The following is a 49156-nucleotide window of genomic DNA, read 5'->3' as shown; positions in this document are numbered from 1 at the left end:
AAAAGTTGACCACTACAATCCATTTTCACGAATGAATTCGTTCCCACAAACAATAGGCCGGTGCCTCAGTGTTCCGCCATTCGCTGCCGGTTCGGTGACAGCGCCAGTGCCAGTTGGGTGCGGTTATGCATGTGGGTCAGGCGCAGCACTTGGGAGACATAGAGTTTGACGGTGTTTTCCGTGATGCCCAGTTCGCAGGCGATCTGGTAATTGGTCTGGCCTTTGCTGACCAGCCTGGCGACGGCGAGTTGCCGGGGCGAGAGCTGTGCGAACAGCTTGCTCTCGGTATCGAGGCCCTCTTTTTCGTCCGCTGGGCCGGGCTGTTTTTTATCCAGATTCTTGTACAGGTCATCGATGGACGCTGCCAGATACTGGAGCTTTTCGTTGAGCAGCCCCAACTGCTGCAGGTTTTTCTGCCGCTCTTGCAGAGCCAGTTCCTGAGTCTGGATGCCCAGCAGCAACTCATCCAGGTCGACGGGTTTCTGGTAGTAGTCGGCGATTCCGGCACGCAGGGCCTTGATGACGTCTTTCTTCTCGGCAAGCCCGGTCAGCATGATGGCCTCGAACAGGTGCTGCTTGCCGCCCACCCGCTTCATGGTTTCGACCATCTCGATGCCGTTCATGCCCGGCATGTCCAGATCGCACAGCACAATGCCGATGCTCTCGTCGTTGCGAAACTGTTCGAGAGCTTCCGCGCCTGAATGGCAAGGAATGCAGTGATAGCTGTTGTTTTCGAGAAAGTCGCTCAGTTCCTCAACGATAAGAGGCTGGTCGTCGACAACCAGAACTTTTACAGCCGAATACTTGTTCACGCGCTACTCCATGCCGGCGAGTCCGATAACTGACAAACGCCCGGTCCATATCAGCAAAACAAGGTTTACGATTTAACGTAGTCGTACTTTCCGACTATGTACATAGCACTAACGTACGAGTCGACTAGTGGATGCACAGTGCCGCCAATAAAAAGCCGGCGAATATAAAGGGCGAGAAGGGATGTTTATTTGTCGCTTCGGCATTCATGTAAACATAACGCTGCGTAAACCTTTGTCCCATAAGGGGCCAGACCTTCTGACGCACTGCCAGCCATACCAGCATGGCCAGCCCGGCACCGATAAAAGTGCCCAGCAAGTACAGGCTGCCGCTCGCCAGAGCCAGCGTTGCGAGCAGCTTCACATCGCCGGCGCCCAGCCTGCCAAGGGCATAGCCGGGAAGGGTCAGGGCCACGGCCAGTAACAGTGCCCAGCCTGCATCGGCGGATTCAAGCCCCAGCCAGCTATGGCCGCTGTACAACAGATAGCCCAGCGCCAGAGCAAAGCCACCCAGGGTCAGCCCGTTGGATATCTGCCGTTGCCGGGCGTCTTGTTCCGCGCATATGGCGAGCCAGGCGAGTAGGAAAAGTAATTCCATTGTATAAAAAACATCCTGTTTTTCTGAAAGAACCTATGCTGTCTAGAGGTAGTAAATGTCAGGGTGGACGTCGACATGCCAACAGCCTTTCATAAAACTTCCCGACGAAAGCAGAAGGGGGCCGCTGCAATCGAGTTTGCCGTGGTGTTCGTGGCGTTCTTCGCTGTTTTCTACGGTGTAGTGAGTTATAGCCTGCCATTGCTGATGGTGCAGTCTTTCAATGCCGCCACCAGTGAAGCGGTACGCCGCAGCGTAGCGTTGAGCCCGACCGTGGCCAACTACGACACCCTGATAAAAAGCCAGGCGCTAACGGTCCTGAACAAGCAACTGGAATGGATACCCACAAGCCTGAACTTCAATGCCTCCGACATTACGATCACCTACACGGCTGGTGTCCTGACCGTGAGCATTCACTACCCGAAGAGCAAGCTGACCAGAATTCTGCCGGTGTTGACCCTGCCAGGAATCGGCGAAGTACCGAACCTGCCGACCAACCTTTCTGCCCAAGCGAGTCTGCAACTTGTCCCTTGATAAAACACGTTTGAGTCGCTGGCTGGGGCGTTCCGAGGCGCCGCCCGCTGCGCAACCGCAGGTAGCGGCAGTCGAGCCCGAAGCGATTGGCGCCGATCTCTATCTGCTGCTCGATGGCGAGGGCCGAATGCTGAGCAGCAGCCCGCATCTGCTCTCGCGCCTGGGGATCACGGCCCAGCATGTGACGATGCAGCGTCTGATGCACCTGCTGCTGCCCAACAGCGCGCTGGTGATCGAAGGCGTGCCCTCGGATTGGGTGGGGCATATGCTCGACCTGGATTTCAGAAGTGCGGATGCCCACACCCTGCATGCACGCGGCTGGGTGCAGGCGCACGGCAAGGACTGGCTGTTGCAGTTGCTTGACATCAGCGACTTGATGGAGGAGGCCAGCGCTGCCCGCAGTCGTCAGCAATGCCTGCGCCTTGCCGGACAGATCGCCGAAAAGATACGGGTGTGCAGCGTCGACCGGCTGGCTGCCGTGGTGACCGAGCAGCTTGAAGAACTGGCGCAGCTCTGGCACATCCCCTGTGTGGCAGTGGTGTTGCCGGAGATCAACGGCGTGGGCTGGCGAGTCTATGCCCAGTATCACGCCCATACCGCGCCGGAGTTGTGGCAGGTCGGGCAGCGCCTGGGCGTGGAGCTGGACCGGCTGGATGCCAACATCAGTCATCAGTTGGCGTTCGGTGCCGGTACTGATCTGGTGCAATTGCAAAGCGCCTTTGGCAATGCCGACGGTTTCGTCATGCCGCACAGCCGCGACAGAGTTGCCAAGGCCTGGTTGATGTTCGGCTTCTATAATGCCCAGCAGCAAGCGCCTGACCTGGGCGAGCGCGAGTGGCTGAACCTGTGTTCGGCGCTGGCTGGCCCGGTGCTGTTTCGTTTGTCGGAGCAGCATAACCGTCACCATGTCGAGCGTCTGGCGGTGCTGCAGGATTTGCTGGGTACCGGCTGGTGGGAATTGCTGCCCGGCAGCGACGAGGTTCTTCTGGCTCCCCAACTGGCGCGCAGCCTGCGCCTGAGCGACCGGGTCGACCGCCTGCCACGTCAGGACTGGCTGGCGATGATTCACCCCGCCGACCGCCAGGAATTATCGACGCGCCTGATGCAGTTGCGCGACAAGGGCACGCCGATGCTGTTGTGTGTGCGTCTGCTGCAGGCCGATCCGGCCCAGGAAAACATCTGGTTTCGTATTCAGGGGCAGGCGTTGATCAGTGGTCAGGTGCAGCGCGTCCTGGGGTTCATGCTCGATGTCAGCGATATCAAGAATCAGGAAACCGATGCAGCTGCGGCCCATGCGCGACTGGATAACCTGATCGCCAGCTCGCCTGCGGTGATCTATGTCCAGCGCTATGACCAGGGCAACCTCGAACCGAGCTTTTTCAGCGACAGCCTCACGCCGCTGCTGGGCTGGACACTGGCCGATTGTGTCGACGGGCAGCTTGCCGGATACATTCATCCCGACGATCAGGACATCTGGTTCGATCGCAACCGCCAATTGTTGCGCGAGGGATTCGTCAGCCGTCGTTACCGGCTGCGCGACAAGAAGGGCGATTATCACTGGTTGCTGGACGAGGCGCGGCTGCTGCGCGATGACCTGGGCATGCCGGTCGAGGCAGTCGGCCTGTGGCTGGACGTGACCGAAGCCACGCTGGCGGCAGAACAGGTGCGCAAGAGCGAGGAACGCTACCGGATTCTGGTCGAGGACTCACCCGCGATGATCTGCCGCTACACACCGGATCTGGTGCTCAGTTTCGGCAACCGCCCGCTGGCCAATTACATGGAGTGCACGCCGGAACAACTGACTGGCATCAATCTGGGCGACTGGCTCTCGGATGAACAGCGTGAGGCGTTCAAGAAGCGCATTGCGCTGTTGACTCCCGAGGCGCCGATGAGCACCGAGGAAATCTGTATCGAGCTGCCGGGTCGTGAGTACGCCTGGTGGGTATGGGCCGACCGGGGCGTATTCGACGAAGACGGCAAGCTGGTCGAGATTCAGGCGGTCGGGCGTGATAACACCGACGTGCGCCGTTCACGGATGCAACTGAACCAGAGTGCGAAAATGGCCACTCTGGGCGAAATGGCCACCGGGCTGGCGCATGAAATCAACCAGCCGCTCAATGTCATGCGCATGGCGGTGGTCAACGTACTCAAGCGGCTGGGCAAGGGCGATGTGGACATCGATTACCTTACCGAAAAGCTCAATCGCATCGACACCCAGGTGCAGCGCGCCGCTCGGGTGGTCGACCATATGCGGGTGTTTGGCCGTCGTTCCGAGATCGAGGAGCAGCTATTCAATCCGATCCAGGCCGTTGAGGGCACCATCTCCATGCTTTCCGAAGGCATGAAGGGCAAGGGGGTGCAGATCCGCATCGGTGAGATGTGCGCATCGGTACAAGTGCGCGGGCATGTGGATCAACTGGAGCAAGTGCTGATCAACCTGATGGTCAACGCGCGCGATGCCTTGCTGTCCCGCCGGGAAAAGGACCGGGAGTTCGAGCCATGGATCAGTCTTGGCGTGGAGGAGGATGAAAACATCATTCGGCTGACGGTCCAGGACAATGGTGGCGGTATCGACCCACGCTTGCTGGAGCGGATTTTCGAGCCGTTCTTCACCACCAAACCGGTGGGCGTCGGTACCGGCCTGGGGTTATCGGTCAGTTATGGCATCGTCGATCAGATGGGCGGGCAACTGAGCGTCAGCAATGTCGACGAAGGCGCGCGCTTCCAGATCGAATTGCCGATTTACAAACACGCTTAAATCACCAGGGTTGCCTGGCCGAAGTTACAGCTCAGATTGGCGCCCACCTCGGCGGGTGCCAGATCGAGCCCCAATGCGTCGAGCAACGGGTCCACCACAGAGGTCAGCAATGGTCGCAGGGTATTGGCGACGATGGTGTCCAGGCTGCTGGTGATGGAGGCGAGCAGCGAGGCTGTGACGGTTATCAGGTTTCCCAGGCCATTGGGGCTGGTGGTCGATGGCTTGTAGACGCTGACCTTGGCTCCCGAGATGACCCCATCGAGCAGAGTGCTGGCCAGAACCGAGGCTGTAGGATTTGTTAGAAAACCAGGCGGGCTATTGATTTCCGGCGGCGAGCTGAAGGTGCTGTTGGTCGAGGCGGAGCTGCCCAGCGGCGACTGGTTGATCGGATCAAAACTGATGCCGACACCGCCACCGCCAAAAGGTACGCGGGTGGTGCAGCTTCCCAGCAGGCCGAGAATCTTCTGGCAGGTCTGGGTGCCGATATCGATCACCGGGATGGGCAGGGCCGTGATTGCTGAAGGATCGGTGCTGGCCGGAAACGCCGAGGCGCTATCGATCAGGCCGATCTTGGTGCTGATCAATGCTGTGTCGGTGTGCACGCTCAGGGTCTTGTTGGTATTGCTGGTGCAGGTGTAGCCGGTCACGTAGCTGTCTGCGCTGGCCAGTGAAATGCTCAGGTCGATACGCGGACCGGCGCTTGAGGATGAGCTTGAGGTCAGCAGCTTGATATCCGACACCATGCAACTGGTCAGGCCCAGCGCGCAGGTGGTCGAGCCCAGTACTCCGGCAAGGTTCAGACTCAGTGCGCTGTTGAGGATGGGGGTGAGGCTGCTGACCAGCGAGGTGGCGGTATTCACCAGTGGGGTAATTGCCCCCAGGACCGGCAGATTGATCGAAATCAGCGCTCGCGTCTGGGCGGTACGCACATAGAGCCTGTTGGCACCGGTCTTGGGGTTGAGCGGGTCGATCAGGCTCGGATCGCCCACTGCCGACAGTTGCGGTGGCTCGACAACCTGCACCCGGGCCGTGACCTGCGCCAGTCCGGCCAGGTTGATCTGTGCGGCCGCCGAAACACCGTTCTTGTCATTGGCCAGTTGTGCGAGGCCTTGTATCAGGTCGAGCAGACGCAGGTTGGTATTGAGCGCGGCAATGTCCGAACTGCCTTGTACCGAGAGTAAATCGCCCAGCAGAACCGTGGTCGCGCCCGCCGCAATCTTTACGGCGCGCAGACCGGCTATCGTCGCGGTGGCGCTGAGTGTCCCGGCAGGGTCCAGGACATTGATCGCGGTCTGGATCAACTGGCTGACAGCGACATTGCTGTTCAGCACATCGGTATAACCCACGGCGTTGATGTTCAGATCGGTCTTGAGCCTGTTCAGGTAACTGAGCACGCTCAGATCGGTGGTGGCGATTCCCTGCCAGTTGGCGACGCTGAGGTTCAGGGAGCCGCCGAGCAGGCTGCCGACAATCGGGTTGAGCAGTGAGGCCTTGGTGCTGTCGATCGTCATTGCTGCGCTGCGGATGGTCAGGGCGGCCAGAGGCGGTGTGCTTGCCGCGACGGCTGTGGCGCTGAGTTGGGTATTGGGCGGCGTTGGTGTCTTGTCGAACAGCTCGCCGATGCCCGCTGCGATGCTTTTGGGAACGACATGGCTGACAACGACCTGGATCGCCACGGGCTTGGTCGAGTCGGCGACGAACGTCCGTCGGCTGTCCACATCCAGCCCCAGAGTGCCGCAGTTGACCGTCAGTGTCCGGCTGTCGCTGCCGACCGGGAAATTGTTACGGGTGGCGCTCTGAGTGGCGTAGGCCGTGGCGGTGTTGCTTGAGGCACAGGTGCCCTTGCGGCTGGCGGCTTCCAGCGCGGCCATGTCAGCCACGCGCTGCAGCGAGCGTTTTTCCAGATACAGCCTGCCGCTGTCGATGACCAGCAGTGTGCACAGCAGGGCAAGACCCAGGGTCAAGGCCGCAAGCAGACTAAGGGCACCGCGTTGCCGGGCCGGGAACGCGGCATAACCATTCAGGGGAGACATCAGCACTCCTTCGGCCAAGCCGTCGCTCACTCGCCTGTCTGCAAGGGAGTGTAGTCAAGGCCTGAGGAGTGCGTGGGGTTCGCTTGTTCCGGGGGTGTTATTTTTCGCGAATGAATTTGCTCCGGCCGGGATTCCTGGGAGCGAACTCATTCGCGAACAGACATTTCAGCGCGGCGGATACTGCTCCAGTATCCGGGCCACGGTTTCGCGAACGATGTTGTCACGGGCACTCGGGTTGCCCGCGTTGTCGCTCAGGATACGTTCGGTGCTGCCACGCCAGACCAGTTTGCCGTCCTTGCCGTCGAACAGGTCGATCTGCAAGGTGGTGACCTTGTAATCCACGCTGCGGGTTTCAGTAGGGAACGGGCCGCCCCAATAGCCATAACTGCCCCATGGCCCCCAACCGGCATTGTTATTGGTGCTGACCAGTTGCTGGCGGCTTTCGACGATCAGCCAGGCTTGCACCTGCAGGTCGGCATTGGTTCCGCTCGGCGCCATGCGCAGGCCACGTTGCTCCAGCTGGTCGTTGATCGACTGGCGAATCCGCTGCTCGGTGAGATCACTCTTGATCCGCGGATCTTCGGGCTGATACTGCACGCCGGGCTCTTTCCAGCTCCAGTTGCGATAGCCGCCGAAGTCGCGTCTGGCGTCGAAGTCACGATTGATCTGGGTGTTCTGGCAGGCCGTGAGCAGCAGGGCAAGCGAAAGCAGGGCGAGGCGGCGGAACATGGCAGTTCTCCGAAAGGGTTACCGGGGAGGATACGCCGTCAGTGCCTGTTGCACAGCCTGACGCAAGGCTTTGCTGCGCGAAGCTTCATCGTTGCTGCCTACGGTGTCTGCACTGGCGCTCCACACCGGTTGGCCGGTGCTGGCATCGAACATGCTGATCTGCACCACCATCACTTTCTCCTGGTAGGTACGCACGATCGGCACGCTGGCATAACCGCCATAACCCTGACGGTAGCCGTTGTAACGGCCATAGCCCACACCACCACCGTAGTAGGGATCGTGATAATCGTCACGTACCTGCCGCAGCCGGGTTTCCTGGCGAACCGCAGCGCTGACATACACGTCTGCCGGTTGCCCGTTGCGGCTGGGGCGTAGCCCGCGCTGGTCCAGCCCATTGCTGACCGCATCGGCAACCTGCGCCGAATCCATCCACGCCGTGCCTGCTGGCAGATGGCCGTTGAGCCAGGCCCAGTTGCGATAGCGGGCGTAATCCCGCGGCGCTGCCGGATAGGCGCTCATGTCCAGGGTGTTTGCCGCCTGCGGGGGAGCAGGCGGCAGAGGTGCCGAACTGGCGACATAGGGATTGTCGCTCTGGCAGGCTGTGATGCTCAGAAACATGGCGATCAAGGCGAGGCGGCGTTTCATGCTGATCTCCGCGTGGTGTCAGACCGGACGGCATATCCAGTGCAGGTATCGACCCAAACCTGCAAAGCCGGGGTGGCGTCGATGGGCCAGTTCCATCTCCAGCAGGTCTTCAAGTCCGGCTCGCGCCTGGAATTCGACCGGCATGTAATCGTGGAACACCCGTACGCCGCTCTGGGTTTCGACCCGCCACAACCCTTCAAGTTGCGCAGCCAGTTCCCGTGGGTCGAGCGGTTGTTGCGGCGTCAGGCTCTGTTTTTCGCCGGCCATGTCGTTCTTGCGCATCTTGCGGAAGTGGCCCTTGAGCAAGTTGCGATAAATCAGCGCATCCCGGTTATAAAACGCCAGCGACAACCAGCCATCAGCCTTGGTCAATCGATGCAGCACCGGCAGGATGGCATGTGGCTCGGCCAGCCATTCCAGTACCGCATGACACAGCACCAGATCGTAAGGCTCGTTCAAACGTTCAGGCAGATCCTGCCAGGGCGCCTGAATGAAAGTCGCTTCCTGTCCGGCCTCGGCAAAACGCTGGCGTGCGCCTTCGAGCATCGGCTCCGCCGGCTCGGCCAGAGTGACGTGATGACCACGCTCGGCCAGCCACAACGACATGTGTCCCAGACCGGCGCCGATATCCAGCACGCGCAAAGGACGCTCGGGCAAGGCTTCGGTCAGGTCAGCCTGCAACACCGCAAGACGGATGGCACCCTTGGCACCGCCGTAGATCTTTTCCGCGAAGCGGGTGGCCAACTGGTCGAAATGACGATCACTCACTTGGCGAATCTCCGCTCGCTGTCCGCCAGCTTGCTGCGTACAACATCTTCCATGCTCAGCCCAAGCTCGCTGCACAGAAGCAGAAGGTAGAGCACGATATCGCCCACTTCCTGGCCTGCATGGGCCAATTTTTCCGGCGGCAACTCGCGGGACTGGTCTTCGCGCAGCCACTGGAAGATTTCTACCAGCTCGGCCATCTCCACGCTGGCCGCCATGGCCAGGTTCTTGGGGCTGTGAAACTGTTTCCAGTCATTCTGATCGCGAATGCGGTGCAGACGCTGGGTCAATTCGTCGAGGTTCATGATGCTCTCCTGAAGGCGCATAGCTTCAGGGGCCAGGAGGTTTCAAGCAAGTCTTCGTGAATGAATTCGCTCCACAGCCTGTACGGGATGAAGTGGAAGCGAATTCATTCGCGAAAAGGCGATCACTCCTGGAGTGGCTGCCAGTTTCCGATCATGTGCACGATGCCTTGTTCGCCTTCGACGCGCAGTTGGCCATGGGAACCGGCTGCGCTTGCCGATAGCAGCACGTCGCCGGGCAGGCGCAGCGGTTTCTGGAATTGCACGTTGATCTCGACGTTCGACGCAGGCAGGTGATCGTCCAGGGTCGCCAGTGTCTGGGCCTTGAGCCACATGCCGTGGGCAATGGCCCTGGGGAAACCGAACAGCTTGGCACTCGGCGCACTCAAGTGAATAGGGTTGTAATCGCCCGATACCTTGGCGTACTGCCGGCCAATATGCGCCGGCGCCTGCCAGCGTGCCAGTTCGCTCATCGCCAGGGACGCCGGCTCGAATTCGCCGCTGACCTCGCCGTCCAGTTTCACGCCCTTGCAGAGCATGGTGCTTTCTTCATCCCACAACAGTCCCAGACCGTCCTCGACTTGAGTGATCAGGCTGAAGGTCGCGCCTTTGGGATGCGGTTGCAGATTGTTCGCCTGGACACTGACATACAGCTGGTTGACGCCACCGAGCGGGCGATGGATCCGGATGCGGTTGGCAATGTGGATCAGGCCCAGCAACGGGAACGGAAACTCCCGCGAGGTCATCAACTGCATCTGCAACGCAAAGGCGAGCACATGTGGATAAGTCGGCGGCAGCAGGCTGCCATCCGCGAATCCACAGACGTTGCGATAGGCGGCCAGCTTGTCGGCGTCCACCGACATCCAACTGCGCAGGCCAAGGTCAGGTAGTTGCGTTCCGGTGACCTTGCGTCGCAGTGCCGCCTGGATGAACAGGTTGGGCAGAGGTTGCAGGGAATCCAGATAGCGCCAGTGAGCAGTCATTATCCATCTCCTTGAACGAATACGGGCTCAGGCCCCAATCACACTTTGGCCGCAGACCCGCAATACCTGGCCGGTTACCGCGCCGCTGCCGGGCTGGCTCAGCCAGGCTACGGCTTCGGCGACGTCCTGGGGCAGGCCACCCTGGCCCAGAGAGCTCATGCGGCGACCGGCTTCACGCAAGGTGAAAGGCATTTCGGCGGTCATGCGGGTTTCGATAAAACCGGGTGCTACGGCATTGATGCTGATACTGCGCTGACGCAACGCGGGCGCCATGGCTCGGGCAAGACCGATCAGGCCAGCCTTGCTGGTGGTGTAGTTGGTCTGCCCGCGGTTACCGGCCAGGCCGCTGATCGAGGCCATCAGGACGATTCGGGCGTTGTCGTTCAGGCTGCCGTTATCCAGCAAGGCCTGAGTCAGTGTCTGCGGGGCTTCGAGATTGACCGCCAGCACCGAGTCCCAGAAGTTCTCCGGCATGTTGACCAGCGTCTTGTCGCGGGTGATGCCGGCGTTATGCACCAGAATGTCGATACCGCCCTGCAGGTGCTCCAGCAACTGGCTGGCGGCATCTTCACTGCAGATATCCAGGGCCAGCGCCCTGGCCCCCAGTCGTGCCGCCAGTGCTTCCAGGTCTGCGCGGGCTTGCGGTACATCCAGCAGGATCACCTCGGCGCCATCGCGGGTCAGGGTTTCGGCAATCGACGCGCCGATACCCCGCGCCGCGCCCGTGACCACCGCCTTGCGTCCGGCCAATGGGCGGCTCCAGTCCTGTACCTGTGCGGTGCCGGGGCTCAGGTGCAGAACCTGGCCGGAAATGAAGGCACTCTTGGGCGAAAGGAAGAATCGCAGCGCACCTTCCAGTTGATCCTCGGCGCCTTCGTCCACTTGCAGCAGTTGCACGGTTCCGCCGTTGCGCATTTCCTTGGCCAGCGAGCGGCTGAAACCTTCAACGGCCTGCTGGGTACTGGCCGCCAGCGGCTCTTGTAGCGTCGCAGGGGCGCGTCCGAGGATCACCACATGCGCGCAGTGGTCCAGATTGCGCAGCAGCGGCTGGAAGAATTCGTGCAACTGCTTGAGCTGTTCGGCACGCACCAGCAGGCTGGCGTCGAACACCACGGCCTTGAGTTTCGGGCCTTGCTCGGCAACCCAGGCTGTTGCGCCGGGGATTTCGCTGCCAAAACTGTAGAGTGAGTCGGTCAGGCGCTGGGCGAACAGCCTGATATGGTCGGCCAGAGGTCCGCCACTGATCAGCAGCGTTCCTTCTACAGGCCGCAAGCGCCCGGCTTGCCAACGCTCCAGGCGCGTCGGGCTCGGCAGGCCTGCGGCTTTCACCAAGCGACGACCCATGTCGGAGTTGGCGAAATTTATGTAGCGATCTGACGACATGGAACACTCTCCTTGAATCGGGGTTCAAAGAAGTGGACCACACTGAAGCGATGTTTGTTCTTGTTTCAGCACGCAGTTCATCACCCGCCCAGATAACGCTTGAAGAAAAGGAAGTTTTTCATGACGCAGCTACGTCGTGTCGCCATCATCGGCGGCAACCGGATTCCATTTGCCCGCTCCAGCGGTGCCTATGCCACCGCGAGCAATCAAGACATGCTGACCGCCGCTCTGGAAGGCTTGATCGAGCGCTTCAACCTGCATGGCCTGCGGGTCGGTGAAGTCGCTTGCGGCGCGGTGCTCAAGCATTCCCGGGACTTCAACCTGACCCGGGAATGCGTGCTGGGTTCGCGGCTGTCGGCGCAAACACCGGCCTACGATATCCAGCAGGCTTGCGGCACCGGCCTTGAGGCTGCATTGCTGGTAGCCAACAAGATTGCGCTGGGGCAGATCGAGTGCGGGATTGCTGGAGGTGTGGACACCACGTCCGATGCGCCGATCGGCGTTAATGAAGAGTTGCGCAATATTCTGTTGCAGATTAATCGCAGTAAAACCGCAGCCGACAAGTTCAAGGCTCTGCTGCAACTGCGACCCCAGCATCTCAAGCCGGAGCTGCCGCGCAATGGCGAGCCGCGCACCGGTTTGTCCATGGGCCAGCATTGCGAATTGATGGCACAGAAGTGGGGGATCGAGCGTGATGCTCAGGACCAGTTGGCACTGGAAAGCCATCTGAAAATGGCGGCCGCCTATGCCGAGGGCTGGCACAACGATCTGATGACGCCTTATCTGGGCCTGACCCGTGACAACAACCTGCGCCCTGATCTGAGCCTGGAAAAACTGGCCAGCCTCAAGCCGGCTTTCGAGCGCAGCGCCAAAGGCACATTGACGGCTGGCAATTCGACGCCGCTGACCGATGGCGCCTCGCTGGTGTTGCTCGGCAGTGAAGAGTGGGCCAGGGAGCGTGGTTTGCCGGTGCTGGCTTACTTGCGTGATGGCGAGACGGCAGCCGTGAATTTCGTCAATGGCGAGGAAGGCCTGCTGATGGCGCCGGTGTATGCGGTGCCACGCCTGCTGGCGCGCAACGGTTTGAGCTTGCAGGACTTCGACTACTACGAAATCCATGAAGCCTTCGCTGCGCAAGTGCTGTGTACGCTGAAGGCCTGGGAAGACCCCGAATACTGCAAGACGCGCCTGGGGCTTGAAGCGCCATTGGGCTCCATCGACCGCAGCAGAATGAATATCAAGGGCAGTTCATTGGCCGCGGGTCATCCATTTGCGGCCACCGGTGGGCGGATCGTTGCCAGCCTGGCCAAGCTGCTGGCGGCGGCCGGGCAGGGGCGTGGCTTGATTTCGATCTGTGCGGCGGGCGGGCAAGGGGTCACCGCTATTCTGGAGCGATGAGTACGCGATTCCCATCGTGAGCCGGCCAGCTCACGATGGGCAACGTCCTAGAAGTCCAGGCTCAGCGCGACATTCACGCCCTGTTGAGTTGCGTCGTCGTTCTTGCGCCAGTTGTAACCGGCGCGCAGGGTCAGATCGCGGCTCAGCTTCTGGCTCACGCCGAGGCTGGCGCGGTTGAGGTTGCGCTGCGGAGTGTAGCCTTCGAGGGTGAAATCGATGCCGGGCAAGGTGTTGAGGGCCATGGTCACGTTTTGCCGGTCGGTTTCAAACTCCCGCTCATGGGCAAACTCTCCCCAGATCTGGGTTGAGGATGTCAGCTGGAATTTGCCCTGCAAACCTACACCGGCACGCCGGGATTTGCGGGTCTGGTCACTGAAGGTCAAGGCAGTCGAACGGTTGCCCTGTTCCGAATAGCCATCCACATCGATGTGGGCGTAATCGGCACTGATGAACGGCGACAGATGCCAACGGCTTGCCGCGCCCGCAATGTCGAAGCCAAGCCGCGCGCTTGCAGCCCAGAGCTTGCCGTCGGTATCGCCCTTTTCCTGCCCTTCGCTGACGCCCAGCGCGAATTTGCGCTCGGCCTTGTCGTAATCCAGATGCCCGCCGGACGCTGCCAGATCCCCCCACCAATGGTTGGCCTGATATTGCACGAAGGCCGTCGCAATATAGCCGTCGAGCCTGTATTTCGAGTCCTGTGCGCCGGCTTCCAGGCTCTGACGATAAGCCCCGGCAACCAACCCGGCTCGCCAGTTTTCGGCGAAGCGGTAGCTGCCGCCGACAGTCAGGTTATAGCCGCGGCCGTCAGCTTTGGCAGACGAGTCCTGAGCATCGAAGTCGACTTTCTGACCGCCCGCGGCAACGATGCTGCGCCACTGGCCCACGGCCTGCCAATTGCCCCAGTCGGTCAGCCACTGGGCGCGAAGTTCGTCCTGTTGAGCCCGCAATGTGCTGTTGGCCATTTCCGGCAGCAAGGTGATTTCCCAGGGCGCGGCCAGCAACGAATAGGCGTAGTCGGCAAGCAGACGCTGGGCCGCTTCGGTCGGGTGGACTCGATCGTTGAAGAACAGCCGGTTCGGGTCCGGCGTGGCGCTGTCCAGGCCATATACGGCGTTCTCATCGCAGCCTGCGCCGTTGAAGCAGGTGCCCACCAGATCCTGATCGGCCGCGAAGCCGAAGCGTCCGGCGTCGGCCAGGGTTTCACTGATAAACAGCGGCACATTGAGCGGGATGATCTGCGCATCGATCTGTTCCAGGCGGCTGACCAGTTGCTCATTGAAAGCAGCGCTGAGTGCCGAGGTGATCGGTTGCAGGATGGTGCCGCTCAAGACGGGGGTCAGACCGATATCCGGCAGTAGCCAGACCATGATGTAGCGGGCCCCCGCCTGTTGCAGGACCTGCACGCTGTCAGCCAGATTATCGGCAGCGTCTGCTGCGGCACTGCTGCTCAGGACCTGGCCCTGCAGGAAGTCATTGCCGCCGCCGGTCAAGTAATACAGCGCGTTCGGGTCGGCCTGAAAGTTATTGCTCGGCAGATAGCCGGTGCGGGTGCGCAGAACCGTGCCTGAGTCGGGGTCGACCACTCGCGATTCCGAGGTAATGGCGTCGAAGATCTGATCGGTACGATCACCGCCCACCGCCCAGTTATTGCCGTCGGGCACTCCCGAGGCGGCATTGACGGGGGAGGTCGAGGCCGTCAGGTCACCGGCCGGGACATTGAGCCTCAAGCCCAGCAGCGTCGAAGAGTTCAGCCCGAAGATCTCGCCGCTGCCGTCCTGATAAGTGGGCCCGACCCGATTGGTAAACCGCAGGGTTGCCCCGGCGGGACCGTCTACATCGGGAAATTGCCCGGCATCGGCCAGGCTGTCGCCAAACACCACCATTGTCGAATAAGGCGCTGTGGCTGCGAAAGTCGAGGTGCAGGCCAGTGTGAGTAAACATGCCGTCAATGGCATGCGCAGTGAGGTTCCTGTCATGGAAAAAGCCCTTTTTTATTGTTTTGTCACTGTAGGGACCCTAGCAAGCATCCCCATTACTGCCAGAACTAAAAGGACTTACTGCCGGGCGGTGGTAGAACTTATCAACAGGATCAATAGATCCGTATGTGAACGTTTACAGTGTGAAGTCTTCTGCCAGCCCCGGTGAGGCTGGCAGTTCCCGCCCGGTCACGCGGCCTGGTTCTGGGCGATTGCATCCAGATAGGTAGCCAGTTCATGCAGATACACAAAGGGATGCCCCTGGCGGGTGCCTCCTGTGCGGTTGACTTTCAGGGCGATGCGCCCGGCGTTGATCTTGCGCAGGAGATTGCGATCATTCGAGATGTGCGAGAAATACCGCTCCCTGACCGCGCTGAGTGTCGGGCATGGGGTGGCGAATTCCTTGCGAAGCAGATCCAGAGTATTGCTCATGTAGGTTACTCCCTGTGGATAAAGGTCTGGGTCATATCCGTCTCCTTCCCAGGGCCATCCGCTACTGAACGGTGTTGCTGTATGGCGTGTTCATCTGTGAGGTGAGACGTGGAGCAACAATACGATATGTATTTCGGTCATGCAATACGTTTTGTATTTTAAGCTACGATTTGTATTTTTCATCGTCTTCGGACTCCACATACCAGGCAAGATGGATTGCATCTGCGCTGTCACGGGTGACGCTGACACCTTCGGCCTCCATGAGTTCTTCAACGATCTGCTCCCAATGCAGGAGTGATTCGCCGGGTTCCCGGTGTATGGATACCTGGTGCTCGATCTGCGCCCGGTCGCTGGTGATGAGTGCTTGAATACGTTGCGCCAATGCCAGATAGGCATCGTGCTGCGAAATATCAGGTATCCAGACAGACATGCTGCAATTCCTTTTTACTGTATGTGCATACAGTAATTCAGGTCTTTTTCCTACGCAACCGTGAAATGTGTCCGGCTTGCACGAAGAGCGAAGGTCAAGGATGGCGAAAACAAAAAAGCCCCGAAAAATTCGGGGCTTTCTGCCTGAAAGAATTGAGCTAGAGCCGCATGGTCATCTGCCTGATGACGCCGATCAGTTTGCAGTTTTCAGTGATGGGGATGGTTGGGTACGCTGGGTTCAGCGGCTTCAGAAAATAACGCCCTGCATCCTCGACCAGCTTCTTGAAGGTGGCTTCGTTGCTCTCTGGAAGCCTGGCAATCACCAGCTTGCCGGGAGTCGGCTCGATTCCGGTATCGACCAGAATCAGCATGCCTTCCGGAATGCTCTGGCCTGCCGTGGCAGTCATCGAGTCACCACGCACCACCAGCCAGAACGCACGGCCTTTGGCTTTGTAGTCAGTGAGTTCAAAGGTGTCCGAATAGCCCGCCGGATAAGGTTCGACGGCTTCGCTCCAGCCGCCAGCCTCTACCCAACTGATCACCGGATAGCGATAGAAGCGCGAAGGTTGAACTGTGGGCGCAACATTCTGCTGCCCCGGCTCGGAGGCGGGGAGCGAAGTTTCCAGAATGGGCAGGCCCAATTCGTCCAGAAACCGGTTGATAACGTCGACTTTCGGTTCGCGCTTGCCGTTTAGCCAATGCCCTACGGCACCAGGAGTCACACCCATTCGTTCAGCCATCTCTTCCTGGCTGATCGACTGGTTGTCCATGGCTTGCCTGGCGATTTCATACCATTTCTTCATGCGCGAAATACTACAGCCTGTAAGGGGTTCGACAATCGACACAGTGTAGCGGGTTGTGGTGGAATTAAGATACAAAATGTATTTAACTGTTTATACATACAGATAAACGGTTCCTTTCAGCAAGGAGGGGAAAATGATCGATGAAGTTGAAGCAGTGATGACCAATTGGGGCGAGCAGCGGATGCGCCTGGGTCTGGGTGGCGGGTTGAGCAGCCCCATGGCCGGCATCATGGAGTGGGGCGCTTATATCCCGCGTCGCACGCCGGGCTCCAGAGCCCTGGTTGGTAATGGCAGCGGTATGGATTACATCGGTAGCGAAGTCGAGGCAGCCGTCGCCGAACTGTCTCGTGGTCCGGCCAAGGGCAGAGGTCCCGAGCTGGCGAAACTGGCGCAGTACCGTTACGTCGATTTATTGCCCGCCCGTGAACAGATGCGTTTGCTCGGCATCAATGAAGGCGCCGACAGGACTTACCGCAACTGGGTGGAAAAACTGCATCAGCAGGTTTTGTCGATTCTGGCGGCACGTAGTGCAAGCCGCAGTAGCAAGCACAAGCTTCAGGCTTCTTGAGCGTCCTCCAAGCCCTTCTGTTTACTTGCCGCTCTGGCATGCCTGCATAACCCTTCCTGAATTGCGCATTACCTAGAGGGACCTGGTTCCCTCTCTCCTCTCAGTGTTGAACCGTTTTCGCGGATGAACCCGCTTACCTGCCTGCTCAGACTCGGGTGGGAGCGGATTCATACGCGAAGGAACACCCTGTCTCTACCCTGAAACCACACCACAACGAGCAACGTTTTTTACCGTTTATCCGGCCTGATTGTCGAAGCGTGGTCGAACTCCGGTTGAAGTCCGGTCGAACTCGACCCACCCCCAAAAAGGCCCTTTTCGTCCTTTCCGAACAGGGGTACAAAGGCACCACGATATGCGATTTGCGTCTGGGGACAACAACCCGGAACGTACTTCACAACCACATCCCGCCAGTTTCTGGCCGTTAGTAAACCCCGCCCCGGCGGGGTTTTCTTTCCCAAGTTCTTTTGGTCGCCTGAGGGCGGCCTTTTTTATTCTCGGAGTACCGATGGACCCAACTGACCTCGGCCCAGGCACAGCTACCTGGCTGGGCGGGACCGGCACCATCTTGCTTGGCGGCTTTCTCTGGCTGCGCAAGTTTCTCTCAAGAGACGCAGCTGACCGGGCAATGGATAACGCCGATATCGGCACGGTAAGACGCCTTAATGAATTGCTCGACTCCGAGCGCGAGGCTCGCAAGGAAGCAGAGGCCCGGGCTGATCAGTTTGCCAGGGAGCGCAACGAACTGGCCGCTGCGGTTGGCCGCATGGAGGGCAAGGTTGAAGTCCTCACCAATCAGATCGCTCAACTCACTGACAAGGTGACCACGCAAAGCGCCGAAATTGCCCGGCTTCGCTCTCAACTAGGAGGTTCCAAGGATGGACAGATGCGCAATTAACTTTATCGCTCGCCACTGGTGGCGCCGGGTAGAAATCTGGGTGATTGCCGCGCTGTTGACGGCGGGCAGTCTGACTCTGGGTTTTCAGGCCGGGCAGTGGTCGGCCAACTCCGAGCACACCCAGCAACTGGCCGAGGTGCGTCGGGCCTACGACGCCGCGATGGGCAAGCGCGACCTCAGTCTGGTGAAGCTGGCGCAAAGCGCGACTCAGGCAGTAGACAAGGCGGAAAGTGCGGCATCCGCGGCGACCGAAGCCGCGAACACGGCGAGTCGTGCGGCTGACAAGGCCGATGCGGCCTTGAGCAAGGCCAGACAGTAGCTCACCTGCTGCTGGCGGCTCCCCATTGGCTGAGCCGTTCGCAATACATGTCATGCGCCGCGTTTTACAGGCGCATTGGATCGATATCCGACACCTCTGGATTTACTCATGAAGATAACCCCGATCGTTGCCCATCTGCAGGCGACATGCCCGACCTTTGCCGGACGAATCAGCCCCGGCATCTATTGGAACGCTGTGGTGAACAGCACGACGTCCGGTTACCCCGCTGCCTACGTGATTGCCACGGGGGATTCGGCAACCGCCAATGACCTGACCAACGTGGTTCGCCAGAACATCACCGACCGGATTGACGTGGTCGTGGTGCTCGCCGGTAACGACGAAGGCGGTCAGGTGGCAAGTGAACAACTGCATGCCGTGCGTGCGGAACTCTGGCGTGCGCTGGTCGGCTGGAATGCCGGCAGCGATTACGAGCCGATGGAATACACCGGCGGTGCATTGCTCCAGGCCGGCACTGCGCAAGTGGCCTGGCGCTTTGGTTTCGCGGCCGAGTTTCAACTGGGCCGCAACACATCCGATCAGCCTGCCGAAACCTGGCATGAGGCGTATCTGGATGGTCTGCCGGGTTTCACCGGCGTGACCTTCGACATGGACTGTATTGATCCGGCAGATCCGAATCTGAAATCTCCCGGCCCCGATGGACGTATCGAAATGAAGTTCTCAGGAGACGTAACACCATGACTCAACGCATCACTGTGGTACCGGCCGCTGGCCGGGTTGTACCCGATCCGGAGGCTGGCGACCTGTTGCCGGCCGAAGGTCGTGAAGTCCGCTTCAACGCATGGTGGCAGCGCCGCTGCAACGATGGCGATGTCACCACTGCAACCTTGCAATCCCCAACCAACCAGGCCGTCACGGCCTAATCAAGAGGAAGCCAAACAATGGCTATCAGCTTCAATAACATTCCATCCGATGTTCGTGTCCCGCTGTTCTATGCGGAAATGGACAACTCTGCAGCCAACAGTGCCTCGGCCAGCATGCGCCGTCTGATCGTGGCTCAAGTCAACGACGATGCCGATGGTCCGGAAATCGGTTCGCTGGTACTGGTGCCCAGCGTAGCGCTGGCCAAAAACATCGGCGGCCAGGGTTCCATGCTGGCCTCGATGTACGAAACCTGGCGCAAGACTGACCCGACAGGTGAAGTCTGGTGTCTGCCGCTGCTCAGCACCGAAGGTGCCAAGTCCGCTGCAACCGTCACTCTTTCCGGTACGGCCAGCGAATCGGGCGTGCTGAACCTGTACGTCGGCGGTGTGCGAGTGCAGGCGACTGTGGTCAATGGTTCGACCGCAGCCCAGGCGGCCAGCGCGCTGTCGGTGAAAATCAATGCCACGCCGGATCTGCCGGTCAAGGCCGAGGTCGAGGCTGGCGTCGTGAAGCTGTCCTGCAAATGGACGGGTGAAAGCGGCAACGACATCCAGCTGGAAATCAATCGCCTGGGTAAAACCAATGGCGAAGTCACTCCGGCCGGTTTGACCGTGGTGACCACTGCCATGACGGGCGGTGTCGGCAGTCCTGATCAAGTGGCGGCACTGGCTGCGCTGGGCGACGAGCCTTTCGAGTTCCTGTGCCTGCCATGGTCCGATACCACCACGCTCGATGCCTGGAAATCGGCCATGGATGACAGCACCGGTCGCTGGAGCTGGGCCAAGCAACTGTATGGCCATGTCTACAGCGCCAAGCGCGGTACGGTCGGTACGCTGGTCGCCGCAGGTCAACTGCGCAACGACCAGCACGTGACCATCCAGGGTGTGGAAGTCGGTGTTCCGCAGCCAGTCTGGGTACAGGCTGCTGCGCTTGCAGCACGCACCGCAGTGTTCATCTCTGCCGATGCCAGCCGTCCGACCCAGACCGGCACCATGCCTGGCCTGGACCCGGCGCCTGCCAGTGCCCGCTTCACGCTCACCGAGCGCGAGTCGCTGCTGCGCTACGGCATCGCCACCGCGTACTACGAAGGCGGCTACGTGCGCATTCAGCGTTCGATCACCACCTATCAGAAAAACGCTTATGGCCAGGCTGACAATTCGTACCTGGACAGCGAAACCATGCACCAGTCGGCCTTCATCATTCGCCGCCTGCAAAGCGTGATCACCAGCAAGTATGGCCGCCACAAACTGGCCAACGATGGCACCCGTTTCGGCGCTGGCCAGCCAATCGTGACCCCGAGCACCATTCGCGGCGAGCTGATCGCTCAGTACGCCAGGCTGGAAGAGCAGGGCCACGTCGAAAACGCCGAGCTGTTCGCGCAGCACCTGATCGTGGAGCGCGACAGCCAGGACCCGAGCCGCGTGAACGTGATGTTCCCACCGGATTACATCAACGGTCTGCGGGTGTTCGCGCTGCTTAACCAGTTCCGTCTGCAATACGACGAAGCTGCCTGACTTCAACCTCAACATTCAAACCCGCCTTGTGCGGGTTTTTTCATTCTGGAGATAAACAACATGGCTCAAAAAGTAGCTGGTACCTGCTACATCAAGGTGGACGGAACTCAACTGACCATCAGCGGCGGCGGCGAAGCCCCTCTGATGAACGTCAAGCGCGAGACGGTCGTGCCGGGTTATTTCAAGGAACAGGACAAGGTGGCGTCGCTGAAATTCACAGCGGTTCATACCCCGGACTTTCCCTTGAAGGCCCTTACCACCGGTGTGGACATGACCATCACCTGTGAATTCCAGAACGGCAAGATCTACGTTCTGTCCGGTGCGTATCTGGTGGCCGAACCGGCCAGCAAAGGCGAAGAAGGCACCATCGAACTGCAATTCGACGGTAACCAGGGGAGCTGGCAATGAGTGAAGTCATCGAGTTGGCGAGCCCGATCGAGGCTCACGGCGAGTCCCTGGCGCAACTGACTTTCCGCCGCCCTACGGCGCAGGAAGCACGAGCGATCAAGGCGCTGCCTTACAAGATCGACAAGCATGAGGAAGTGTCCCTCGATCTTGATGTTGCAGCGAAATACATCGCGGTCTGCGCAGGCATTCCTCCGTCTTCGGTCGATCAACTGGATCTTTCCGATATCAACAAACTGAGCTGGAAGGTCGCGAGTTTTTTCATGGCAGCGGCATCAGGGACCTCGAAGGCCTGATCGCCGTCGTCTACGACCTTGCGTATTTCTGGAAGGTTGATCCCGAACTGATGATGTCCAGGTCTCTGGACATCATCACCGAATCGATCTTGCAGTCGCAGCGTATCAATCAGATCCTGCAGGGGGAGTGATGGCAAACCCATTCAAGCTTGAAACGCTGATTACCGGCGTGGACCAGCTGTCTCCAACTCTGGCGAACATGCGCAAGAATGTTGATGGTTTTCAAACCCGGCTGGAAAGCTCGGGTCTGGGAAACATCAACCTTGCAGGTGTGATCGAGGGGAACGCCTTTACGGCGCCCTTGATTGCCGGAGTAAAGGCAGCAATCGGTTTTGAAACATCCATGGCCAATGTGAAAAAGGTCGTGGCTTTTGAGACACCGCAGCAATTCCAGCAAATGAGCACCGACATCCTGGACTTGAGCGAACAGCTCCCGGAAAGTGCCAACGGCATTGCCGCACTTGTGGCGGCTGGCGCCAAGGCCAACGTGCCACGCGAAGAGTTGAAAGGCTTTGCGACCGACGCCGTGAAAATGGGTGTCGCGTTTGGCCAGACAGCGGCCGAGTCGGGCGACATGATGGGCAAGTGGCGATCCTCGCTGCAGCTCTCGCAACCCGAAGTCAACAAACTGGCCGAGCAGATCAATACCCTGGGCGGTAATGATCTGGAAAAGCAGATTGCAACCATGGTCACCGCGATGGGGCCGTTGGGCGCTGTTGCCGGCCAGGCTTCTGCGCAGGTCGCCGCCATGGGCGCCACACTGGCGAGCATGGATGTACCGGCGGATGTCGCCGCAACGGGCATGAAAAGCCTGGTGAAAACACTGAGCGAAGGCGGGACCGCGAGCGCAGGGGCTTTCCAGTCGCTGCAACTCGATGCCGCTCAGGTGGCTCAGGGCATGCAGGCAGATCCTTCTGCGACTATCGAGAAGGTTCTGACGGCAATCTCGCAGGTCGATCCTTCCAAGCAGACGGATGTGGTTTCGCAGCTGTTTGGTGCCGACTCGCTGGGCGCGATCACACCGCTGCTGAAGAATCTTGAGCTTTTGAAAGGCAACTTCGACAAGGTTGCCGAGGGCGCCAAATCCGCAGGTTCCATTGAACAGGAGTTTGCGGACAACGCTCAGACGACAGCTGTTGCGATACAGCAGATGCACAACCGTGTCGAACGGCTGGGCATCAATATCGGCGGCATATTTCTGCCAGCGCTGAACGATGCACTGGCGGTTATAGGCCCTATGATTTCCATGGTCGCTGCCCTGGCGGCCGAACATCCCGGGGTCATCAAGGGCGTGGTGGGTGCCGCCATTGCCTTTGGTGTGTTGCAAGTAGCGGTTCTCGCGGCGACCAATGCGACTCGTTTGCTGTCCATGGTCATGGGCATGTCGCCAGTAGGACTGATTGTGCGAGGCATTGCTCTGGCAGCGGGGGCGCTGATTGCCAACTGGTCTTCGGTCGCACCGTTCTTTGCCGCCATATGGGCCTCGATTGAAGGGCCGGTCACTGCGGTCTGGGAATTTCTGAAAGGTGCGTTCGCATGGTCGCCGCTGGGCATGATCACGGCCAACTGGCAGCCACTGACCGAGGTTTTTGCGGCACTGTGGGGAGTGATTGAAGCGCTGTCTACGCCGTTCTTCGAGTTCTTGAAAACGCTATTCGCCTGGTCGCCGCTCAGTCTTATCGTGGCGAACTGGGAGCCGCTCAGCGGTTTTTTTGGTGGCGTGTGGGAGATGATCAAAGCTCCTGCGCTTGTGTTCTTCGATGTGTTGAAGACGATGTTCAACTGGTCGCCTTTGGCGTTGATCATTGAGCACTGGGAACCGATCAGAACCTGGTTTACCGACTTGTGGCGCGAGGTGTCAGAGGGAATCAACTCGGCACTGGGCTTCCTGGGAGGCGGTGGGGTTCTTGGAACCATTACTCAAAAACTCAACGTGGTCGCAGATGAACAGAGAGTTCGTAATGCCGGCCCAGGTGGCGGTAGCGGCGCATTTTTGCTGGCCGATGCTGCGAGTACCAGCCGTCTGAATCAACAGCGCCTCAATGAGGCAACTGGCGTGCCGCCCACCAGCGATCTGCTCGGTGCTCCCAATATGCCTGCGCCTGGAAGCCTGCTTTTACAAGGGGCGGCTACCAATCGAAGGCTTGAAGGCGAGCTGAATATCCGTTTTGAAAATGCCCCTGCGGGCATGCGCCCCGGTGAAGTGCGAACCAATCAGCCAGGCCTGACGGTCTCGCCAAGTGTTGGTTTCCGAACCCTTGGATCAGGAGAAGTACCATGAGTACATGGCGTGACAGGCTGATGCCCGCTTCTTTCCGGGGTGTTGGTTTCTTCATCAACTCGGACAGTGTTCCGGTTGGGCGCAGGGGGCAGCTTCACGAGTTTCCACAACGTGACGAGCCTTATTTCGAGTCGTTGGGCAAGCAAGCGCAAATCCATACGATGAGCGCTTTTGTGATCGGTGCGGACTGTTTTGAGCGTCGTGACAAACTGCTTGAAGCGCTCGAAGCTGAAGGTGCTGGTGAGCTTGTTCACCCATGGCTAGGGCGCATGCAGGTGCAGGTTGGCAGTTGCACGATGAAGCACAACCGGGGCGAAGGTGGCATGGTCCAGTTGGATCTGGCGTTTTACCCGGATCAGCCGCTACGGTTTCCGACCTCCACCATCAATACTCGACGACAGCTTATGCAGGCATCCGATGGATTGCTGGATTCGGCGCTCAAGCGCTACCGGGCGATCATGGCGGCAGTGGACGCCGCGCGCATCAATATCCAGGCCTTGCGTAGCGCACTGTCGGGAGTATTTGCCACCGTTCAGCGGCAGTTCTCTCCGTTCATGACGATTTACTCGGACGTGACCAGTCTGGTGCATTCGCTGGTCAATGCGCCATTGACCTTGAGCACGCTGTTCTCCAGTTTCTTTGCCAGTTTTGAGGGTGATGAAAGTCGAGGCAGTACAGGCACTGGCACTGGACTGAGTTCAAGCCAGAGTGCGAGCAGCAGATCGTCAGATGTTGCAATCGTCAATTACAGGGCGACGATTTCCGAGGCTACCCAGCAAGCCGAAGCTGTGGCCAGTATCAATCTGGTCAATCAGGGGGGTGGGATCGATACCGGTTCGGCTGCTCTGGCGACGGCGAATCTGGTGCAGGATTCGTTGTTGGTCAAGGTTGCCCGGGTTGTAGCAAGCATGCCTGTTGCGACTGCCATGGTACCGATCATTGCCACGCCAGCGCTTGACCAGCAGTTGATCCTGCCGGTCGGTCGGGCGCAGGTTCCCGTTGCCGATGATGTGATCGAGCTGCGCGATACGCTCAGTTCGGCCATCTGGGAAGCCTCGCTGAAAGCCGATCCGGAGCATTACCTGATGCTCAACACTTTGCGTCAGGCACTGATCCGCCATCTGAACGCGGTGGCAGCATCCGGAGTGCGCCTGATCGACATCAAGGTGGCCGAGCCACTACCTGCGTTGGTGCTGGCTTATCGTCGTTTCGGTGACGCAACCCGCTCGTCTGAGGTCGTGCAGCGCAATCGTGTCCAGCACCCAGGCTTCATATCGCCCGGCACTTTGAAAGTCGCCCAGGAGTAACCCCATGGATAAGTCGAATGTTGTCACCTTGACGGTGGGCAACATGGATTATGGCGGCTGGAAATCAGTGTCCATTTCTGCCGGTATCGAGCGCCAGGCCCGCAGTTTCAATGTGAGCATTACCTGGCAGTGGCCAGGGCAGAGCACTTCGCGACCTATCAGTCAGGGGGAACGGTGTGAGGTTCGCATCGGGGGCGAGTTGATTCTCAGCGGTTGGGTCTTTGCTACACCGATCAGCTATGACGGCAAGCAGATCACTCTGACTATTTCCGGACGATCTCTGACGGCTGACTTGATTGATTGTGCCGCGCTCAACAAGCCGGTCCAATGGAAAAAGCAAAGTGTCCTGAGCATCGTCAAGGCGCTTGCAGGTCCTTATGGCGTGGGTGTCGTGAGCGAAATTGCTGAAACCGGCAAGATCTCCGACCACACCCTTGAGCCTGCCGAGACGGTATTCAAGTCAATTGATCGACTCTTGACGCTGTTTCGCATTTTCTCCACGGACGATGAAAAAGGCCGTCTGGTGTTGGCCATGCCAGGCAGCCAGGGACGGGCAGTGGATCGCCTGGAAGTGGGGCAGAACATTCTTTCGGCCACGGCACCGCTCGATTTTTCCGGTGTTTTTTCCGAGTACCGGGTGATCGGGCAACGCAGTGGCAACGATCAGACGTTCGCCAAGGATGCCAGCGAAGTATCGGCACTGGCAGTCGATGGCAGGATCAAGCGCAAGCGTGTCCTGATCATTCATGAGTCGGCGCCTGTCACTCCCGAACTGGCCCAGAGTCGTGCCAATTGGGAGCGCGTCAATCGCATGGGCAAGGCACAGGTCACCACCTACAAGGTGCAGGGCTGGCGGCAGTCCAATGGCGATCTCTGGCGGCACAACATGCTGGTGCGAGTCGTGGATCCAGTGGTCGGTTTCGACCAGGACATGTTGATCTCGGAAATCGCCTACACGCTCAACGAGCAAGGCACCGTGACCACGCTGGTTGTCGGTCCGCCTGAAACGTTCGATGCCGAACCCAACGATCCGAACAGGAAGGCGGGCAGCAAAGATACCGCCGCTGCAAAACCCGCCGACAAGGAAAAACCCTAATGAGCATACTCAATCGCATGCTGGTGCGTGGCACGGTGGTGCTCGCCAGGGCCACCAGCAAGATGCAGGCCCTGCAGATGCGCCTGACCGCAGGTGAAATCAAGGATGACATGGAGCACTTCGAGCCTTATGGCTTTACCAGCAATCCGCTGGCCGGCGCCGAAGGCATTGCTGCCTTCATCGGCGGTGATCGCTCCCATGGATTGCTGCTGGTGGTCGCTGATCGTCGTTATCGCCTCAAGGCTCTGGAGTCCGGTGAGGTAGCGATCTATACCGACGAGGGCGACAAGATTCACCTCAAGCGCAGCAAGGTCATCGACATCGAAACCAACACCCTGAACGTCAGGGCTGCGGTGGCGGTGAATTTTGAAACGCCACAGATCACCCAGACCGGGAAGATTATTTCCCAGGGTGATCAGGTGGCTGGCGGCATCAGCCAGATCAGCCATACACACGGCGGTGTACAAGGTGGCAACGGTCAGAGCGGTCCGCCCGTGGGAGGTGCCTGATGGTTATTGCAGGCTCTCTCGAAGCTTCGTTGCTGCGCTCGGTCATCATCAGTCTCTTCACCTGGCGTCGAGCCGGGCCTGACGATCAGGTGGACGATGACGAGCGTTATGGCTGGTGGGGCGACACCTATCCGGCAGTGACGGATGACCGTATCGGCTCCCGTCTGTGGCTGTTGCGCCGGGTGAAACTCACCGCCCAGACGCAGCGCGATGCCGAGTTCTACGCTCGCGAAGCGCTCGTCTGGCTGATTGAAGACGGCCATGTGCAGGACATCGAAATCCTTACCGAGCGGGTCCAGAACAACCGCTTGAATCTTGGCGTCGTGCTGGTCGTTTCGAGCGGCCAGACCGTGCGCTTCAACCCATCCGAACAGTGGCAGGTGATCTATGCCGTTTGAAACTCCTACGTTGCCTGAGCTGATTGGCCGGACCCAGGTAGATCTGGCCGACGAAGCGCTCCGCCAATCCGATGCTCAAGTGTTATCCCGCGCCCATAGTGGCGCGGCCTATGGGCTCTACGGCTATCAGAGCTGGATTGCCGACCAGATCCTGCCCGACACGGCCGATGAAGAAACCCTGCAGCGCCAGGCCACGCTTCGCTTGCGGCAACCGCGTAATGCCGCGCAACCGGCCAGCGGTTCGGTGCGTTTCACGGCGGCAGCCGGTGCGGTGCTGGATGCCGATACCGTGTTGCAGTTCAGTGATGGCCGCTCCTACCGCGTCACTCAGGGAGTGACCACGCTTGCCGGTAATAACGTGACAACGGTCGAAGCCGTGGATGCGGGCATTCTGGGTAACGCCGATGCCGGTCTGGTAATGACTGCGGTTCAGCCCATTGAAGGGATCGACAGCAGCTTCACGGTTTTGGCAGGTGGTCTGACTGGTGGCACGGCGCTGGAAAGTATCGAGTCGCTGCGCGCCCGTGTTGTGCGTTCCTACCGTGTCATCCCCCATGGCGGTAATCAGGATGATTACGTGACCTGGGCTCTGGAAGTGCCTGGCATTACCCGTGCATGGTGTGTGCGGCGTTATATGGGGCCTGGGACTGTGGCGGTTTTTGTCATGCGCGACAATGACGCTACTCCGGTGCCGGATGCCGATGAACTCACGCAAGTGGCTGCCTATATCGAGCCGCTGCGCCCGGTGACGGCTGAGTTGTACGTGCTGGCCCCGATACAGAAGCGCGTCGTCTACACCATCAAGCTGATGCCGGATACTTCTGCCGTGCGTGCCGCCGTTCAGGCGCAACTGATGGACCTGCACAATCGCGAGGCCGGGCTTGGCGAGACACTGCTGCTGACTCATATCGCAGAAGCCATCAGCGGTGCGACGGGCGAAACCGATCATGTGCTGACCTCTCCCGTTGCCAATGTGCCAGCCAACGCCAATCAGTTGCTGGTATTCGGGGGGATCATATGGTCGTCCTGAGAACCGCCCGGCAATACGCCGATCAGCTACAAGCCCTGTTGCCCTCGGGACCTGCCTGGGATCCGGAGCGAGTCCCTGAGCTGCAGCAGGTGATCACCGGTTTGTCCGAGGAGTTTGCCCGCATCGATGGCCGGGCTTGCGCCCTGCTCAATGAGATGGACCCGGCCAGCGTCAGTGAGCTGGTGCCGGACTGGGAGCGGGTGATGAACCTGCCCGATCCATGCCTGGGCCTGAGCCCGTTGTTCGAGGACCGGCGTCTGTCGGTGCGCCAGCGGCTGGTTGCCGTAGGAGGGCAGAACCCGGCGTTCTACATCGACATTGCCATCAGCCAGGGCTATCCCAACCCCACTGTCACCGAACACCGAGCGCCCCGTATGGGGCGTTCTCGTTTTGGCAAGGCGCACTTCGGCACCTGGAACGCGCAATTCATGTGGACCCTGAACACCGGCGGGCGACGCAAGCTTGGTCGTCGTTTCGGTGCGAGCTACTGGGGCGAGCGCTTCGGCGTGAACCCGGGAACAGCTATCGAATGTTTGATCCGCCGCGCAGCACCTGCTCACACCGCTGAGTTCATTAATTTCAACTGAGGAGTAATACCGTGGACTACCCAAAAAGCGTCCCCAGCGTCGGGCTGGTGAATGGAAAGTTTGTTGATGAAAACACTGTTTCCGGTGCACCGGGATCATTGATTTCAGCTAGTTGGGGGAATGCGGTAACCGATGAGTTGCTGGCGGTTATCCGCGCTGCCCAGATCAACCCGAAAGAGGAAGATCTGGACCAGTTGCTGGAAGCCATCCGCTACATCATCCAGAACGATGCGTATACCAAGGGCCGTGTTTACAACAAGGAAGAAATTGATGCCTTGTTGAAACTCAGTAATGGGGTGCCCGTGGGCATGATGGCTGCGTTTCCAAAGGCAGCCGTTCCGCCCGGGTTTCTTGAAGTCGATGGCAGTTTGCTGAGTATCGACGCCTATCCCGATCTGGCTGCTTATCTGGGGACTTGGTACAACCAGGCAGGTGATCCGGCGGGTTACTTCCGTCTGCCTGAGTCGCGTGGTGAGTTTTTGCGTGGCTGGGACCATGGTCGGGGTGTTGATGCCGGACGAGGAGTTGGAGCTTTTCAAGATCAATTGCTGGGAGCCCATGTCCACAAGGAAACGGGTTTTGTCGATAACGTCGGAGCAGGCTCCGGTGCCAGTTCTGTGACAGGAGCAACGGCCTCTCCGGGTACATTTTTTGGCAAAGTTTACGGTGGCGCGTCTTCGACAACTGCGAAGGCTTATGTGGAAACATCGCCTGACTCGCTCGGCGGGTCTATTGCAGGTTTATTCTCCGGGAGCGCAGGTGGTAAGGAAACACGTCCGCGAAACATTGCGGTCATGTGGTGCATCAAGGCCTGGAATGAGCCGATCAATCAGGGAAATATCGATGTGGCTGCACTCGCAGCACTCGTTGTGCAGGCCTCTGAAGTTAATCGGGGATTGAGCCGATTGGCCAATCAAACCGAAGTCAATGCCGGTGTGGATGATGCAACAGTCGTTACACCCAAAAAAATGCGTTTTGGTTTCGCAATGAGTTTCACTGCTGCCAGTGGTTATGTCCTTTTTCCGACATGGCTGGGCGGTTTACTTATTCAGTATGGCCGGGCGACTTTGGCAGGTGACACCTTTGCGACGCTAACCTGGCCGCTGGCTTGGCCTGATGCGTGTTACGCCATTTCCGGAGCGGCACACTCTTCCGCGGCACGGGTTAATGATGGTGTTTCTGCGCAGTATAGAAACCTTACCAAAACCAGCGTGATTCTTGATCGACAAGATATTGTTGAGCTTTCCGCAGGAACCCGGGATTTATTCGTCATCGGTATAGGAAAATAATCATGACTATTTTGTATTGCGCCGAAACGGGTGGTTTCTATTTGTCCGGAATGCAGCCGGAAGGAAAAGACTGCAAAAAAATTACCGATGCGCAGCATGTTGAACTTCGTGCTGCGAATGCGGCCGGAAAGATTATCGCTGCGGATGCAGAGGGGCTCCCTGTTGCAATTGATCCGCCGGGCTTGAGCCCCGAGCAACTGCAGACCAAGGAGCGGGTCTGGCGGGATCGGGCCCTTATGGCTGCCTCTGGTGTAAGAGACCGTCATAGAGATCAGTTGGAGTTGAATCTGTCGACAACGCTGGGAACTGAGCAATTTACCGAGCTTCTGACTTATATCCAATCCTTGCGCGACTGGCCGCAGACTCCAGAGTTTCCCGATATTCTGTTTCGTCCTGTAGCGCCCGTCTGGTTCAAAGCCAATTGAGCTTGGCAATGATCGATATCGTGGGTCATGTAGAAGCCTATGGTTGCCGTTGATACTGATGGCCCCATTGATGTCGATCATTCTTGCAGGGGCAGCATAGCTCCATAACATCAGGCAGATTCTCTATTAATTGCCTGTTACGAAACACCAATCACATCGCAGCGAATGTTGTAAGCCATACCTTGTGGAGGACAGCTTTGTTTTGGTTCTTGCTATAAGTAATTTCGCAGGTAGATAAGGCTCTTGGCGATAACTCAGCGAGAGACGATGGGAATAGTCCACTCTGTCGGATGCGCTGGGTGATTCAGTCGAAAGAACAATATTACATGAGCGATGGAGAGGTCATCGAATTGCTTCACTAAGCAATAGCGACGCATTGCGGCGTTTTAATTAACCAAGTTAGGAGTTGAATATGGACTATCCAAAAAGTGTACCCGGTATTGGGTTGATGAATGGAAAGTTTGTCGATGAAGATGCTGTAAAGGGAACTCCTGGTTCCCTGATTCCTGCCAGTTGGGGGAATGCGGTAACCGATGAGGTGCTGGCGGTCATCCGCGCGGCCCAGATCAACCCGAAAGAGGACGATCTGGACCAGTTGCTGGAAGCCATCCGCTATATCGTCCAGAACGATGCGTATACCAGGGCGCGTGTTTACAACAAGGAAGAAATGGATGCCTTGTTGGGCAAACACAATGTGGTACCCATTGGCATGATGGTGCCTTTTCCAAAGGCAGCTGTTCCGCCTGGATATCTTGAAGTTGATGGCAGTCTGCAGAGTATTGCTGCCTATCCTCAACTGGCTGCCTATCTGGGGACCTGGTACAACCAGACCGGTGATCCGGCGGGTTACTTCCGTCTTCCCGAGTCGCGTGGCGAGTTTTTGCGTGGCTGGGATCATGGTCGGGGTGTTGATGAAGGTCGAGTGTTGGGTGGTTTTCAAACTGACGCTTTCAAGGCGCATAGCCACACGCAAACCGCAGACAATACCAGGGGGATATCCAGCATCGCCGTAGGAACAACCGCTGGTTCGGGGCAGTACGCGGTCACCAATGGTGGTGATGTGGTCGGTACTGCAGGAGGCACAGAAACCCGTCCGCGAAACATTGCGGTCATGTGGTGCATAAAAGCCTGGGATGTCCCGACCAATCAGGGAAATATCGATATCGCTGCAGTTGCAGCACTCGTCGTGCAGGCCACGGAAGTTAATCGGGGATTGAGCAGGTTGGCCACTCAGGCCGAGGTCAATGCCGGGTTGGATGATGTGACAGTCGTTACTCCCAGAAAAATTCGCAAGGGCTTCGCTATCAGCCTTGCACAGAATGGTTACATCGCTTTGCCCAGTTGGCTCGGAGGGCTGATTCTGCAATGGGGGCATACAACTGTAGCGGGATTTGACATCACGCATACCACAAGTTTCCCCCTGCGATTTCCTACAGAGTGTTTGTGTGCAATCGCGCAATCCAGTAATCCGACTTCAAACGGTTATATCGACTCTGGACCCCAGGTTGTCAGCTTTTCCTCCACGAATCTTTCCTGCTATATCCAGAACTATGTGGGTGGTGTAGAGCCACCTCACGGGTTCTATTGGTTTGGCGTGGGTTACTAAAAATCAAGGAAATATCATGCAACGTTTTTACAGTTCCACTACTGGTTGTACCTATCTGCCACAGGTCCATGGTGACCAGATCCCTGAGGATGCCGTGCAGATATCCGAAGAAATTTACACGTCTGTAATCGCCAATCCACCCGTGGGTAAGGTGCGTTCGCACGACGCTTCTGGTTTGCCGGTTCTGGTCGATCCGGTGCAGGTTATTCCGACTGCCGAGGAGCTGTGCGAGCAGATCGACTCCGTGCAGTTGGTCAGTGCACTCGAAGCCCTGCGGGCTCTGGAATACAGCCTTGCGTCATCGGAGGCTCAGGCCTTCAAGGTTGCCGGGTATCCCGTTGACGACGTTCCCCGTGCTGTGGCGGCCTATGTCATCAATGGCCGAACGCCGCAGGAGGCGGCTGATCTCATTCTGCAAGCATCGGCGGATAGCGCTGACATGGTTTACCGGATTCGCGAAGTGCGTCTCGCGGCAAAGGAACGGGTGCGTACCCTCGTTGCTGCTGGCGAACATGACCAGGCGAAGGCGGTTGTCATCGAGGCCATTGATCAGATCAAGGGACTGGCGACAGGAAGCTGATCAGGCACAGTAACAGCTTCCAGTCGGGGGCGTTTTTGCATGGAGAAAACCTGTGATAACTCAACCACAGCTACAACAAATCCTCCCCAACGCCGGCCCTAAAGCCGGCGTTTTTGTTTCCGCGCTCAACACGGCCATGACTCGCTACAGCATCGTCACTCGCTTGCAGATTGCGGCCTTCATCGCGCAGATCGGCCACGAGTCCGGTCAGTTGCGTTATGTCCGTGAGCTGGGAAGTGACGATTACCTGAAGCGTTATGACACAGGCCAACTGGCCCTGCGCCTGGGTAATACCCCCGAAGACGATGACGATGGACCGTTCTATCGTGGACGGGGGCTTATTCAGGTCACAGGGCGGGCGAACTATGGGGCGTGCGGGGAAGCGCTGGGGCTGGATCTGCTCAATCATCCCGAGTTGCTTGAGCTGCCGGAGCATGCCGCGATGTCGGCAGGCTGGTTCTGGGATCGGGCACGGCTCAACGCCTTGGCCGATCAAGGAAACTTCCTGTTGATCACCAAACGCATCAATGGTGGGACCAATGGTCTTGCCGAGCGTGAAGCCTTGTATGTGCGTGCCTTGCAGGTGTTGTCATGACGGCTCTGGATCTGCGCGCTGTGCTCCTGGCTCTGCTGTTCGGTCTGGGGCTTGGCGCCTGGGCTGCATGGCAATGGCAGGCGCGCAGCTACGGCCAGCAATTGGCCGAGCAGTCCGAGATCCATCAGCGCGAGCGTGAACTGGCGTCCAGGGCAGTCATCGCCTGGCAGGAAAACCAACAGAAACTGCGGCGGGACATGGAGGCCCGCCTGCACAGCAACGATGCAACTCACTACAAGGAATTGAGCGATGCACAGAAGCTACAGGCTCATTTGCGTAGCCGTCTGGCTACTTCTGATCTGCGGCTGTCAGTCCTCCTCGCCACTCCCGCCAGTGGCCGTGGAGAGTCAGCCGTTGCCACCTCCGGCAGCGTGGTTCATGGAGCCACGCGAGCCGAACTTGACCCGGCGGCTGCTCAACGAATTGTCGCCATCACCGACGACGGCGACCAGGGACTGATTGCCCTGAAGGCCTGTCAGGTCTATGTCCAGGAAATCTCCCGCTAAACTCCCCCCATCTCCCTCCCCAAAACCGTGTAGGAGCGGATTCATCCGCGATAAGGCAGCCAGGTTTTAGCCTGCCAGACACATTCTCGAATGAATTCGCTACCTACCGCTCCTTATCTATCCAGACACTGATCTGCCGCGTAAAAGGTCATCTGATCGGATACGTGGCCCGCTTTCCCCGGCACAATCATATTGCGCCGTGTGATTCGGTAAGTTAATGTCCCGAAACGTATAGATGAGACTCCTCCCGTGACGATTGTCAGCAAACTCTTGATGCGCGTTATCAAGGCCCACGCCCGTTGGCGTTGGCGCGCCTGACTATTTCCTTTCCGGCCAGCCCGGACCTGTACCTGTATGCCTTCAACCCTTTGATGTATGCCACCTGGTCATGTGTTGTGCCGTGACCGGCGCTGGATACGCAAGCGGGTGCCGAATCTGAAGGCTTGAATAAAGTCAGTAAATTCAAAAGGTTGATAGCAACATGCTGCTGATGATCGATAACTACGACTCCTTTACCTATAACGTCGTGCAGTACCTCGGTGAGCTGGGTGCCGACGTTAAAGTGATTCGTAACGACGAACTGACCATTGCTCAGATCGAAGCCTTGAACCCGGATCGCATCGTCGTTTCCCCTGGTCCTTGCACGCCCAACGAAGCCGGCGTCTCGCTGGAAGTGATCGCTCACTTCGCGGGCAAACTGCCGATTCTGGGTGTCTGCCTGGGCCATCAGTCGATTGGTCAGGCGTTTGGTGGCGATGTAGTGCGCGCCCGTCAGGTCATGCACGGCAAGACCAGCCCGGTGATCCATGAAGACCTGGGTGTATTCAATGGCCTGAACCATCCGCTGGTGGTGACTCGTTACCACTCGCTGGTGGTCAAGCTCGATACGCTGCCCGATTGCCTTGAAGTCACGGCCTGGACCGCGCTGGAAGACGGTTCGGTCGACGAGATCATGGGCCTGCGCCACAAGACCCTGAATATTGAAGGGGTGCAATTTCACCCCGAGTCGATCCTGACCGAACAGGGACATGAGCTGTTCGCCAACTTCCTCAAGCAGACCGGCGGCAGCCGTCAGGGTTAAGGACTTTTTATGAGTACACCAATGAATATCAAGGCTGCGCTTAACCGCGTCGTCAATCATCTCGATCTGAGCACGGACGAGATGCGCGATGTCATGCGTGAAATCATGACCGGCCAATGCACCGAAGCGCAGATCGGCGCTTTCCTGATGGGCATGCGCATGAAAAGCGAGAGTATCGACGAAATCGTCGGTGCGGTTTCGGTCATGCGCGAACTGGCCAACAAGGTTGAACTGCAGTCGCTGGACAAGGTTGTCGACATCGTCGGCACCGGTGGCGATGGTGCGAATATCTTCAATGTTTCCACGGCCTCGGCCTTCGTGATTTCGGCGGCGGGCTGCACGGTCGCCAAACACGGTAACCGAGCGGTGTCGGGCAAGAGCGGCAGTGCCGACCTGCTGGAAGCTGCGGGCGTGTACCTGAACCTTGATCCGGTCCAGGTTGCGCGCTGCATCGACAGCGTAGGCATCGGTTTCATGTTTGCCCAGTCCCATCACAGCGCCATGAAACATGCTGCCGGTCCAAGGCGCGATCTGGGGCTGCGTACCCTGTTCAATATGCTCGGCCCGCTTACGAATCCGGCTGGCGTCCGTCATCAGGTGGTGGGTGTGTTCAGCCAGGCGCTGTGTCGCCCACTGGCTGAAGTCCTGTCGCGCCTGGGCAGCAAGCATGTGCTGGTCGTGCACTCCCAGGATGGCCTGGATGAATTCAGCCTGGCGGCCCCGACCTTTGTCGCCGAACTGAAAAACGGCGAAATCACTGAATACTGGGTGCAACCTGAAGATCTGGGCATGAAAAGCCAGAGCCTGTACGGCCTGGTAGTCGAAAGCCCGGCGGCCTCGCTTGAGCTGATTCGTGACGCGCTGGGGCGTCGCAAGACCGAGAATGGCCAGAAAGCTGCCGAGATGATTGTGCTGAATGCCGGTGCAGCCCTCTATGCTGCTGATCATGCCTCCAGCCTCAAGGAAGGCGTAGAACTGGCACACGATTCCCTGCACACCGGCCTGGCCCGGGAAAAGCTGGACGAATTGGGTGCTTTCACCGCGGTATTCAAGCAGGAGAACGAAGGATGAGCGTGCCAACCGTACTGGAAAAAATTCTCGCCCGTAAAGCCGAGGAAGTGGCTGCTCGTCGTGCCATCGTTACCCTGGCAGAGCTGGAGCGGCAGGCGGCTGTGGCCGATGCGCCTCGCGGTTTTGCCAAGGCCTTGATCGAACAGGCCAAACTCAAACACCCGGCGGTCATCGCCGAGATCAAGAAAGCATCGCCGAGCAAAGGCGTGATCCGCGAAGACTTCAAGCCAGCCGAAATCGCCCAGAGCTATCAGGCTGGGGGCGCAACCTGCCTGTCGGTGCTGACCGATATCGACTTCTTCCAGGGCGCCGATGCCTACCTGCAGGAAGCGCGGGCTGCCTGCAAGTTGCCGGTGATTCGCAAGGACTTCATGATCGATCCGTATCAGGTGATCGAAGCCCGTGCTCTCGGCGCCGACTGCATCCTGCTGATCGTGGCGGCGCTGGATGACGTGAAAATGGCCGAGCTGGCGGCGGTTGCCAAGGGTGTTGGCCTGGACGTGCTGGTCGAGGTCCACGATGGCGATGAGCTGGAGCGCGCCCTGAAGACCCTCGATACGCCGCTGGTGGGGGTCAACAACCGCAACCTGCATACTTTCGAGGTCAGCCTGGAAACCACGCTGGACCTGCTGCCGCGTATTCCTCGCGATCGTCTGGTCATCACCGAGAGCGGCATTCTAAACCGTGCCGATGTCGAGTTGATGGAAATCAGCGATGTGTATTCATTCCTGGTCGGTGAGGCGTTCATGCGTGCCGAGCAACCGGGCGCAGAGTTGCAACGTCTGTTCTTCCCGGAGCGTAGCGTGCCGGTCAGTGGCTCGGCTCTGGATTGAGTCGTAGCGCATGACGGTAGTCGACATCGGCATCGAGAAAGGCCTGCAGGCCGAGCAGGACCTGCTGGCGTCCGTATGCGCCGGTGACGCGGAGCATGGGCTGCTGTTCTGGCGGCCCAATGATCGGGCGCTGGTCATGCCGCGCCGGATGAGCCGCTTGCCGGGCTTTGCCGAAGCCAGTGCAGTGCTGGCTGACAGTGGCTGGCCTGTGCTGCTGCGCGAAACCGGTGGTGAGCCGGTGCCGCAGTCGTGCGCAACCGTCAACATTGCCCTGGTTTACGCCCAACCTGGTACTGACTCCGACCGCGACAGAATAGAAACGGCCTACCGGCGTTTGTGTCAGCCGCTTCTCGACCTGTTGACCGGGCTGGGCGGCCACGCCTCATTGGGTGAAGTGGAGGGCGCCTTCTGCGACGGACGCTTCAACGTCAACCTCGATGGCCGCAAGATGGTCGGCACTGCCCAGCGCTGGCGACAGAGCCAGGGTGGATCACGGCCGGTGGTCTTGGCTCATGGCGCATTGCTGCTGGATAACGAGCGCCAGCAGATGGTGGCTGCGGTTAACCGGTTCAACGAACTGTGTGGGCTTGAGTCACGTGTGCGTGCGCAAAGCCATATTGCCCTGCATGAAGCCTTTCCCGAACATCCCGATGTACTTGAGCGCCTGAACCAGTCTTATCGGCAAATGCTGATCCGGCTCTGAGCAACACGGTCGTTCAACGGGTGCCGAACACCACCATGGTCTTGCCTTTGACGTCGACCAGTTGCTGTTCTTCCAGGGCCTTGAGCACGCGCCCGACCATTTCTCGCGAACAGCCCACGATGCGGCCTATTTCCTGACGGGTTACCTTGATTTGCATGCCGTCGGGATGGGTCATTGCATCGGGTTGTCGACACAGGTCCAGCAGCGTGCGGGCCACTCGTCCGGTGACGTCGAGAAACGCCAGATCGCCGACCTTGCGCGTGGTGTTGCGTAACCGCTCGGCCATCTGGGCGCCCAGGGCGTAGAGGATTTCCGGCTCCTGTTGCGCCAGCTCGCGGAACTTGCAGTAGGATATTTCAGCCACTTCGCATTCGGTCTTGGCGCGCACCCATGCGCTGCGCACGCTTTCACGACCTTCCGGCTCGAACAGTCCCAGTTCGCCGAAGAAATCTCCGCTGTTGAGATAAGCGACGATCATTTCCCGGCCTTCGTCGTCTTCAATCAGGATCGTCACCGAACCCTTGAGGATGATGAACAGCGACTCGGACTTCTCGCCAGCGCAGATGATATTGCTCTTGGCAGCGCAACGACGGCGCTGTGCATGGGGAAGCAGTTTTTCGAGACTCTTTATCTTGGGTGTCACGGTGATTGCGAGCATGGTGTATTCCGAAAAAGACCCTTCGCCATATGGCACTTTTATAGGTATCGGCTGCACTGGCATTCTCGCCAGCTTTTCGACGAGGGTTTGCCGTCATTTAAGAACTTTCCTACACAATGTCCGCAAAAGGCATTTCTGCTGAGCGTTCCAGTGAAATCCCGGGCCTGTGCTAAGCTGGCGACCCTTTTTTAGCAGTGGAGTCTGGCGATGAAAGCACGCATCCAATGGGCTGGCGAAGCCATGTTCCTCGGCGAGTCCGGTAGCGGTCATGTCGTGGTGATGGACGGCCCGCCTGAAAGCGGTGGTCGCAACCTGGGTGTCCGGCCCATGGAGATGGTGTTGATCGGTCTGGGCGGCTGCAGCAACTTCGACGTGGTCAGCATTCTCAAGAAGTCCCGTCAGCCGGTCGAAAGCTGCGAAGCCTTCCTTGAGGCCGAGCGCGCAAACGAAGATCCCAAGGTCTTTACAAAGATCCACCTGCACTTCGTCGTCAAGGGCCGCGGCCTGAAGGAAGCCCAGGTCAAGCGTGCCATCGAGCTGTCGGCCGAGAAGTACTGTTCTGCATCGATCATGCTGGGTAATGCCGGCGTAGAGATCACTCACGACTACGAAATAGTCGAGCTGGGCTGAGTCATCGACATCCAACGATCATAAAAACGGCGCACACTCTGGCAGATGGCTTCTTACGTCTGCATAATGCGCGACTTTTTCAGGCGCCGCGTGCATGGGTTTTCTGCCGCAGCGCCAGAACAGACAACCAAAATCGCCAACGCGAAGAGGTGTTAACCGTCCTACGCAGCTGAGCGCCGCTCATCTGACGGGCATGCTTGATCACGCGGCCGGCGCCGCATATATATAGAGAGTTTTTAACGGTGAAAAGCAAACTCAAGCTCCACGGGTTCAATAACCTGACAAAGACCTTGAGCTTCAATATCTATGACATCTGCTATGCGGAAACTCCGCAGGACCAGCAGGCCTACGTCGAATACATCAACAGTGTGTATGACGCCGAACGCCTGACGCGGATTCTGACCGATGTTGTCGATATCATTGGTGCCAATATCCTGAACATCGCTCGTCAGGATTACGATCCTCAGGGTGCCAGTGTGACCATTCTGATCTCCGAGCAGCCGGTAACGCCTACCGAAAGCCAGATCGAAGAGTCGCCAGGTCCGCTGCCGGAAACCATTCTGGCCCACCTGGACAAGAGCCACATCACGGTTCACACCTATCCGGAAATTCATCCGGTCGATGGCATCGCGACTTTCCGCGTGGACATCGATGTGTCGACCTGTGGCGTGATTTCACCGCTTAAAGCGCTGAACTACCTGATTCACAAGTTCGAGTCCGATATCGTGACCGTCGACTATCGCGTACGCGGCTTCACACGTGACGTCGAAGGCAAGAAACACTTCATCGATCACGAGATCAACTCGATCCAGAACTATCTCTCCGAAGACACGCGCAACGGTTACCAGATGACCGACGTCAACGTGTACCAGGAGAACCTGTTCCACACCAAAATGCTGCTCAAGGAGTTTGAACTGGATAACTACCTGTTCGGCGACGCGACCAGCAACCTCTCCGCTGAACAGCGTGAAGAGGTCACCGCCAAGGTGAAGCACGAAATGCTGGAAATCTTCTACGGCCGTAACGTGACCGTCTGACTCCAGTACAAACAAGAAAGGCGCCGATCAAGGCGCCTTTTTTGTGCGTGCATGCTTTTTGAGCGATCAGACCCGGTAAGTGCTCTTGGTCATGACCTTGGCCAGAATGCTCATGCCGAACTTGACCGGGGCAGGGAAGCGAAAGCCGCCTGCTTCCAGCGCCGTTTCGGCGTGCTGTTCTTCGTCCATGCGCATCTGCTCCAGAATCGCCCGGGACTTTTCATCCTCGGCCGGTAACTGCTCCAGATGTTCGTTCAGGTGTTTGCAGACCTGATCTTCGGTCGCGGCTACAAACCCCAGGCTGACCCTGTCGCTGATCAGGCCGGCAGCGGCGCCGATGCCGAAGGACAAGCCATAGAACAGCGGATTGAGCACGCTGGTATGACTGCCCAACTGATGAATGCGTTGTTCGCACCAGACCAGATGATCGATTTCTTCCTCGGCGGCATGTTCCATGGCCTTGCGTATCTTTGGCAGCCTGGCGGTCAGGGCCTGGCCCTGATACAACGCCTGTGCACAGACTTCGCCGGTATGGTTGATGCGCATCAGACCGGCCACATGCCGGGTATCGACATCATTCATCTTGTGCTCGGGGCGCAGGATGGCGGGGGATGGCCGATGAGAGTGTCCGCTGGAAGGCAGCAACGTGCGCATCGCGCTGTCGGCCTGCAGCAGCAGACGATCAAGGGGAGAGTAGTGACGTTCGGTAGCCATGGGCACCTCCGGATAGGTCCATGCTGGCCAGTTTACCCCAATCAGAGCGGTCCGGCTTGAGCTGGATCATCCTGTCAGGGCCAGCAAATGGGCCATTTAATGGCATCGACAGGATGCAAGCCATTGAAAAACCGGCTCAGCCCGGCGGCCAGTTCATCTGACGCTGACCCAGAACATGCATGTGAATGTGATAGACGGTCTGTCCACCAAGTTCATTGCAGTTCATGACCACCCGGAAACCCTCTTCGCAGCCCAGCTCCCTTGCCAGACGCTGGGCCGTGAAAAGAATGTGGCCCGCCAGACCCTTGTCTTCTTCGGTCAGGTCATTGAGGGTACGGATGGGTTTTTTCGGAATGACCAGAAAATGTACGGGCGCCTGAGGGGCGATATCGTGGAAGGCCAGTACCTGATCGTCTTCATAGATGATCCTGGCCGGTATTTCCCGGTTGATGATCTTGGTAAACAAAGTCTCCACAGCCGTTTGCTCCTTTTGGGGTGGATGGGTCAAAGCTTGAAGCAATGAGTTCGTGTTTGCCGGGCAATAACTATTTATTACTCAGCGTGGGCAGCAGGACTTATTGATAAAGCCGCTGATTTGCCGAACCAGCCAGCGCGAACCGAGCCGCGGGCCGAACGCCCATAATCTGTTTCGTAGCCTAGGGATGATAACAGCCTTGTTTTTTGCCAGCGCACGCACTGTATACAATGCCACCTCTTCGGGGGTCATCATCTTTTCGTCGTTCACCTTGAGCTGGGCAGTGCGAAAGAACGGCGTACGGGTTGGTCCAGGGCAGAGCACCGAAACCTTTACACCGTTTTTCTTCACCTCTTCGCGTAATCCTTCGGAAAAATGCAGTACGTAGGCTTTGCTCGCGTAATAAGTGCTCATCCAGGGGCCCGGCTGGAAAGCTGCAACCGAAGCTACGTTGAGAATCTGGCCGCCGCCCTGCAGCGCCATCAGGTTACCAACGGTGTGGCACAGGCGGGTGAGGGCAAGGATGTTCAGGTCGATCAGGTCCTGCTCGGCAGCCCACTCCTGGGCCAGAAACGGGCCGCAGGTCCCGATGCCGGCACTGTTGACCAGCAGGTCGATCTGATGCGCGCCATCTTCCAGTTCCAGCAGAAAGCCTGACAGACGCAGCGGTTCGCCCAGGTCGCAGGCACGAAACAGCACTTCCACGCCAAAACGCTGGGTCAGTTCGATGGCGATACTTTCCAGGCGATCGCGATGGCGGGCGACCAGCAGCAGATTGTGCCCGCGACGTGCCAGGGCTTCGGCCATGGCCAGGCCAATACCGCTGGAAGCGCCTGTGATCAGGGCGTAACGGGTCATGCATTTCTCCATTGAGCGTGTTGCTGCCAGCTTTCTTTGAGCTGTGTTGTGAGCAACGTATTACGTGATGTCCTGGTTAAAACATTTTACCGGGAGTCGGTGCGGCGGGCTGAGCCTCATTGCTGTCGGAATCATCGTCGTAGGGCAGGGATTGTTCGTATTCGCTGGCCGTGGTTTCGAGTTCTCTTTTCAAGACCTCGACACCGCTGTTGAGCATGATCGTGACGAACAGCGCAAGCAAGACAAGCCCGAGACCGACCAGCACCTTTACTGCGCGCGAGTTCGGCGGCGGTGGCGCGCCGTATTTGTTGGGCCCTGTGTTGCCCGGTATCAGCAGCATCAGGAACGGAAAGATACCGCCTATGAAGGGCGCGAGATTAAGCAGCAGAAGCCATCCGGACCAGCCTGCATCGTGAAGGCGCTGTGTGCCAATCTGCACGCTGACGATAACAAATGCTGCGAAGGCTATCGTGCTCAACAGCCCGCCGCCAACCAGTGACACGCTCAGGACGGCAAAGCAGATGCTTGTTGCCGCCAGGCTGGCGGCTATCAATGCCAGGCTCCAGGCCAGATAACGCAAGCGACCGATACGGCCCTGAATGCTGAATATCCGCAGCGTTGAATACCTGGGCAGGTCGCTTGTGACATCTGCCTTGGGTGGCGCATAGGGTGAGGACGCCTGAGCGTGTTCGACAGGGGCGCGATCAGGACGCGGCTGGTCGATCTCGTCCAGGCTCAGGCTGATCTCCGGATCGGGCTCGATGTGTGCTTCGACGCCTGCATCGTTGAGCGCCTGGATATATCGCTGGGCTTCTGTGTGAGACAGCCCGCGCTTGAGTGATACAGGATTGCCGTTGAACAGTCGCTCGACGGCCGGCGGTTCGCTCTTGAACAGCCGGGCCAGATTGAGTTTTGCGGTTTCCAGCTCAACGCCGGTGCGTAACTGCCCTTCAAACATGATCTTGAAGTGGGTATCGGCCATGAAGGGCTTTCCTTGTCTCGATATAAAAAGCGTAGTGCCTTGCCATCAATGCTGGGGTGGCTACCGGCACCGGTATGACCACCCCGGATTGATTAGAACGGTTTGACCACCACCAGAATGACGATAGCCAGCAGTATTACTACAGGGACTTCATTGAACCAGCGATAAAAAACATGGCTGCGACCTTTTTCTCCGCGGGCAAAGCGTTTGACCTGCGCGCCGCACATATGGTGATAGCCGATCAACAGTACGACCAGGGTCAGCTTTGCATGCATCCAGCCCTGGCTGAAATATCCGGACGGGCTGAAGCTGATCAGCCAGCCGCCGAAAATCAGGGTGGCGATCATGGCCGGTCCCATTATGGCCCGATACAGCTTGCGCTCCATCACACAGAAGCGCTCCCTGCTGGCAGCGTCTTCACTCATCGAGTGGTAGACGAACAGCCTTGGTAGATAGAAAAGACCTGCAAACCAGCAGACCATCGAAACGATGTGAAGCGCTTTGACCCATAAAAAGAGCATTTTTAGTTATTCCCAGGTTCACGGTGACCGAATAGTAGTGGCTTGAGCCTCCATACGTCACGTTGTCGGTTGTCGCAGAGGCGATAGGCTCATATCATCGACGGCTTTCCAGTTGTTTCGTTGAGGGCAGGTTATGGTCAAGGTCGGTATCGTCGGCGGCACGGGTTACACCGGAGTCGAGCTGCTGCGTCTGTTGGCACAGCATCCGCAAGCAGAAGTGGTGGTGATTACCTCTCGCTCGGAGGCCGGGCTTGCAGTCGCCGACATGTACCCGAACCTGCGAGGCCACTACGACGGCCTGGCCTTCAGCGTGCCGGACGTCAAGACGCTGGGCGCCTGTGATGTGGTGTTCTTCGCCACGCCCCACGGTGTCGCTCACGCTCTGGCCGGCGAGCTGCTGGCTGCTGGCACCAAGGTCATCGACCTGTCGGCTGACTTCCGTCTTCAGGATCCGGTCGAGTGGGCCAAATGGTACGGCCAGCCTCATGGCGCGCCGGAGCTGCTCAAGGATGCGGTATACGGCTTGCCTGAAGTCAATCGCGAGCAAATCAGGAATGCACGCCTGATTGCCGTGCCGGGTTGCTACCCGACCGCAACCCAATTGGGTTTCCTGCCGTTGCTGGAAGCCGGGCTTGCGGATAACTCGCGTCTGATTGCCGACTGCAAGTCGGGTGTCAGTGGCGCTGGTCGCGGCCTGAGCCTCGGTTCGCTGTACTCTGAGGCCAACGAAAGCTTCAAGGCTTACGCCGTCAAGGGGCATCGTCACCTGCCGGAAATCAGCCAGGGACTGCGTCGTGCTGCCGGTGGCGATGTCGGCCTGACCTTCGTGCCGCACCTGACCCCGATGATTCGCGGTATTCACTCCACCCTGTACGCGACAGTTGTCGACAAATCGGTGGACCTGCAGGCGCTGTTCGAGAAACGTTACGCCGATGAGCCTTTCGTCGATGTCATGCCAGCCGGCAGCCATCCGGAAACTCGCAGTGTGCGCGGTGCGAATGTCTGCCGGATTGCGGTGCATCGTCCTCAGGGCGGTGATCTGGTTGTCGTGCTTTCGGTTATCGACAATCTGGTCAAGGGCGCGTCGGGTCAGGCAGTACAGAACATGAACATTCTGTTCGGCCTGGACGAGCGTTCGGGCCTGTCGCATGCCGGTATGATGCCTTAAGTAAGGTAGCTACAAGCTACAAGCTATTTTCGGCTTGTAGCTTGACCGCTTGCCGCTACTCATCACATCAATAGTTGACCGGTTTTCTAGGAGAAGCGGATAATGTCCGTCATTACGCATTATGACGGCTTAACGCCGGGAGAACTCTGACATGAGCGTCGAATCCTTTACTCCCACGGCTCTGGAATTCACACCGGGAGCCGCGCACAAGGTGAAAACCCTGGTCGATGAAGAGGGCAATGACCGCCTCAAGCTGCGCGTTTTCGTGACTGGCGGTGGTTGTTCCGGTTTCCAGTATGGCTTCACCTTCGATGAAGATGTGGCCGATGACGACACCATCGTCGAGCGCGAAGGCGTCAGCCTGGTTGTCGATCCGATGAGCTTCCAGTACCTGGCTGGTGCTGAAGTGGATTATCAGGAAGGGCTGGAAGGTTCGCGTTTCGTGATCAAGAACCCGAATGCTTCCACGACCTGTGGCTGTGGCTCTTCGTTCTCGATCTGATCCATGCCTTGCTACACATGAAAACGCCGCGTATTTGAGCGGCGTTTTTCATTCTGCTTTCGATCAGGCCGGGTAGATGGCACCCAGTACCCGAAGCCCGCGAGCGCCGGTCACGGTTGGTCGGTTGGCCGGTACGCTTTCCAGACAGCAATGTGCCAGCCAGGCAAACGCCATGGCTTCGACCCAGTCCGGATCGACACCGAACTTTGCCGTGCTGCTGACTTTCGTCTCCGGCAACAGCGCTGCCAGTCGGTTCATCAGCGCGACGTTATGTGCGCCACCGCCACATACCAGCAGTTCGGTTGTGCTCGATTGAGCCGATTGCAGAGACTCGGTGATGGTCAGTGCAGTCAATTCAAGCAGGGTCGCCTGTACGTTTTCCGGCGCGACTGTCGGCAACTGGAACAGATGATGATGCAGCCATCCGAGGTTGAAGACTTCACGTCCGGTGCTCTTCGGTCCTTTGGTCAGGAAGAACTGATCGCTCAGCAGGCTTTTGAGCAGTGCCGGATCGACCTGGCCGCTGGCAGCCCATGCACCATCCTTGTCAAAGCTCTGGCTGCGCTGCGATTGTATCCAGGCATCCAGCAGGACATTTCCCGGCCCGCAGTCGAAGCCGGAGACCGGACGGTCGGACTCTATGATGCTCAGGTTGCTGAAACCACCGATGTTCAGCACGGCGCGACGATCCTTGTTGTCGTCGAACAGGGCTTCGTGGAAGGCTGGCACCAAGGGCGCACCCTGACCGCCAGCGGCGATATCGCGACGGCGGAAATCACTGACTACGGTGATTTCAGTCAGCTCTGCAAGCAGAGCAGGGTTGCCGATCTGAATGCTGAAGCCGCGTCCCGGCTCATGGCGAATGGTCTGGCCATGGCTGCCGATGGCCCGTATCTGGCCGGCAACCATGTTCTGTTCTTCCAGCAGGGTCATGATGCCCTGTGCGACCAGCTTGACCCATTTCTGCTCGGTGACGGCGGCTCTTGCGAGTTCGTCCGGGCCGCTGGAACACAGCCCGAGCAGCTCGGCATACAGCTCTTCCGGCATCGGAATGTAATGAGTCGCCAGTAATCTTGGACGATCATCCTGCTCCAATAGGGCGATATCTATCCCATCGAGGCTGCTGCCGGACATCACACCTATATAGAAGAAGGCCATGGATTACCTTTTATTGGAGGCCAGCGTGGTGGCCTTTTCCTGGTCCATACGCGCCATCAACGGTTGGCTTTGCTGAATGAACCGCTGTTTTTCGGATTTGGCGATCGGATCCGCCATTGGAAGTTTCTGACCGAGCGGATCGACGTGCACGCCATTGACCTGGAATTCATAGTGCAAGTGCGGGCCAGTCGACAGACCGGTTGTTCCAATATAGCCGATCACTTGACCTTGCTTGACGGTTCCGCCGGTTTGTACGCCTTTGGCGAAGCCTTGCATGTGTCCGTAAAGCGTACGGTAAGTCTCGCCATGCTGAATGATGACGGTATTGCCGTATCCACCACGACGCCCGGCCAGAAGTACCTTGCCATCACCGGTCGCCTTGATCGGCGTACCGCGTGGTGCTGCGTAGTCGACGCCTTTGTGAGCGCGGATCTTGTTCAGGATGGGGTGTTTGCGGCCCATGGAGAACATCGAGCTGATACGGGCGAAGTCGACCGGCGTGCGGATGAAAGCCTTGCGCATGCTGTTGCCGTCAGCGGTGTAGTAATTGGTATTGCCTTGCTTGTTGGTGTACCGGACAGCGGTGTAGGTCTTGCCGCGGTTGGTGAAGCGCGCAGACAGGATGTTGCCGGTGCCTACGGTTTTGCCATTGATCACTTTCTGCTCGTAAACCACATCGAATTCGTCGCCCTTGCGAATGTCCTGGGCGAAGTCGATGTCGTAGCCAAAGATATTGGCCATATCCATCGTCATGCTGTGGGACAGGCCGGCGCGTTGTGCCGACAACGAAAGCGAGCTGTTGATGACCGCGTGAGCATAGGTTTCACGTACGGTTGGCTTGCTGATTTCGCGATTGAAGGTGAAGCCGCCATCGGTTTTCGAGAGGCTGATGGTTTCCAGTTCGCTGAGCTTGCTATGCAGTTGCTTGAGCTGACCGTCGGACGAAAGCTCGAACTGGAGAACCTGGCCGTTCTGCAGCTTACTGAACTGCTTGGCCTGTTTGTCGCTGGCCATGACCTCATGCACCGTCGTTGCGGGCAGGCCGACCTTTTCAAACAGCGTGGACAGGGTATCGCCCTTGGCTACCACGACTTCCCTGTGGTTCGGGCTCTTTATGTCTGTTGCCGGGGATTGCGGCGCAGAAGCGTTTTCCGTGGACTGATCTTCGCCGTTATCGATCTGGGCGAAAGGTGAAACAGTGTCTTCGGGTGTGGCTTGAGTGGCTTGCTGAGCGTCTTGATCTTGTGCGCTCTGATCAGCAGGCGCTTCCAGATCAAGAACCAGATTGGTTCGTTTTGCTTCTACTTCGCTGGAAGGAAATACCAGGAGAGCCAGGCTGAGCAAGGCGGCAATGCCGCTTGCAGCGAGCAGGTGACTCTTCGGATAAAGCGGGGGCGCTTTAGGCGGTGGTGTGTCGATCATAGGTAATTTGACTTTGAAAAAGGTGAAATGGAAAAGATGAATGACATGATGAAGATGAAATAACTGTATAAAATATAACCAAATCCAGCTCGAAGCAACCCTGCTTACGTATCGGTGACCGATTCGTGGCTGTGTGTCGGGCAAAAACTTGTAATTGGGCTCTGATCTTGTATGGTTGGTTCCCTTTAAATTGGGGGCTGATATGAAGTCGGTTGAAGAGCAGCTTGCGCTGATCAAGCGTGGTGCGGATGAACTCCTGGTCGAGGCCGAACTGGTCGCCAAACTCAAGCGCGGTCAGCCGCTGCGTATCAAGGCAGGGTTCGACCCTACTGCGCCCGACCTGCATCTGGGTCATACCGTCCTTATTAACAAGCTGCGCCAGTTCCAGGATCTGGGGCATCAGGTCATATTCCTGATTGGCGACTTCACCGGCATGATCGGTGACCCAAGCGGTAAAAGCGCGACTCGTCCCCCGCTGACGCGCGAACAGGTTCTGGATTACGCCGAGACTTACAAGGCTCAGGTTTTCAAGATCCTCGACCCGGCCAAGACCGAAGTGGCGTTCAACTCCACGTGGATGGACAAGCTCAGCCCTGCGGACTTCATTCGCTTGTCTTCGCAGTACACCGTTGCGCGGATGCTGGAGCGTGACGACTTCGACAAGCGCTACACGACCAATCAGCCGATCGCCATTCATGAGTTCCTGTATCCGCTGGTACAAGGCTATGACTCCGTTGCATTGCGTGCGGATGTCGAGCTTGGCGGTACTGACCAGAAGTTCAACCTGCTGATGGGGCGCGAGCTGCAGCGTGCCTATGGCCAGGAAGCGCAGTGCATTCTGACCATGCCTTTGCTGGAAGGTCTGGACGGCGTCAAGAAGATGTCCAAGTCGCTGGGTAACTATGTAGGTATTCAGGAAGCGCCGGGTGTCATCTATAACAAGCTGGTTTCCATCCCGGATGCCTTGATGTGGCGTTACTTTGAATTGTTGAGCTTCCGCTCCATGGAAGAGATCAGTGAATTCAAGGCTGCCTGTGAAGCCGGCGCGAACCCGCGCGACATCAAGATCAAGCTTGCCGAAGAGATCGTGGCCCGTTTCCATGGTGAAGAGGCTGCAGCGACTGCGCATCGTTCGGCGGGTAACCGTATGAAGGATGGCGAGCTGCCGGACGACTTGCCGGAGATTTCGGTAGGTGGCCCTGAAGATATGCCTATCGCAGCCGTCCTTAATAAGGCAGGTCTGGTGAAGAACTCTGCCGGTGCTCGTGATCTGCTGGCGTCTGGTGGTGTGCGTATAGATGGTGAGGTTGTTGATCGCACCTTTATATTCAAGCTGGGAGCGACTCATGTCTGCCAGGCGGGGAAGAAGGCTTTCGGGCGCATTACCCTCGTTTTGGAAGAAAGTTCAAATTAACGGTTGACGGGCGATTTAATCTCTCTATAATTCGCCCCACTTCCGGCGCAGACGGAACTGAAAAAGCCTTGTAGATCAATAGATTACAAGTGTTTAGCCAGGTCGGTCAGCGAAGAAGGCTTCGGTCGCGGTTGGATCGACAGCGGTAAGAGAAAGAGTTTGACACCGCCTCCGGGTGCTGTAGAATTCGCCTCCCGCTGAAGTTCAACGGTAAGTTGATCAAAGCGCAAGTGGTTGAAGTTGCAAGGGAAACTTTGAAAACTTCTG

General features: G+C 58.2%; 55 protein-coding genes. 33 read left to right on the top strand and 22 right to left on the bottom strand.

The genetic code is table 11. The features are described 5' to 3' along the window. Positions 1 to 65: 65 nt before the first annotated feature. Together ALQ04_RS06425 and ALQ04_RS06420 are read right to left on the bottom strand one after the other, a co-directional pair. Entirely contained in the window at positions 66 to 812 is a 747-nt protein-coding gene (locus ALQ04_RS06425) for a response regulator transcription factor (RefSeq protein WP_122314995.1), read from the bottom strand. Positions 813 to 936: 124 nt separating this feature from the next. Continuing rightward, positions 937 to 1407: a prepilin peptidase gene (locus ALQ04_RS06420; protein ID WP_122314994.1), complete on the bottom strand. Its 471-nt coding sequence runs from the start codon at positions 1405 to 1407 to the stop codon at positions 937 to 939. A 75-nt stretch (positions 1408 to 1482) separates the two neighbouring features. On the opposite strand from ALQ04_RS06420, the gene ALQ04_RS06415 reads away from it, so the two are divergent. Both ALQ04_RS06415 and ALQ04_RS06410 read left to right on the top strand, forming a co-directional pair. Beyond that, complete coding sequence (locus ALQ04_RS06415; protein WP_122314997.1) at positions 1483 to 1938, top strand: TadE/TadG family type IV pilus assembly protein; 456 nt, start codon at positions 1483 to 1485, stop codon at positions 1936 to 1938. After that, positions 1928 to 4696: a PAS domain-containing sensor histidine kinase gene (locus ALQ04_RS06410; RefSeq protein ID WP_183142121.1), complete on the top strand. Its 2769-nt coding sequence runs from the start codon at positions 1928 to 1930 to the stop codon at positions 4694 to 4696. The genes ALQ04_RS06415 and ALQ04_RS06410 overlap by 11 nt, the downstream gene beginning before the upstream one ends. On the opposite strand, the gene ALQ04_RS06405 is transcribed toward ALQ04_RS06410, so the two are convergent. The 7 genes from ALQ04_RS06405 to ALQ04_RS06375 form a co-directional block, all read right to left on the bottom strand. Continuing rightward, positions 4693 to 6729: a TadG family pilus assembly protein gene (locus ALQ04_RS06405; RefSeq protein WP_122314993.1), complete on the bottom strand. Its 2037-nt coding sequence runs from the start codon at positions 6727 to 6729 to the stop codon at positions 4693 to 4695. The two genes, ALQ04_RS06410 and ALQ04_RS06405, sit on opposite strands and share 4 nt — an antisense overlap. A 165-nt stretch (positions 6730 to 6894) precedes the next feature. Then, positions 6895 to 7458, bottom strand: a complete 564-nt coding sequence (locus tag ALQ04_RS06400; RefSeq protein ID WP_122314992.1) for a DUF4136 domain-containing protein — start codon at positions 7456 to 7458, stop codon at positions 6895 to 6897. Positions 7459 to 7476: 18 nt separating this feature from the next. Then, complete coding sequence (locus ALQ04_RS06395) at positions 7477 to 8103, bottom strand: DUF4136 domain-containing protein (protein WP_122314991.1); 627 nt, start codon at positions 8101 to 8103, stop codon at positions 7477 to 7479. An 18-nt stretch (positions 8104 to 8121) separates the two neighbouring features. After that, positions 8122 to 8871 carry a methyltransferase domain-containing protein gene (locus ALQ04_RS06390; RefSeq protein WP_122314990.1) on the bottom strand — a complete coding sequence of 250 codons (750 nt, stop codon included), beginning with the start codon at positions 8869 to 8871 and terminating at the stop codon, positions 8122 to 8124. After that, the gene (locus ALQ04_RS06385) at positions 8868 to 9173 is read right to left on the bottom strand and encodes a MazG-like family protein (protein WP_122314989.1); all 306 of its coding nucleotides are present in this window, start codon (positions 9171 to 9173) and stop codon (positions 8868 to 8870) included. Before ALQ04_RS06385 ends, ALQ04_RS06390 begins: the two co-directional genes overlap by 4 nt. Before the next feature lie 122 nt (positions 9174 to 9295). Continuing rightward, positions 9296 to 10153 (bottom strand): MaoC family dehydratase, encoded by an 858-nt coding sequence (locus ALQ04_RS06380; protein WP_183142120.1) that lies wholly within the window; start codon positions 10151 to 10153, stop codon positions 9296 to 9298. A gap of 27 nt (positions 10154 to 10180) precedes the next feature. Next, the gene (locus ALQ04_RS06375) at positions 10181 to 11536 is read right to left on the bottom strand and encodes a 3-oxoacyl-ACP reductase (RefSeq protein ID WP_122314987.1); all 1356 of its coding nucleotides are present in this window, start codon (positions 11534 to 11536) and stop codon (positions 10181 to 10183) included. Between the two features lie 120 nt (positions 11537 to 11656). Here ALQ04_RS06375 and ALQ04_RS06370 point away from each other — a divergent pair, with 120 nt between their 5' ends. Further along, entirely contained in the window at positions 11657 to 12934 is a 1278-nt protein-coding gene (locus tag ALQ04_RS06370) for an acetyl-CoA C-acetyltransferase (protein ID WP_122314986.1), read from the top strand. A 47-nt stretch (positions 12935 to 12981) separates the two neighbouring features. On the opposite strand, the gene estP is transcribed toward ALQ04_RS06370, so the two are convergent. The 4 genes from estP to ALQ04_RS06350 all read right to left on the bottom strand — a co-directional run bounded on the left by estP (position 12982) and on the right by ALQ04_RS06350 (position 16541). Then, on the bottom strand, positions 12982 to 14910 hold the full coding sequence (estP, locus tag ALQ04_RS06365; protein ID WP_122314985.1) for an esterase EstP: 1929 nt from the start codon (positions 14908 to 14910) through the stop codon (positions 12982 to 12984). 189 nt (positions 14911 to 15099) lie between these two features. Then, positions 15100 to 15342 carry a pyocin activator PrtN family protein gene (locus tag ALQ04_RS06360; RefSeq protein ID WP_122314984.1) on the bottom strand — a complete coding sequence of 81 codons (243 nt, stop codon included), beginning with the start codon at positions 15340 to 15342 and terminating at the stop codon, positions 15100 to 15102. Between the two features lie 163 nt (positions 15343 to 15505). Continuing rightward, entirely contained in the window at positions 15506 to 15772 is a 267-nt protein-coding gene (locus ALQ04_RS06355) for a DUF1654 domain-containing protein (RefSeq protein ID WP_122314983.1), read from the bottom strand. Positions 15773 to 15929: 157 nt separating this feature from the next. After that, complete coding sequence (locus ALQ04_RS06350) at positions 15930 to 16541, bottom strand: LexA family transcriptional regulator (protein ID WP_183142122.1); 612 nt, start codon at positions 16539 to 16541, stop codon at positions 15930 to 15932. 166 nt (positions 16542 to 16707) lie between these two features. On the opposite strand from ALQ04_RS06350, the gene ALQ04_RS06345 reads away from it, so the two are divergent. From ALQ04_RS06345 to ALQ04_RS06225, 25 genes are all read left to right on the top strand, one after another. After that, a complete protein-coding gene (locus ALQ04_RS06345; RefSeq protein ID WP_122314981.1) occupies positions 16708 to 17142 on the top strand; it encodes a hypothetical protein in 435 nt (144 codons plus the stop codon). Positions 17143 to 17647: 505 nt separating this feature from the next. After that, on the top strand, positions 17648 to 18037 hold the full coding sequence (locus ALQ04_RS06340; RefSeq protein ID WP_122314980.1) for a chemotaxis protein: 390 nt from the start codon (positions 17648 to 17650) through the stop codon (positions 18035 to 18037). Then, a complete protein-coding gene (locus ALQ04_RS06335; protein ID WP_122314979.1) occupies positions 18018 to 18356 on the top strand; it encodes a hypothetical protein in 339 nt (112 codons plus the stop codon). Before ALQ04_RS06340 ends, ALQ04_RS06335 begins: the two co-directional genes overlap by 20 nt. A 108-nt stretch (positions 18357 to 18464) precedes the next feature. Further along, complete coding sequence (locus ALQ04_RS06330) at positions 18465 to 19055, top strand: hypothetical protein (RefSeq protein WP_122314978.1); 591 nt, start codon at positions 18465 to 18467, stop codon at positions 19053 to 19055. Further along, the gene (locus tag ALQ04_RS06325) at positions 19052 to 19237 is read left to right on the top strand and encodes a DUF2635 domain-containing protein (protein ID WP_122314977.1); all 186 of its coding nucleotides are present in this window, start codon (positions 19052 to 19054) and stop codon (positions 19235 to 19237) included. The genes ALQ04_RS06330 and ALQ04_RS06325 overlap by 4 nt, the downstream gene beginning before the upstream one ends. An 18-nt stretch (positions 19238 to 19255) precedes the next feature. Then, positions 19256 to 20752 carry a phage tail sheath subtilisin-like domain-containing protein gene (locus ALQ04_RS06320; protein ID WP_122314976.1) on the top strand — a complete coding sequence of 499 codons (1497 nt, stop codon included), beginning with the start codon at positions 19256 to 19258 and terminating at the stop codon, positions 20750 to 20752. 60 nt (positions 20753 to 20812) lie between these two features. Beyond that, on the top strand, positions 20813 to 21160 hold the full coding sequence (locus tag ALQ04_RS06315) for a phage tail tube protein (protein ID WP_122314975.1): 348 nt from the start codon (positions 20813 to 20815) through the stop codon (positions 21158 to 21160). Then, positions 21157 to 21453 (top strand): phage tail assembly protein, encoded by a 297-nt coding sequence (locus ALQ04_RS06310; protein WP_122314974.1) that lies wholly within the window; start codon positions 21157 to 21159, stop codon positions 21451 to 21453. The genes ALQ04_RS06315 and ALQ04_RS06310 overlap by 4 nt, the downstream gene beginning before the upstream one ends. A gap of 130 nt (positions 21454 to 21583) precedes the next feature. Then, on the top strand, positions 21584 to 23734 hold the full coding sequence (locus ALQ04_RS06305; RefSeq protein WP_122314973.1) for a phage tail tape measure protein: 2151 nt from the start codon (positions 21584 to 21586) through the stop codon (positions 23732 to 23734). Further along, entirely contained in the window at positions 23731 to 25041 is a 1311-nt protein-coding gene (locus ALQ04_RS06300; protein WP_122314972.1) for a DNA circularization protein, read from the top strand. Before ALQ04_RS06305 ends, ALQ04_RS06300 begins: the two co-directional genes overlap by 4 nt. A gap of 4 nt (positions 25042 to 25045) precedes the next feature. Next, entirely contained in the window at positions 25046 to 26137 is a 1092-nt protein-coding gene (locus ALQ04_RS06295; RefSeq protein WP_122314971.1) for a phage baseplate assembly protein, read from the top strand. Continuing rightward, entirely contained in the window at positions 26137 to 26646 is a 510-nt protein-coding gene (locus ALQ04_RS06290) for a phage baseplate assembly protein V (RefSeq protein ID WP_122314970.1), read from the top strand. Before ALQ04_RS06295 ends, ALQ04_RS06290 begins: the two co-directional genes overlap by 1 nt. Beyond that, positions 26646 to 27044 (top strand): phage GP46 family protein, encoded by a 399-nt coding sequence (locus tag ALQ04_RS06285; protein WP_122314969.1) that lies wholly within the window; start codon positions 26646 to 26648, stop codon positions 27042 to 27044. Before ALQ04_RS06290 ends, ALQ04_RS06285 begins: the two co-directional genes overlap by 1 nt. After that, positions 27034 to 28074: a baseplate J/gp47 family protein gene (locus tag ALQ04_RS06280; protein ID WP_122314968.1), complete on the top strand. Its 1041-nt coding sequence runs from the start codon at positions 27034 to 27036 to the stop codon at positions 28072 to 28074. The genes ALQ04_RS06285 and ALQ04_RS06280 overlap by 11 nt, the downstream gene beginning before the upstream one ends. Next, positions 28062 to 28661 carry a YmfQ family protein gene (locus ALQ04_RS06275; protein ID WP_122314967.1) on the top strand — a complete coding sequence of 200 codons (600 nt, stop codon included), beginning with the start codon at positions 28062 to 28064 and terminating at the stop codon, positions 28659 to 28661. The genes ALQ04_RS06280 and ALQ04_RS06275 overlap by 13 nt, the downstream gene beginning before the upstream one ends. A gap of 11 nt (positions 28662 to 28672) precedes the next feature. After that, positions 28673 to 29950 (top strand): phage tail protein, encoded by a 1278-nt coding sequence (locus ALQ04_RS06270; RefSeq protein WP_122314966.1) that lies wholly within the window; start codon positions 28673 to 28675, stop codon positions 29948 to 29950. 2 nt (positions 29951 to 29952) lie between these two features. Then, complete coding sequence (locus ALQ04_RS06265; RefSeq protein ID WP_122314965.1) at positions 29953 to 30375, top strand: phage tail assembly chaperone; 423 nt, start codon at positions 29953 to 29955, stop codon at positions 30373 to 30375. Positions 30376 to 30787: 412 nt separating this feature from the next. Continuing rightward, a complete protein-coding gene (locus ALQ04_RS06260) occupies positions 30788 to 31981 on the top strand; it encodes a phage tail protein (protein WP_122314964.1) in 1194 nt (397 codons plus the stop codon). A gap of 16 nt (positions 31982 to 31997) precedes the next feature. Next, entirely contained in the window at positions 31998 to 32561 is a 564-nt protein-coding gene (locus tag ALQ04_RS06255) for a hypothetical protein (RefSeq protein ID WP_122314963.1), read from the top strand. A 52-nt stretch (positions 32562 to 32613) separates the two neighbouring features. Beyond that, on the top strand, positions 32614 to 33156 hold the full coding sequence (locus ALQ04_RS06250; RefSeq protein WP_122314962.1) for a glycoside hydrolase family 19 protein: 543 nt from the start codon (positions 32614 to 32616) through the stop codon (positions 33154 to 33156). Continuing rightward, complete coding sequence (locus ALQ04_RS06245) at positions 33153 to 33662, top strand: lysis system i-spanin subunit Rz (RefSeq protein ID WP_122314961.1); 510 nt, start codon at positions 33153 to 33155, stop codon at positions 33660 to 33662. Before ALQ04_RS06250 ends, ALQ04_RS06245 begins: the two co-directional genes overlap by 4 nt. A 481-nt stretch (positions 33663 to 34143) precedes the next feature. Continuing rightward, on the top strand, positions 34144 to 34743 hold the full coding sequence (locus ALQ04_RS06240) for an aminodeoxychorismate/anthranilate synthase component II (protein WP_122314960.1): 600 nt from the start codon (positions 34144 to 34146) through the stop codon (positions 34741 to 34743). A gap of 21 nt (positions 34744 to 34764) precedes the next feature. Then, positions 34765 to 35814, top strand: coding sequence for an anthranilate phosphoribosyltransferase (gene trpD, locus ALQ04_RS06235; protein WP_122314959.1), 1050 nt, complete (start codon positions 34765 to 34767; stop codon positions 35812 to 35814). Continuing rightward, a complete protein-coding gene (trpC, locus tag ALQ04_RS06230; RefSeq protein ID WP_122314958.1) occupies positions 35811 to 36647 on the top strand; it encodes an indole-3-glycerol phosphate synthase TrpC in 837 nt (278 codons plus the stop codon). The genes trpD and trpC overlap by 4 nt, the downstream gene beginning before the upstream one ends. Positions 36648 to 36657: 10 nt before the next feature. Further along, positions 36658 to 37350, top strand: a complete 693-nt coding sequence (locus ALQ04_RS06225; protein ID WP_122314957.1) for a lipoyl protein ligase domain-containing protein — start codon at positions 36658 to 36660, stop codon at positions 37348 to 37350. Between the two features lie 13 nt (positions 37351 to 37363). On the opposite strand, the gene crp is transcribed toward ALQ04_RS06225, so the two are convergent. Then, positions 37364 to 38008: a cAMP-activated global transcriptional regulator CRP gene (gene crp / locus ALQ04_RS06220; RefSeq protein WP_122314956.1), complete on the bottom strand. Its 645-nt coding sequence runs from the start codon at positions 38006 to 38008 to the stop codon at positions 37364 to 37366. 207 nt (positions 38009 to 38215) lie between these two features. On the opposite strand from crp, the gene ALQ04_RS06215 reads away from it, so the two are divergent. Continuing rightward, entirely contained in the window at positions 38216 to 38638 is a 423-nt protein-coding gene (locus tag ALQ04_RS06215; RefSeq protein WP_111758395.1) for an OsmC family protein, read from the top strand. A 242-nt stretch (positions 38639 to 38880) separates the two neighbouring features. After that, the gene (gene speD, locus ALQ04_RS06210) at positions 38881 to 39675 is read left to right on the top strand and encodes an adenosylmethionine decarboxylase (protein WP_122314955.1); all 795 of its coding nucleotides are present in this window, start codon (positions 38881 to 38883) and stop codon (positions 39673 to 39675) included. A 66-nt stretch (positions 39676 to 39741) separates the two neighbouring features. Here the strand turns inward: speD and coq7 are convergent, their stop codons facing one another. From coq7 to hemJ, 5 genes are all read right to left on the bottom strand, one after another. Then, entirely contained in the window at positions 39742 to 40389 is a 648-nt protein-coding gene (gene coq7, locus ALQ04_RS06205) for a 2-polyprenyl-3-methyl-6-methoxy-1,4-benzoquinone monooxygenase (RefSeq protein WP_122314954.1), read from the bottom strand. Positions 40390 to 40525: 136 nt separating this feature from the next. Further along, complete coding sequence (locus ALQ04_RS06200) at positions 40526 to 40864, bottom strand: histidine triad nucleotide-binding protein (RefSeq protein ID WP_122314953.1); 339 nt, start codon at positions 40862 to 40864, stop codon at positions 40526 to 40528. 81 nt (positions 40865 to 40945) lie between these two features. Beyond that, positions 40946 to 41722, bottom strand: coding sequence for an SDR family oxidoreductase (locus ALQ04_RS06195; RefSeq protein ID WP_122314952.1), 777 nt, complete (start codon positions 41720 to 41722; stop codon positions 40946 to 40948). Positions 41723 to 41798: 76 nt separating this feature from the next. Beyond that, on the bottom strand, positions 41799 to 42704 hold the full coding sequence (locus tag ALQ04_RS06190; protein ID WP_122314951.1) for a DUF805 domain-containing protein: 906 nt from the start codon (positions 42702 to 42704) through the stop codon (positions 41799 to 41801). A 92-nt stretch (positions 42705 to 42796) separates the two neighbouring features. After that, positions 42797 to 43225, bottom strand: a complete 429-nt coding sequence (hemJ, locus tag ALQ04_RS06185) for a protoporphyrinogen oxidase HemJ (RefSeq protein ID WP_122314950.1) — start codon at positions 43223 to 43225, stop codon at positions 42797 to 42799. 133 nt (positions 43226 to 43358) lie between these two features. On the opposite strand from hemJ, the gene argC reads away from it, so the two are divergent. Then, on the top strand, positions 43359 to 44393 hold the full coding sequence (gene argC, locus ALQ04_RS06180) for an N-acetyl-gamma-glutamyl-phosphate reductase (RefSeq protein WP_122314949.1): 1035 nt from the start codon (positions 43359 to 43361) through the stop codon (positions 44391 to 44393). Positions 44394 to 44544: 151 nt separating this feature from the next. Then, positions 44545 to 44895 carry an iron-sulfur cluster insertion protein ErpA gene (gene erpA / locus ALQ04_RS06175; RefSeq protein WP_122314948.1) on the top strand — a complete coding sequence of 117 codons (351 nt, stop codon included), beginning with the start codon at positions 44545 to 44547 and terminating at the stop codon, positions 44893 to 44895. A gap of 63 nt (positions 44896 to 44958) precedes the next feature. Here erpA and ALQ04_RS06170 read toward each other — a convergent pair whose 3' ends face one another. Together ALQ04_RS06170 and ALQ04_RS06165 are read right to left on the bottom strand one after the other, a co-directional pair. Next, a complete protein-coding gene (locus ALQ04_RS06170; RefSeq protein WP_122314947.1) occupies positions 44959 to 46053 on the bottom strand; it encodes an anhydro-N-acetylmuramic acid kinase in 1095 nt (364 codons plus the stop codon). Between the two features lie 3 nt (positions 46054 to 46056). Continuing rightward, complete coding sequence (locus ALQ04_RS06165) at positions 46057 to 47475, bottom strand: peptidoglycan DD-metalloendopeptidase family protein (RefSeq protein ID WP_122314946.1); 1419 nt, start codon at positions 47473 to 47475, stop codon at positions 46057 to 46059. 202 nt (positions 47476 to 47677) lie between these two features. Here ALQ04_RS06165 and tyrS point away from each other — a divergent pair, with 202 nt between their 5' ends. Further along, positions 47678 to 48889, top strand: coding sequence for a tyrosine--tRNA ligase (gene tyrS / locus ALQ04_RS06155; RefSeq protein ID WP_122314945.1), 1212 nt, complete (start codon positions 47678 to 47680; stop codon positions 48887 to 48889). An 83-nt stretch (positions 48890 to 48972) separates the two neighbouring features. Here the strand turns inward: tyrS and ALQ04_RS27020 are convergent. Beyond that, positions 48973 to 49156, bottom strand: a 184-nt coding sequence (locus ALQ04_RS27020) for a hypothetical protein (protein ID WP_221033389.1), incomplete at its 5' end; no start/stop codon positions are given.

The sequence above is a fragment of the Pseudomonas cichorii genome (assembly GCF_003700275.1).
In the GTDB taxonomy this organism is placed as follows: domain Bacteria; phylum Pseudomonadota; class Gammaproteobacteria; order Pseudomonadales; family Pseudomonadaceae; genus Aquipseudomonas; species Aquipseudomonas cichorii_B.
Note: the sequence above shows the minus strand (reverse complement) of the source record. Positions and strands in the feature narration are given on the sequence as shown.

What these genes read in the sequence shown, in the direction of transcription:
- ALQ04_RS06420 (WP_122314994.1), bottom strand. Translation starts at nt 1,407, where the DNA reads ATGGAATTACTTTTCCTACTCGCCTGGCTCGCCATATGCGCGGAACAA.
- ALQ04_RS06415 (WP_122314997.1), top strand. Translation starts at nt 1,483, where the DNA reads ATGCCAACAGCCTTTCATAAAACTTCCCGACGAAAGCAGAAGGGGGCC.
- ALQ04_RS06405 (WP_122314993.1), bottom strand. Translation starts at nt 6,729, where the DNA reads ATGTCTCCCCTGAATGGTTATGCCGCGTTCCCGGCCCGGCAACGCGGT.
- ALQ04_RS06400 (WP_122314992.1), bottom strand. Translation starts at nt 7,458, where the DNA reads ATGTTCCGCCGCCTCGCCCTGCTTTCGCTTGCCCTGCTGCTCACGGCC.
- ALQ04_RS06395 (WP_122314991.1), bottom strand. Translation starts at nt 8,103, where the DNA reads ATGAAACGCCGCCTCGCCTTGATCGCCATGTTTCTGAGCATCACAGCC.
- ALQ04_RS06385 (WP_122314989.1), bottom strand. Translation starts at nt 9,173, where the DNA reads ATGAACCTCGACGAATTGACCCAGCGTCTGCACCGCATTCGCGATCAG.
- ALQ04_RS06380 (WP_183142120.1), bottom strand. Translation starts at nt 10,153, where the DNA reads ATGACTGCTCACTGGCGCTATCTGGATTCCCTGCAACCTCTGCCCAAC.
- ALQ04_RS06375 (WP_122314987.1), bottom strand. Translation starts at nt 11,536, where the DNA reads ATGTCGTCAGATCGCTACATAAATTTCGCCAACTCCGACATGGGTCGT.
- ALQ04_RS06370 (WP_122314986.1), top strand. Translation starts at nt 11,657, where the DNA reads ATGACGCAGCTACGTCGTGTCGCCATCATCGGCGGCAACCGGATTCCA.
- estP (WP_122314985.1), bottom strand. Translation starts at nt 14,910, where the DNA reads ATGACAGGAACCTCACTGCGCATGCCATTGACGGCATGTTTACTCACA.
- ALQ04_RS06360 (WP_122314984.1), bottom strand. Translation starts at nt 15,342, where the DNA reads ATGAGCAATACTCTGGATCTGCTTCGCAAGGAATTCGCCACCCCATGC.
- ALQ04_RS06355 (WP_122314983.1), bottom strand. Translation starts at nt 15,772, where the DNA reads ATGTCTGTCTGGATACCTGATATTTCGCAGCACGATGCCTATCTGGCA.
- ALQ04_RS06350 (WP_183142122.1), bottom strand. Translation starts at nt 16,541, where the DNA reads ATGGACAACCAGTCGATCAGCCAGGAAGAGATGGCTGAACGAATGGGT.
- ALQ04_RS06345 (WP_122314981.1), top strand. Translation starts at nt 16,708, where the DNA reads ATGATCGATGAAGTTGAAGCAGTGATGACCAATTGGGGCGAGCAGCGG.
- ALQ04_RS06340 (WP_122314980.1), top strand. Translation starts at nt 17,648, where the DNA reads ATGGACCCAACTGACCTCGGCCCAGGCACAGCTACCTGGCTGGGCGGG.
- ALQ04_RS06335 (WP_122314979.1), top strand. Translation starts at nt 18,018, where the DNA reads ATGGACAGATGCGCAATTAACTTTATCGCTCGCCACTGGTGGCGCCGG.
- ALQ04_RS06330 (WP_122314978.1), top strand. Translation starts at nt 18,465, where the DNA reads ATGAAGATAACCCCGATCGTTGCCCATCTGCAGGCGACATGCCCGACC.
- ALQ04_RS06325 (WP_122314977.1), top strand. Translation starts at nt 19,052, where the DNA reads ATGACTCAACGCATCACTGTGGTACCGGCCGCTGGCCGGGTTGTACCC.
- ALQ04_RS06320 (WP_122314976.1), top strand. Translation starts at nt 19,256, where the DNA reads ATGGCTATCAGCTTCAATAACATTCCATCCGATGTTCGTGTCCCGCTG.
- ALQ04_RS06315 (WP_122314975.1), top strand. Translation starts at nt 20,813, where the DNA reads ATGGCTCAAAAAGTAGCTGGTACCTGCTACATCAAGGTGGACGGAACT.
- ALQ04_RS06310 (WP_122314974.1), top strand. Translation starts at nt 21,157, where the DNA reads ATGAGTGAAGTCATCGAGTTGGCGAGCCCGATCGAGGCTCACGGCGAG.
- ALQ04_RS06305 (WP_122314973.1), top strand. Translation starts at nt 21,584, where the DNA reads ATGGCAAACCCATTCAAGCTTGAAACGCTGATTACCGGCGTGGACCAG.
- ALQ04_RS06300 (WP_122314972.1), top strand. Translation starts at nt 23,731, where the DNA reads ATGAGTACATGGCGTGACAGGCTGATGCCCGCTTCTTTCCGGGGTGTT.
- ALQ04_RS06295 (WP_122314971.1), top strand. Translation starts at nt 25,046, where the DNA reads ATGGATAAGTCGAATGTTGTCACCTTGACGGTGGGCAACATGGATTAT.
- ALQ04_RS06290 (WP_122314970.1), top strand. Translation starts at nt 26,137, where the DNA reads ATGAGCATACTCAATCGCATGCTGGTGCGTGGCACGGTGGTGCTCGCC.
- ALQ04_RS06285 (WP_122314969.1), top strand. Translation starts at nt 26,646, where the DNA reads ATGGTTATTGCAGGCTCTCTCGAAGCTTCGTTGCTGCGCTCGGTCATC.
- ALQ04_RS06280 (WP_122314968.1), top strand. Translation starts at nt 27,034, where the DNA reads ATGCCGTTTGAAACTCCTACGTTGCCTGAGCTGATTGGCCGGACCCAG.
- ALQ04_RS06275 (WP_122314967.1), top strand. Translation starts at nt 28,062, where the DNA reads ATGGTCGTCCTGAGAACCGCCCGGCAATACGCCGATCAGCTACAAGCC.
- ALQ04_RS06265 (WP_122314965.1), top strand. Translation starts at nt 29,953, where the DNA reads ATGACTATTTTGTATTGCGCCGAAACGGGTGGTTTCTATTTGTCCGGA.
- ALQ04_RS06260 (WP_122314964.1), top strand. Translation starts at nt 30,788, where the DNA reads ATGGACTATCCAAAAAGTGTACCCGGTATTGGGTTGATGAATGGAAAG.
- ALQ04_RS06255 (WP_122314963.1), top strand. Translation starts at nt 31,998, where the DNA reads ATGCAACGTTTTTACAGTTCCACTACTGGTTGTACCTATCTGCCACAG.
- ALQ04_RS06245 (WP_122314961.1), top strand. Translation starts at nt 33,153, where the DNA reads ATGACGGCTCTGGATCTGCGCGCTGTGCTCCTGGCTCTGCTGTTCGGT.
- ALQ04_RS06240 (WP_122314960.1), top strand. Translation starts at nt 34,144, where the DNA reads ATGCTGCTGATGATCGATAACTACGACTCCTTTACCTATAACGTCGTG.
- trpD (WP_122314959.1), top strand. Translation starts at nt 34,765, where the DNA reads ATGAATATCAAGGCTGCGCTTAACCGCGTCGTCAATCATCTCGATCTG.
- trpC (WP_122314958.1), top strand. Translation starts at nt 35,811, where the DNA reads ATGAGCGTGCCAACCGTACTGGAAAAAATTCTCGCCCGTAAAGCCGAG.
- ALQ04_RS06225 (WP_122314957.1), top strand. Translation starts at nt 36,658, where the DNA reads ATGACGGTAGTCGACATCGGCATCGAGAAAGGCCTGCAGGCCGAGCAG.
- crp (WP_122314956.1), bottom strand. Translation starts at nt 38,008, where the DNA reads ATGCTCGCAATCACCGTGACACCCAAGATAAAGAGTCTCGAAAAACTG.
- ALQ04_RS06215 (WP_111758395.1), top strand. Translation starts at nt 38,216, where the DNA reads ATGAAAGCACGCATCCAATGGGCTGGCGAAGCCATGTTCCTCGGCGAG.
- coq7 (WP_122314954.1), bottom strand. Translation starts at nt 40,389, where the DNA reads ATGGCTACCGAACGTCACTACTCTCCCCTTGATCGTCTGCTGCTGCAG.
- ALQ04_RS06195 (WP_122314952.1), bottom strand. Translation starts at nt 41,722, where the DNA reads ATGACCCGTTACGCCCTGATCACAGGCGCTTCCAGCGGTATTGGCCTG.
- ALQ04_RS06190 (WP_122314951.1), bottom strand. Translation starts at nt 42,704, where the DNA reads ATGGCCGATACCCACTTCAAGATCATGTTTGAAGGGCAGTTACGCACC.
- hemJ (WP_122314950.1), bottom strand. Translation starts at nt 43,225, where the DNA reads ATGCTCTTTTTATGGGTCAAAGCGCTTCACATCGTTTCGATGGTCTGC.
- argC (WP_122314949.1), top strand. Translation starts at nt 43,359, where the DNA reads ATGGTCAAGGTCGGTATCGTCGGCGGCACGGGTTACACCGGAGTCGAG.
- erpA (WP_122314948.1), top strand. Translation starts at nt 44,545, where the DNA reads ATGAGCGTCGAATCCTTTACTCCCACGGCTCTGGAATTCACACCGGGA.
- ALQ04_RS06170 (WP_122314947.1), bottom strand. Translation starts at nt 46,053, where the DNA reads ATGGCCTTCTTCTATATAGGTGTGATGTCCGGCAGCAGCCTCGATGGG.
- ALQ04_RS06165 (WP_122314946.1), bottom strand. Translation starts at nt 47,475, where the DNA reads ATGATCGACACACCACCGCCTAAAGCGCCCCCGCTTTATCCGAAGAGT.
- tyrS (WP_122314945.1), top strand. Translation starts at nt 47,678, where the DNA reads ATGAAGTCGGTTGAAGAGCAGCTTGCGCTGATCAAGCGTGGTGCGGAT.